Source organism: Vibrio sp. 99-8-1, assembly GCF_013114595.1.
Taxonomy (GTDB): Bacteria; Pseudomonadota; Gammaproteobacteria; order Enterobacterales; family Vibrionaceae; genus Vibrio.
On sequence record NZ_VTXE01000034.1, the window covers coordinates 1 to 50,883 of the forward strand.

Below are 50,883 nucleotides of genomic sequence, written 5' to 3' on the forward strand. Positions count from 1 at the left end.
AAGAGCGTTGCTTCTTGGTTTCCGTTAAGGTCTTCCCTGAAGCGAGGCGGCCATTCTAGCGATTTAATGTGAAGTGTCAAACACTTTTTTACTTTTTTTATTCTTGCTTAAAAAGCGGAATAAAAAGTCACATTGCTAGGCTGCTGCCTGACTGATTTTGCCAGTTAACCCTTGTGGACTCTGCCGTGTCAGTGAGGGCGCATTATAGAGATCGAAATCACATTGGCAACCCTTTTTTGGCTCTTTTTTGAATTTATTTTCCATTCGAACAAAAATACACCGAAAAGCCCCAAAACAACCAATTTTGTTTACATTTTCTTAATAGATTCAGCAAATATAGAAACCTTTTTCCAATTTGTGTATTCAACTTCTTTCGTTGTGTCGGTTTCCCCTCCAGTCATTCTCATAATCAGTTGAATCATGAAACGATCAAAGAAACGATATTGTGGATATCGCAACGCTCCAGCAAAAACAGCAAGTAGATCGGGTTTCCAAGCAGACTTCTTCAAAAAGGTTTGCATATAGACACTTCCTTCAGGAGTATCTTTTCCTTGGTCCTCTTTTCTCGCCGTTAAGTTCACTAAGAAAAAGGCCACATTCGCGGCTTTCAATGCATCCAGATTTGTGTTTATAAATTGATAGAACTTCTTATTAAGGTGGCCATATCGTATAGATGCACCAATCACCACCTTGTCATAATGAGTAAAATCCACATTATTCAGCAGATGGAGATCAACGAGTTCACATTCAAACTCATTCATCTCTGCTTCTATATGTTTAAATATTTTGACGGTTTGACCATCTTTAGTGGAATATAAAAAAAGTGCTTTTTTCACAATATATCCTTAACTGCGCCAGAACGTTGGCGTAAAGAGAATGAGGAGAGTAAAGACTTCTAATCGACCGAATAACATAGACAATACCAACACCCATTTAGCATCATCATTGATGTCCCCATAGTGAAGGGCGACATCACCCAAGCCGGGGCCCAAATTATTTAAGGTAGACGCGACAGCAGAGAATGCACTCAACTCATCGATACCTGTGGCAATTAACGCCAGCATACAAATAACAAATACCAATGCATAAGCAGAGAAAAAGCCCCATACCGCATCAACCACTCGTTGAGATAAAGCTGTATTGCCTAACTTGATGGTGAATACCGCTCTTGGGTGAATCAACCTTTTTATCTCACGGGAGCCTTGTAGGGTAAGTAATAAAATCCTTATCACTTTCATTCCCCCGCCCGTTGAACCAGCACAGCCACCTATAAAAGAAGAGAATAACAGTAACACAGGCAAAAACAGCGGCCACTCAGCGAAACCTGTGGTAGTAAATCCGGCAGTTGTTGAGATAGATACGGTTTGAAATAGTGCTTGATCGAACGCGTCAAAAACGGAGATATAGGAGTGATGCTTTAATAGCAACAGAAAGCAGACAACAAATAGTATTCCTTGAATAAAGAAGAAGGCTCTAAATTCAGGATCTTTAATATAGTATTTAGGGTGAACACCACCTGAAGCAAATGCGGCAAAGTGCAATGAGTAGTTACAACCAGAAATCAGCAAAAAGACCACGGTAATCATATTGATCGCAGAGCTATCAAAATACCCCATGCTGGCATCATGAGTAGAAAAACCACCAATAGCAATGGTTGAAAAGCTATGACATATTGCATCGAACAAGCTCATACCCGCCAACCAGAAAGCACCGGCACAGGCTAATGTTAAGCTTAAATAGATATACCAAAGTGCTTTTGCTGTCTCTGCAATTCTGGGGGTCATTTTGCTGTCTTTCACAGGCCCCGGAATCTCAGCTCGATACAGCTGCATACCACCGATACCAAGCACAGGAAGAATCGCTACCGCCAACACAATGATTCCCATACCACCAAACCATTGCAAAAACTGACGATAAAACAGAATAGCTTTAGGCAGATCATCCAAACCCACAATAACGGTCGCACCAGTTGTGGTTAATGCCGAGAATGATTCAAAGAAGGCGTCAGTAATTGAGACTGCAGGGTTTTCAGATATGAGGAAAGGCAGTGCTCCGGCACTACCAATTACCGTCCAAAACAGCACTACAATCAAAAAACCATCTCGGGACTTCAAATCTTTTTTATGATGTCGATTGGGAAACCAGCATATCCCGCCGCACAACAGCAGAACAAAAAAGGTACTGACAAAAGGGACACCCGCTCCATCTCTGTATATCAAAGCAACAAAGGCTGGCGCAAGCATAGATACACTGAACAGAGCTAAAAGCAGCCCTACGATGCGAATTATTGAACGAAATTGCATGGATAATAAATGAAGCTAAGCTTCCAGTTTCCTAGTTTTCTTTTATTTCAGAAACGAATACCTTCGCTCCACTCTTATTGATAATAGATTGAATGAAATCGTCACAATTGCGCTTTTCAATTTCTACAACCATTTCTATTTGCACTGAAAAGTCCGATGAAAGCTCAACCGCTTGGAAAGCATTTATCAGCGATTGAACCAGCGAAATAGATGGATAGTCTAACCTTAGTTGTACACAAGTGGTGATTTTTTTCTCAATAGTTTGAAGCAAACGAAGAGCGCTTTGTACTCCACCGCCATACGCTTTAACTAGCCCGCCGGTACCCAACTTAATTCCACCAGAATAACGAGTGACGACTGCGGAGAGTTCTCCGACACCAGAGCCACTTAACTGAGCCAAAATAGGTTTCCCAGCAGTGCCGGACGGCTCACCGTCATCACTAAAACCCCATTTCATAGAATCTTCTGGTCGTCCTGCAACAAAACCCCAGCAATTATGCCTTGCCGCTGCATGTTCTTTCTTGCAGCTTTCTATAAATACCTTTGCCGCATCAACACTCGGCGTATGAGCTAAATGAGTAATAAAAACACTTTTTTTAATCTCTTCTTCAAATAACACCGACTCAGAAGGTATAAGGTAAGGTTCAATATTCATAAAGTTAGACATAGAAAGAGTAGGCGGCCAGTGTAACACCGCAATAATCTAATTCAATTCGTTTGACCGATCTCAAAATGTTAAACAGTTGTTTGAATTTTGTTGAAATAAAGTTTGAATTGCTTCAATATCATACAACTGGTCGTACCAAAGCTCGCTTAGTTCAAACATGCTTAAGCGTAGCAAAGTAACGACATGTAACCGATAGGTGGTCATCACAATAGCAACAAGTACCACCAACATTACTGCAATATCGAGCCACAACATATGATCGAATAATGACAGTAAATAACTTCAAAATGGACTCTAGTTAGCAACATTTGGTTGCTCTTTACGGAGAAAGATAATGATCTACCAAGCCAACACCCTACAAGTGAAGGAATTAGAAAGTGGCATAGCTGAACTCAGTTTTTGCGCACCAGCCTCGGTGAATAAACTGGATCTTGCCACCCTTGATGCTCTCGATAACGCGCTGAATCAACTAAAAGAACAGCAACACTTAACAGGTTTAATTTTAACCTCAGATAAAGAATCTTTTATCGTTGGCGCAGATATCACAGAGTTTTTAGGTTTATTTGCTAAACCAGCAGATGAACTGAACAACTGGCTGCTGTACGCCAACAATATTTTCAATAAGCTTGAAGATCTCCCCTTCCCGACTCTATCACTATTAAAAGGGCATACCTTAGGTGGTGGTTGTGAGTGCGTTCTCGCAACCGATTTTCGAATTGGTGATGCAACCACAAGTATTGGCCTGCCAGAAACTAAGCTAGGCATAATGCCAGGGTTTGGAGGCTCAGTTCGTATGCCTCGCCTTATTGGTGCAGACAGCGCAATGGAACTGATCACAGCAGGAAAAAGTTGCAGAGCCGACGAAGCGTTAAAACTAGGGCTAATGGATGCCATTGTGGATAGTGAACAGCTACTTCAGTCCGCCATCAATACTATTCAACAAGCCAATAATGGAAAACTAGATTGGCAAGCAAGACGCAAACAAAAAACATCGCCATTAACCCTTAGTAAGCTAGAGTCCATGATGAGCTTCACTATGGCAAAAGGCTTAGTTATGCAAAAGGCAGGGCCTCATTACCCTGCTCCAATTACCTCAGTTAAAGCGATAGAAGCAGCAGCAACCCTTTCTAGAACTGCCGCTCTCGATGTGGAACGAAAACACTTTATTAAACTCGCTCAATCTGAAGAAGCCAATGCCTTAGTAGGTCTGTTCTTAAATGATCAATACATAAAAGGTTTAGCCAAAAAAGCGACGAAGACCGCAACAAAACCAACAGAAAGAGCCACCGTGCTAGGTGCGGGTATTATGGGGGGCGGAATAGCGTATCAATCGGCACTTAAAGGTGTTCCTGTATTGATGAAAGACATCGCACAGCCCTCACTGGATCTCGGCATGAGTGAAGCATCTAAACTGCTGAATAAACGTTTAGAAAGAGGCCGTATTAATGGTTTTAAAATGGCGGGAATACTGTCATCCATTACTCCTAGCTTACATTACGCCGGCGTGGAGCAGACAGATATTATTGTTGAAGCCGTAGTAGAGAACCCTAAAGTGAAAGCGGCAGTGTTAAGCGAAGTCGAGCAGCAAGTAACAGAAGAGACCGTCGTCACATCAAACACATCTACCATTCCAATCAATTTATTGGCTAAATCATTACAACGTCCAGAAAACTTCTGTGGCATGCACTTTTTTAACCCTGTGCATCGTATGCCTTTAGTTGAAATCATTCGCGGAGAAAAAACGTCCGACGAAACCATCAATCGAATCGTGGCGTATGCCGCTCAAATGGGTAAATCACCTATTGTTGTAAATGACTGTCCTGGCTTCTTTGTGAACCGAGTACTATTCCCCTATTTTGGTGGTTTTAGTTCTCTACTAAAGGATGGTGCGAACTTCTTATCTGTTGATAAGGTGATGGAGAAAAAATTTGGTTGGCCAATGGGACCAGCATACCTGCTTGACGTGGTTGGAATTGATACTGCTCACCATGCTCAAGCGGTAATGGCTCAAGGTTTTCCTGCTCGAATGGCCAAAGAGGGCAAAGACGCCATTGATGCTTTATATGAAGCAGAAAAATATGGTCAGAAGAATGGTTCCGGTTTTTATAGCTATAGCAAAGACAAAAAAGGCCGACCAAAGAAAGTCTTCTCAGAAGAAATACTCGCTGTTTTACAACCGGCATGCTCTGCTCAACAAGAGTTTAGTGACGATACCATTATCCAGCGAATGATGATTCCAATGATCAATGAAGTTGTGCTCTGTTTAGAGGAAGGCATTATCGCGTCGCCTCAAGAAGCGGATATGGCATTGGTATACGGCCTTGGATTCCCTCCATTTAGAGGTGGCATATTCCGCTATTTAGATAGCCTAGGCATAAATAATTATGTGGAAATGGCCAAGCAATACAGCGAACTAGGGCCACTTTATCAAGTACCACAAATGCTAATAGATATGGCAAAGAACGGCGGTTCTTTCTACCAATCTCAACAAGCAAGCTCACTTTAGTCACTTTTGGAGAAGGAATACCACAATGAATAACGTCGTAATTGTCGATTGTCTACGTACACCGATGGGTCGCTCTAAAGGTGGCGCCTTTCGTCATACTCGCGCAGAAGACCTTTCTGCTCATCTGATGAAAGGCATCTTGGCACGAAACCCACAAGTCGATCCTACGCAAATAGAAGATATCTATTGGGGCTGTGTGCAACAAACATTAGAACAAGGTTTCAATATCGCCAGAAATGCAGCGCTATTGGCCGATCTGCCTAAAAATATTGGTGCAGTGACTGTTAACCGATTGTGCGGCTCTTCAATGCAAGCTCTACATGATGCTTCACGAGCAATAATGGTGGGTGACGCTGAGATTTGTCTAATTGGTGGAGTAGAACATATGGGCCACGTACCCATGAACCATGGTGTCGATTTCCACCCAGGGTTATCAAAAAACGTAGCCAAAGCAGCAGGAATGATGGGGCTTACCGCCGAAATGCTTGGCAAGCTGCATGGTATTTCACGTCAGCAACAAGATGAATTTGCCGCTCGCTCTCATGCACGTGCCCACGCAGCTACTCTAGAGGGACGTTTTAAAAATGAAATTCTTGCGACGGAAGGCCACAGTGCTGATGGATCGTTAATTCAACTTGATTATGATGAAGTTATTAGGCCTGAGACCACCGTGGAAGGTTTATCGCAACTTCGTCCCGTCTTTGATCCTGCAAATGGTACCGTTACCGCGGGAACCTCATCCGCACTCTCTGACGGTGCATCAGCAATGCTGGTTATGAGTGAAGATAAGGCCAAACAACTGGGGCTTACCATTCGTGCTCGGGTTCGTTCAATGGCGGTATCTGGTTGTGATCCATCAATTATGGGGTACGGTCCTGTTCCTGCAACACAAAAGGCGTTGCAACGTGCAGGCATTACCGTCGATCAACTTGATGTTATCGAACTTAATGAAGCGTTTGCAGCGCAGTCGTTACCTTGTGTAAAAGATCTCGGCTTATTGGATGTCGTTGAGGATAAAATCAACCTAAATGGGGGTGCTATTGCTTTAGGTCACCCGCTAGGCTGTTCTGGTTCTCGAATCTCCACCACCCTGATAAACCTAATGGAAGCGAAAGACGCTCAATTTGGTTTAGCCACCATGTGTATAGGCTTAGGTCAGGGCATAGCCACCGTGTTTGAGAGAGTGGAATAGATCCTCGATAAACAAACATAACGCCGTAAAGAGCAGCATAAATTATCCCGACTATTACAGGAGCGACGAAAGTCGCTCCTTTTATATGCGTAATATGCATATATATAATGCTAAAGTTTCATTTTAGTCATACCCAATTAGCAACTACACTTAGTCGGTCAAATAAACAAATTACTATTAACTCTAGTGGAGAAAGCCATGTTTAACGCTCTGGTTCTAAATCAACAAGAAAAACGCACACTGGCAGCAATTGAGCAATTGGATGAATCTCAATTACCAGAAGGTGATGTTCTTGTTGAAGTAGAATACTCATCTCTAAACTACAAAGATGGTTTAGCTATTACAGGTAAAGGAAAAATTATCCGCAACTTCCCAATGGTTCCGGGAATAGATATGGCGGGTAAAGTCATCAGTTCCGACGACAACCGTTACAAACAAGGCGATGAAGTGGTACTTACCGGTTGGGGTGTAGGCGAAAACCACTGGGGTGGCATGGCTGAAAAAGCCAAACTAAAAGCAGACTGGCTAGTACCGCTACCAAGCGCTCTTTCCAGCAAACAAGCCATGATGGTCGGTACAGCGGGCTTTACGGCAATGCTATGTGTGCAAGCACTTCTAGACGCAGGGATAAAACCTGAAGATGGTGAAGTGGTTGTGACTGGCGCAAGTGGTGGTGTAGGTTCAGTCTCCGTTGCACTTTTAGCACAATTAGGTTATCAAGTGGCCGCAGTTACTGGTCGTGTTGAGCAAAATGGTCCTTTATTAGAAAAGTTAGGGGCCAACAAAATCATCGACCGTACAGTTTTTGAAGAACCTGCACGCCCTCTTGAGAAGCAAGTATGGGCAGGCGCTATCGATACTGTTGGTAGCAAAGTACTGGCTAAAGTTCTTGCTCAAATGGATTACAACAGTGCTGTTGCCGCTTGCGGATTAGCTGGTGGCTTCGACTTACCAACAACGGTAATGCCATTTATCTTGCGTAATGTTCGCCTGCAAGGTGTTGATTCAGTATCTTGCCCGACAGAAAAACGTATCGCTGCATGGGAATCGCTATCTAAACTCTTACCAGAAAGCTTCTTTGAGCAAGCATGTAATGAGATATCACTGGCTGAGGCAGCAAAATACGCAGAAGATATCACTAATGGTCAAGTAACAGGCCGTGTCGTCATTAAGCTATAAGCACGACTCTATCAATAGAAAACGGACAAATGGCCAAGCCAGCCTTGTCCGTTTTTTTATTTAACCTCATTACTGCTGGCCGGCAATAAGCCCAGATCTTCCACTCTCTTAGCAATGAGTCGACCACACTCCTCTTTAAGCACATTACGCAGCCACTCTTGTGAAGGTGAATGTTCACACCTAGGGTGCCAAATCATCGAGTAATCAAACGGTGTAAAGGCAAATGGTAAAGGCTTAATAAGCAAGTCATATCGATCAGCAACCAGATACGCTAAATCAGCAGGAACGGTGATAATAAGTGGCACGGTATCCACAACCGCTAGCGCAGCTTCTAAGTGATAAGCCCTTATCATGGTTCGCCTTGCTGGCTGTCCTTCTAAAGCATGATCGATCAACGCTTTAACACCATCACTAATCGCTATCATGGCATGTGGATACTCTAAGTAATCATCCAACGTCATCTGTTTAAATGCCAACGGATGCTTTTTCGATAACAGACAAGAGACACCAACCTTACCTAAAATGTCGCTTAATAGCGGCTCAACCGATGTCGTCGGTCGACATATCGCCAGATCAGCACCTTGGGTGGTCAATTGATACATTAGTTGCTCATGGTGCAATGGAAGAAACTCCAACGAGACATTAGGCGCTTCCTGATAAATCCGCGGTAAAGCAAAAGGTAAAATGGTCTGCATTGCGTAATCGGTGGTCGCAATGGTAAAAGATTGATTACAGCTTTTTGCACTGAACTCTTTAGAAGAGAGTAACTGTCGAACGGCATCCAGCGGCTCACCCAATAACTGTCCAATTTCTAAGGCTTTTTCAGTCGGGATCAACTGCTGGCCTTGCCGAGTAAACAGAGGATCATCCAGCAGTTCTCTTAAACGCCCTAAAACACGGCTCATCGCCGATTGGCTTAGATTTAATCGAGTAGCTGCTTTACTAACCGTGCCCTCTTCAATCAACACTTTTAATGCCACCAGCAAATTTAAATCTTTACGGTAAATATCTTCCAGTTCCACAGCCAACTCTTATCGGATAACGTTCCTTGAGATGAGTAAGTATACTCTTCTATCGAAGAGCATCCTATACTCAAATGTCTCTACATAGTTTCTCTTTGAATGCATTGAGAAATAGAAGGTGCCAGACAATAATACATCTTCAATAACAGCAATCATCTTATCGTCAGTTGGGGTTAATATGGCAAAGAAAAAAGTACTGGTTTTATATGCTCACCCTTCACAACACCGATCTGAAGTGAATCAAACACTCTTCAAAGCAGCTGCAAATATAGAGCATGTTACCGCTATCGATTTATATGGTGAGTACCCAACCTTTAATATCAACATAGATCGCGAGCAACAGAGGTTGCTTGATCACGACATTATTGTTTTCCAGTTTCCCCTTTACTGGTACTCCTCACCTGCACTATTAAAAGAGTGGCAAGACCTTGTCTTAGAATACGGTTTTGCCTATGGACAAGATGGCAATGCTTTACAAGGCAAAGTCTTCTTTTGCGCCACCACTGCAGGCGGTAAAGCAGAAGCTTATCAAACAGATGGTTACAATCACTTTACTATTCGTGAGCTATTTCACCCATTTGAGCAAACCGCATCATTAACAGGGATGCATTACCTTGCTCCTTTTGCCCTATTTGGTTCCAGAACGGCATTAGAAGAAGGTCGAATAGAGAGCCATGTTCAACGTTGGGAAAGGCTACTCACCGCTTTAACAAGAGATCAATTAGATTTAGAGCAGGCCAGTAAAGTTGAAAAACTGACCCACGTTTTGGATCAACTCATCGCGTCAGAGCAAAAAACTGAAGGAGATAGATGATGACAGGTATTTTCTTACAAGCATTTATCTATTTGGTCGCGGCGGTCATTGCTGTTCCCATTGCTAAGCGATTAGGACTAGGCTCCGTACTGGGCTACTTAATCGCAGGCGTTGTCATTGGGCCAATCATTGGCTTAGTCGGAGAAGAAACCACCACCATCCAACACTTTGCAGAGTTTGGTGTGGTCATGATGCTGTTTTTAGTCGGTTTAGAGCTAGAACCCAAGATGTTATGGGCAATGCGCAACCGCTTAATGGGATTGGGTGGCTTACAAGTTGGTGGAACGGTCGCATTGGTCATGGCGATCGCGTTATCTCTAGGTCAAGTATGGAGCATCGCATTAACTATTGGCCTCATATTCGCACTCTCTTCCACGGCCATTGTATTGCAAACTTTTAGTGAAAAAGGGTTAAGCAAAACAGAGGGCGGGAAAAATGCCTTTTCCGTTTTGCTATTTCAAGACATCGCTGTTATTCCAATGTTGGCCTTTATTCCTTTACTCGCATTGCCGGAGTTAATTGAACAGGCTCAGTTAGCCGCAAACACCGCCGCAGAACATCATGAAGAGTTAAGTCTTGTTGCTGGACTTCCTGGCTGGGCTTATGGATTAGTGATCACCGCCTCTATTGCTTTAGTGGTGGTTGGTGGCCATTTTCTCAGTCGCCCACTTTTTCGCTTTGTGGCCAGTTCTGGGCTTAGAGAAATATTTACCGCTACCGCACTAATGCTCGTAATTGGTATTGCAGCATTAATGAGCTTAGTCGGACTATCACCAGCATTAGGCACTTTCTTAGCAGGGGTGGTTTTAGCCAATAGTGAGTTTCGACATGAGCTGGAATCCAATATCGATCCCTTTAAAGGTTTACTTCTAGGGCTCTTTTTTATTACCGTCGGAGCCGGTATTAACTTCTCTATTCTGTTCAGCCAATTTTTCGTTATTATCGGCTTAACGTTAGCAGTAATGTTATTAAAAGGGGCAGTTCTGTTCTTACTTGCTCTGATTTTTAGAATCAAAGGCAGTGATCGTTGGTTATTTGCTTTGAGCTTGGCGCAGGCCGGTGAATTTGGCTTTGTATTACTCAGTTTCTCAATGCAAAACCACGCCCTACCCGCAGAGATAGCGCAAACATTGTCTTTAGTTGTTGCACTTTCAATGTTCTTCACGCCAGGACTGTTTATTTTGTTTGATAAAATGATACTGCCGCGTTATCAGCAAGAATCCAATGACAGAGAGAGTGATGTCATAGAGGAGCAAGGCTCTGTCATCATTGTAGGTATTGGACGTTTTGGCCAAATAGTTAATCGCTTACTGGTATCAAACGGAGTAAAAACCGTGGTACTGGATCACCAAGCCAACCAAGTCGATGTGGTGAGGAAAATAGGAACTCAAGCCTACTATGGCGATGCCACTCGACCCGACTTACTTCATACTGCCGGTATTGAGAATGCTAGAGCGATTGTTATCGCTATCGACCAACCAGAAAGCAGTGTTGAACTGGTCAAGTACGTCAAACATACTTATCCAAAAGTCACCGTTATCGTACGAGCTTTCGACCGTGGTCATGGGTATCGACTCCGTCAAGCCGGTGCAGACATTATCGAATCAGAAACTTATCATTCATCGTTAGAAATTGGCGGACACGCAATGAAAGTTATGGGATTGCACCCATTCTTCATTGAACAACAGAAAACCACATACAAACGAGTTGAAAACAAAAAGTCAGATATGCTCTATACCGCATGGCAAGATGACGCTGAAGGTGAACGCTTCGATAATAACTATCGTCAGCTTTTTATACACCTAGAAGAGAGTGTTTCTGAAGAGATGAAGCACGATCGCAGCGACAAGCACACTCGCTCAGAGCGTGGCTGGACACCACCTCCAAAAGGGTACGCTGACAATTTTGTAGAAAAGTAATTTATAACAGAGCCTGCTGATTGCAGGCTTTGTTAACTTGTTGCATTACCAATGTCACTAACCTAATGGCTTTCAGTAAGCTAGCTAGACGCTAGAAAACAGCTACTCCCATGAAAACAATCACTTTTCTTCAGACAAAAAAAATCCCGCCTTTCAGCGGGGAAGCCCAAGAAAATTGGAATAGTGCTGTAACACGACTTAACATGTTGCGCATTTGTTAATTAAATGTAGCGATCTTTTTTACATTTGCCAAGCTTTTATTGAATTTTTTTTTTCTACCAGTAATATCAACCGTGAAATTTTCAGAGAGAACACCTAATGACAATAGCCCCTGAGCTGGCAAATAAGACGCTTGAAGCGGAAGGATTACGCTGTCCAGAGCCAGTAATGATGGTCAGGAAGACAATAAGAAACATGCAAGATGGTGAAGTTTTGCTTATTAACGCTGACGACCCATCAACCACCAGAGATATTCCCAGTTTTTGTCGATTTATGGATCACCAACTAATCGACTCTCAAACTGATGTACTGCCTTATCAGTATTTGATTAAAAAAGGGCTTGAGTGATTTTTCATCTGTAGCCTTTAATTTACAAAAAATGCCTTAAGCTATTCAGTATTGAATGGAACGTATCCAGCCCAGACTCACGACTTAAATTGCCGGGCTGGTAGGCATTACATATCCAGTGACCACTCAAGTTCTCTTCACTCTTTTTCAACCCCAAAAGACACTACTCAGCAACCTTGCAGATAAAAAATCGCCATAAATAGGTCTTATTACCATCAAAAATGAGCATTTAACCCTTAAATCATCAGATTTCTTTAATTTGAAAAAAAAATAAGCAATAAAAGCTCTACTCCCCACTTCAATATATCGCTATACTTTGTAGTTATTTTTCATTCATTCAAACAGAAGATTCGCGCAAACCTACTATGCAAAAATACGATATCAAAACCTTTCAAGGTATGATCCTCGCGCTGCAGGATTATTGGGCACAACAGGGTTGTACTATTGTTCAGCCTCTCGATATGGAAGTGGGTGCGGGGACTTCTCACCCAATGACATGCTTACGTGCCATCGGCCCAGAGCCAATGGCGACCGCTTATGTGCAACCGTCACGCCGACCAACAGATGGCCGTTATGGTGAAAACCCTAACCGTCTGCAACATTACTATCAATTCCAAGTAATGATTAAGCCTTCTCCTGACAATATTCAAGAGTTGTATCTTGGTTCTTTAGAAGTACTTGGTGTTGATCCTTTAGTACACGATATCCGTTTCGTAGAAGATAACTGGGAAAACCCGACACTAGGTGCTTGGGGTCTTGGTTGGGAAGTCTGGCTAAACGGTATGGAAGTGACTCAGTTTACTTACTTCCAACAGGTTGGTGGTCTAGAGTGTAAACCTGTTACTGGTGAGATCACTTACGGTATCGAACGTTTAGCAATGTACATTCAAGGCGTTGATTCGGTTTATGACTTAGTTTGGGCTGATGGTCCTCTGGGTAAAACAACCTATGGTGATATCTTCCATCAGAATGAAGTTGAACAATCAACATACAACTTTGAACACGCCGATGTGGATTTCCTATTCACCTTCTTTGACCAGTGTGAAAAAGAGTGTAAAGAGTTGCTAGAGTTAGAGTCACCTCTACCTCTTCCCGCTTACGAGCGCATTCTTAAAGCAGGCCATGCATTTAACCTGCTAGATGCACGTAAAGCGATCTCCGTAACAGAGCGTCAACGTTACATCCTACGCATTCGTGATTTAACAAAATCCGTTGCACAAGCATATTATGCATCACGTGAAGCACTAGGTTTCCCGATGTGTAACAAACAGGATGAGGAGAAGTAATCATGGCGAAGAATTTTTTAATTGAGCTAGGTACCGAAGAGCTTCCACCAACACAACTTCGTACTCTTGCTGAAGCATTTGCGAACAACTTTGAAACAGAGCTTAAAGGTGCCGACCTTGCTCATCAAGGTGTTAAATGGTATGCCGCCCCTCGTCGTTTAGCACTTAAAGTTGCTGAGCTTGCAGAAGGTCAAGCAGATAAAGTTGTTGAAAAACGTGGTCCAGCTATCTCCGTTGCATTCGATGACGAAGGCAATGCGACGAAAGCGGCTCAAGGTTGGGCTCGTGGTAATGGCATTACCGTTGAGCAAGCCGACCGTCTAAAAACAGACAAAGGCGAATGGCTACTCTTTAAACAAGAAGTAAAAGGTAAACCGGTACAAGAACTGGTTGTTGAGCTTGCTGCTAAAGCACTGGCTAACCTGCCAATTGCTAAGCCAATGCGTTGGGGCGACACCGATACACAATTTATTCGTCCAGTGAAAACCCTCACTATGCTACTCGGTTCTGACCTAATTGAAGGTGAGATTCTTGGTGTAGCATCCGATCGTACTATCCGCGGTCACCGTTTTATGGGTGAGCAAGAATTCACTATCGACAGTGCCGACCAATATCCCGCTATTTTAGAAGAGCGCGGTAAAGTAATGGCGGATTACGATGCTCGTAAAGCGATTATTCTGGCTGACTCAAAAAAAGCCGCTGAAGCCGTAGGTGGGATAGCCGATCTTGAAGACGATCTCGTTGAAGAAGTAACGTCGCTGGTTGAATGGCCAGTAGTACTAACCGCTAAGTTTGAAGAAGAGTTCTTAAAAGTTCCTTCTGAAGCCTTGGTGTACACAATGAAAGGCGATCAGAAGTATTTCCCTGTTTACTCACATGAGATGGGTGATAAAAACCGCAAACTCCTGCCTAACTTTATCTTTGTTTCCAACATTGAATCAAAAGATCCACGTCAGGTTATTGAAGGTAACGAGAAAGTTGTTCGTCCTCGCTTAGCCGATGCAGAATTTTTCTTTAATACTGACCGCAAGCGACCTCTAATTGATCGTCTACCTGAATTGGATAGCGCTATCTTCCAAAAACAATTAGGCACAATTAAAGACAAAACAGACCGTATCACTCAATTATCTGGTTTTATTGCCAAAAATATTGGTGCTGATGTAGAGAAATCAGAACGTGCGGCTCTTCTTGCTAAATGTGACTTAATGACATCGATGGTGTTCGAGTTTACCGATACACAAGGCGTTATGGGCATGCACTATGCCACTCACGATGGTGAAGATGAGCAAGTTGCTTTGGCACTTTACGAGCAGTATATGCCACGCTTTGCTGGTGATGATCTACCAAGCAATGGCATTTCATCGGCTGTGGCCATGGCAGATAAGCTAGATACTATCGTTGGTATTTTTGGTATTGGCCAAGCGCCAAAAGGATCAGATCCGTTCGCACTGCGTCGCGCATCATTGGGTGTTCTGAGAATCATCGTTGAAAATGGTTATAAACTTGATCTGGTCGAACTGATCGAACAAGCTAAATCACAATTTGCTGGCAAGCTAACCAATGAGAACGTGGTTAATGATGTAATCGACTTTATGTTAGGTCGTTTCCGCGCTTGGTATCAAGATGAGGGTTTCAGCGTTGATATTATTCAAGCGGTGCTTGCTCGTCGTCCAACAAAACCAGCAGACTTTGACCAACGTGTTAAAGCGGTTTCCCACTTCCGTGGACTAGAAGAAGCTGAGTCTTTAGCCGCTGCCAATAAACGTGTAGGCAATATTTTGGCTAAGTTTGACGGTGAATTGGCGAGCGACATTGATCTTGCTCTTTTACAAGAAGACGCAGAAAAAGCGTTAGCTGAAAACGTAGAAGTCATGACAGAAGCACTGGAACCTGCATTTGCTACCGGTAACTACCAAGAAGCCCTAAGCAAACTCGCTGCACTACGTGAACCTGTCGATGCTTTCTTTGATAATGTAATGGTAATGGCTGACGACGAAGCTTTGAAAAAGAACCGTCTGACACTATTGAACAACCTTCGTAATCTATTCCTACAGATTGCCGATATATCATTACTGCAGAAATAACGCGTTATATACAAAATATTGTACGATAACAGTCACTAAGGGAAGCTATTGCTTCCCTTTTTTTGTCTAATGCTAAAATGATTGCGTTTACTGTAGGGCTTTTCATCTGGCAGGCAAACAACACTAGAGTTAGGGACATCACTAGTTTTAGTTACCCATCTCGCCACGTTTTAGCTTTAACAGCACGCCTTAATCAGTAACCGCTCGTTGGTATTTCAACTGCTTTTTTTTCTTGTACAAGCAAATTCATACTTTTCCTAATCTAGACAATGCGGTATGTTCAAATATTATTCGCCTCGCCAGTCAAAAACTGACGTAGTAACACTGACAGTAACCCCGATAAAAGCAGGTATGGAAGCAGATGCAATTTTCTAAATTTGGTGAAAAGTTCAATCGACACTCAGGTATAACCCAATTAATGGCAGACTTAAATGAAGGGCTACGAACGCCCGGAGCCATTATGTTGGGAGGTGGCAACCCAGCCGCTATTCCTGCCATGCTCGACTATTTTCACCAAGCCAGCAGCGACATGCTGGTGAATGGGAGACTGGTTGATGCCATGGCTAACTATGATGGTCCCCAAGGAAAAGATACCTTTGTAAAAGCACTCGCGAACCTGCTCAAGGAGAGCTATGGCTGGGACATTAGCGAAAAAAACATTAGCTTAACCAATGGCAGTCAAAGTGCCTTTTTCTATCTATTTAATCTTTTTGCGGGAACGCAACCTGACGGTTCACATAAGAAAATCTTACTTCCTCTTGCACCTGAATATATAGGCTATGGCGATTCAGGTATTGATGACGATATTTTTGTTTCTTACCGACCAGAGATCGAAGAGTTAGATAATCGCATGTTTAAATACCATGTAGATTTTGAACAGCTTCACATCGATGACTCTGTAGCAGCAATCTGTGCATCAAGACCCACCAATCCAACAGGGAATGTCCTCACCGACGCTGAAGTAGAAAAACTGGATATACTTGCCCGCAAAAACAATATCCCACTAATTATTGATAATGCTTATGGGACACCCTTCCCAAACATTATTTTTGAAGAAGTAAAACCATTCTGGAATGAAAACACCATTCTCTGTATGAGCTTATCTAAATTAGGTTTACCGGGCGTTCGCTGCGGCATTGTCATTGCCAATGAGGAAGTCACTCAGGCTATGACCAATGTAAACGGTATTATTAGCCTTGCGCCAAGTGGTATTGGACCCGCTATAGGCACTCATATGATTGAGTCTGGCGACCTGCTGCAGCTAAGCCAGATGATCATTAAGCCGTTTTATCAACAAAAAGCGATTCATGCTGTCGAGTTGCTACAAGAAGCGATTCCTGATCCCCGCTTTAAAATTCATAAGCCAGAAGGCGCTATTTTTCTTTGGTTGTGGTTTGATGAACTGCCCATCACATCCATGGAGCTTTACAACCGGTTAAAAGCGCGAGGTGTTTTGATTATTCCGGGAGAATACTTCTTTATTGGGCAAGATTGCGAGACTCAAAACAACGAGAATAGCTGGCCTCATACCCGTCAATGTATACGAATGAATTATGTGCAAGATGAACAAAGTATGCGCGATGGTATAACCATAATCGCTGAAGAAGTACAAAAGGCCTATCAGCACTAGCACCACATTGTCAGTTGCTATTGTTACGGTAAAAAAGAAAGTGGTACTCAGTTACCACTTTTTTTGTATCTATGTACCAGATAACCTTGAAAGAGGACGCCATTGCTTCGGTTATCCTTCTTGAACTGAACCTGTTGATGCAGATCTGAATCCTGCATCTTGAGATCACTTGAGTTTATGTCACGTTTAGCCATAAAAGAATCCTTGATCACAAAATAGACAATAATAGAGCTAACTGTGATCTATATAGTAGATTAACTCAAATGTTACCGATAACATAATCAATGTTCCCGGTAACACAGGGATATAAAATACTAATTAAAGGACTGACCTTATGAAGTACACAATGAAAACACTGAGTACTGCTGTTGTTGCTACCCTACTCTCTACATCAGCATTTTCTGCTGACTTTACATTTAAATTCCAATCCAGTGACCCATCGGGTGACAAAAACTTCCAAGTTCAAAAAGAGTGGACTGAACGAGTGGAGAAAATGTCGGCTGGTCGAATCAATATCGATCTATTACCCGTTGGTGCAGTGGTAAAACATACCGAAACTTTAGGCGCGATTAAAATGGGCGTGCTTGATGGTCATATTACAGCTACTGGCTATTTCTCCGGTAAAGATCCTGCTTTTGGTCTTATCGGTAATATGGTTGGAGCTTGGTCTGACACTCGCCAACTGCTTCAATATATTAACTATGGTGGCGGTTATGAGTTAATGACCGAACTCTATGCTCCATACGGAGTAAAATATATTGGTGGTTCAACAACAGGCGTCGAGTCTTTTGTTTCTAAAGTACCACTAAATGGCGTTGCTGATCTTAAAGGTCTAAAACTTCGTGCCCCTGAAGGCTTGGTTCAACAAGTCTTTGCAGCTGCAGGCGCTGCGCCAGTAAACCTACCAGGTTCAGAAGTGTTTACCGGGTTAAGCAAAGGCGTTATTGATGCCGCAGACTACACGGTATTCTCTACCAACCAAAAAGCGGGAATGAATGATATTGCCACTCATCCAGTTCAACCTGGTTTCCACTCATTACCTCTTATTGATATCTCAATGAGTCAGAAAAAGTGGGACAAACTACCTGCTGATCTACAAGAGATAATGACCGTGTCGGTTCGAGACTTTGCTACCGATATCACCACTCAATTGCGCATTGCCGATCAAGAAGCGGTAAAAGAAGCACAAGCAAACCCAGACATCACCATTCATGATTGGCCAGCGGAAGAACGTAAAAAATTCCGTACTATCGCCATGGGTGAATGGAAAAAGTTTGCAGAACGCTCTCCTAACGCTCAAAAAGTCTATGACTCCATTACTAGCTACCTGAAAAACTCAGGACTATTGTAAATCATTGACAAAAAGGGGGATTTATTCCCCCTACTTCCTCGGACAGAGAATAATGAAAGAGCTTCCCGCAATACAAGAGAACGAGCAAATGCCCAAAAATAGGCTCGATAAAATCATAGATAAAACCAGTCAACTACTTAGCTTACTGTTTGTTTTTACCGTTATGATTTCGTTTTATGAAGTAGTGAGTCGCTACCTATTTAATGCCCCAACCATTTGGGTACATGAAACAGCTTCCTTTCTTGGCGGATCGTTATTCGTTATTGGTGGTAGTTATGCTTTAGCCACAGATAAACATGTGCGAGTAGTACTTATTTACGACTCGGTATCTCAGACAACACGTCACTATCTTAATATTTTTCATCATTTAGCAGGGTTACTGCTATCTGGACTACTTATTTATGCCGCTTATCAAATGGTCATTAATTCTTGGCTAACTCCGTGGGGAGACATTCATCTCGAAACATCTGGAACCGCTTGGAACCCTCCATTTCCAGCACTACTGAAAGGACTTATTTTCCTTACCGTTATCACAATGTTTATTCAGTTTACCCTGCACCTCATTAATGAAATCCAAGATCTAAGGAAGCATAAAGATGTTTGATTTATCTTCTATTGGCATAGCTTACGGTAGCCTATTAATGCTAGGCATGATGATTGCCTTACTGTTGACAGGCATGCAGTTGGCCTTTGTTACTGCATTAGTTGCCTTGCTATTCACTTTAGGTTGGTTTGGTGTGGATGCACTTCCCCTAGTAACCAGTAGAATATTCAGTTTTGTTAACGGCTATGTTTTCTTAGCTGTCCCCATGTTTGTTTTAATGGCTGCATTACTCGATCGATCCGGTATTGCTCGGGATCTGTTTGATGCGATGAAGAGTGTTGGACGCCGAGTTCGTGGTGGCGTAGCCGTTCAAACCCTTATTGTTGCTGTCGTACTCGCTTCCATGTCGGGAGTAATTGGCGGCGAAACCGTACTACTGGGTATTTTGGCATTACCACAAATGCTTCGCCTAGGTTACGACCGCAAACTGGCGATTGGCACAACTTGTGCTGGTGGCGCGCTAGGCACCATGCTTCCACCAAGTATTGTATTAATTATTTACGGCTTATCGGCTTCGGTTTCTATTGGTGATCTATTTAAAGCGGCCTTTATCCCAGCCTTTATTCTCGCCATGGCCTACGTCACTTATGTTCTCATTCGATGCAAAATCAATCCGGCCCTCGCTCCTCTTCCTTCAGAGGAAGAGTTGGCAGAAGATGCCAAAAACCAACCTAGCTATTTTAAAGCGCTGTTTTTTCCTCTTCTCTCAGTAGCGACAGTCTTGGGAAGTATCTACACCGGTATCGCCTCGGTAACAGAAGCTTCCGCTCTTGGTGTTGTTGGTATTGCCATAAGTGCCCCTATTCGTGGTGAGCTGAGTGTAACCATGGTCAAAGAGTCCGCTATTGCCACCATGCGCACCTGCGGAATGATTATGTGGATAGGCATAGGTGCATCAGCTCTTGTTGGTGTTTATAACCTGATGGGTGGCATCGACTTTGTTGAGCAGACCATTTTAGCCCTTAGTGGTGGTCATGCGATGGCAACATTAATGATTATGATGGCCATTCTATTTGTTCTTGGGATGTTCTTAGATTGGGTGGGTGTAGCATTACTTACTATGCCTATTTTTGTTCCCATCATTACCGGTTTGGGTATGGATCCTGTCTGGTTTGGCGTGGTTTTCTGTCTCAATATGCAAGTGGCATTCTTATCACCACCATTTGGCCCAGCGGCATTCTACCTTAAGTCTGTGGCACCAAAAGAGATCACTCTTGGAGAAATATTTACCTCATTATTGCCGTTTATTGCTCTGCAAATAATGGTCCTAAGTTTAGTTATCGCCTTCCCTCAGCTCGCACTGTGGTGGCAGTAAATTTACCCCTTACGTTGAGAATTAAATAATGAACAAATACATAGTCATGGGGGTTTCTGGGTGTGGCAAATCGTCGGTTGGTGCAGATTTAGCACATGCTCTGAATATTCCTTTTTATGATGGTGACGATTACCACAGCCCGGAAAATGTTACAAAGATGCAAAATGGTACCCCATTAACAGATGCTGATCGTCAATCTTGGTTAGAAACTCTTAATGGTATTGTTCGTCAGCAAAAACAGTTGGTACTCGCTTGTTCAGCACTTAAACCAGAATATCGAGCGACCTTAACAAAAGAGTGCAGCGATGTTCATTTTATCTACCTAAAAGGCGACTTCGATACCATATGGCAACGACATCAACAACGACAAGGCCACTACTTTAATGGCTCTGGTATGTTACTTAGCCAATTTGACACGTTAGTCGAACCAACCAGTGATGAAGCTTATATTATCGATATTGACCAGAGCCAGAGCGACGTGTTGTCGTCTATTTTATCCATGATCACTTAATAGTAAGTGATCACTCTGCATCTCCTTGTTAATGAATCAGAACCCGTCAATTTTTCCGAACAGTTGGTAAAGCGTGATGAATATACACCCACTAGTCGCCGACGTTGCAAGTACTATTATTCAACGCAGCCTCTCTAGCCGAAAAAAATACCTCGCAACCGTCAAGCAGCAGGCCGATAAAGGAAAACAACGAGCAAACCTATCCTGCGGGAATTTAGCCCATATGGTGGCAGCATCGTCACCAGATGATAAAAAGAACATTTTGGATTTTACCAAGGTCAACTTAGCTCTCGTGACGTCTTATAATGATATGGTAAGTGCTCACCAACCTTATAAAGCATACCCTGATATTATTAATAACGCGTTAGCTCAGTTGGGCCACACTGCACAAGTCGCGGGTGGCGTGCCGGCAATGTGTGACGGTATTACTCAAGGCAATGAAGGCATGGAACTGTCTCTCTTCTCTCGAGATCTCATCGCACAGTCTACTGCCCTATCACTAAGCCATAACACATTTGATGGCACACTTTTGCTTGGTGTCTGTGACAAAATCGCGCCGGGACAGTTGATGGGAGCCTTAGCTTTTGGTCACTTAGTAACGGCTTTTGTACCATCTGGCCCTATGGCGACAGGAATAAGTAACAAAGAAAAAGTCCGCACAAGGCAACAATATTTATCTGGAAAGGTGAATAAGCAAGCTCTTCAGCACATGGAGTGCCAAGCATACCACTCCGCAGGCACCTGTACTTTTTTCGGCACAGCCAACACCAACCAATTGGTGCTAGAAGCAATGGGGCTGATGTTACCCGGTTCAGCTTTTGTCCAATCCGAATCCCCATTAAGACAAGCGCTAACCGAAAAAATAGCCTTACATATTGCCGCCACCAGCTCAACAACCAACCACGATAAGTCGTTAGCAAATGTGGTTGATGAGAAGTCTGTCGTGAATGGACTTATTGCTTTGTTAGCCTCTGGGGGCAGCACAAACCACACCATCCACTTAATCGCTATCGCCAAAGCAGCAGGCTGGATCGTTACCTGGGATGATCTAGATAAATTATCAACCGTCGTACCACTACTAGTGAAAATGTACCCCAACGGCCCCGCCGATATTAATGCTTTTCAATCTGCGGGAGGTGTCCCTGCTCTACTCATGGCGTTAAAAGAGCGCAAGCTACTGTTTATGGATGCTAACCCTGTTTATGGAACAATGGATGACTACTTAACAAGCCCTTATCTAACCTGCGATAACCAACTGAAATTTAATACTCAATCTAAAAACCGTGATCCAGAGGTCATCTCTATATCTGGAGAGAGCTTTAGTCCACAAGGTGGGCTAAAAGTACTATCTGGTAATTTAGGTAGAGGAATTATGAAGGTGAGCGCCGTTTCCGTTCAACATCAGCATGTTCGGGCACCAGCCAAGGTATTTGATTGCCAACATGATGTAGAAAAAGCCTATAAAGCCGGAAAACTGGATCAAGACGCGGTTATTGTCGTGCGTTTTAATGGCCCTGCGTCCAATGGTATGCCTGAGCTTCATAAATTGATGCCGATACTCGCTAACCTCATGGACAGCGGATTTAACGTTGCGCTACTCACAGACGGGCGACTGTCAGGAGCGTCGGGAAAGGTTCCTGCCGTCATTCATATCACACCAGAAGCGGCAAGAGGTGGTCTTCTGGCGAAACTTCAAGATGGCGATGACATTGAACTAAACGGTATGACTGGCACAGTGAATGTTATTAACTCATTAGAGGGTCGCCTTACACCACAACCGACACATAATAACCCAGCATATGGTAGTGGGCGTGAGTTGTTCTCTATCTATAGAGATAATATCTCTAGTGCCGAGCAAGGCGCCTCGATTTTGTACTCCAACGATTAACTTTACATAATGGTAGAAAGCCGGTTAACCCGCTGTTTTCTCAATACAGTAACAAGGAAAAAATCATGACTTGGTCAACTCATCCTGAAACCATTTTTTCACTCTCAGCTATCATTCCCGTTATGGTGATTGAAAATGTTGAAGATGCGGTGCCTCTTGCTATGGCATTAAAAGAAGGTGGCATTAATGTCTTTGAAATAACCTTACGTACAGAAGCCGCATTAGCCGCCATCCAAGCGATCGCGACTGCCATGCCGGATGCCATGGTAGGAGCAGGAACCGTACTTACCCCGCAACAGTATGATGATGCCGTTGCTGCAGGAGCAAAGTTTGTCATATCTCCCGGAGCGCCGATAAGATTACTGCAACATGCCATGAAACAACCTGTCCCTTTGATTCCGGGGGTCAGTACAGCAACAGAAATCATGACCGCAATGGATCTAGGTTATTTTCAGTTGAAGTTTTTCCCTGCAGAAGCCAATGGAGGAGCCAAAGCCCTCAGTGCTATCTCTGCTCCGTTACCGCAAATTAGCTTTTGTCCTACTGGTGGTATAAACCTCTCAAACGTGAACAACTATCTTGCCCTCTCTTGCGTGAAAACAGTCGGCGGAACTTGGATGATACCTAACGATGCCATTATCAATAAGCAATGGCAGCGTATTACTCAGCTAACAAAAGAGGCTGTTGAGATCGCATCTTGTTAATAAATCAAGATAATGTACTCTTTTAGCATTAACTTAAATTAAAGATTGGAATACCATGTAGTCGAGTTAGCGATAACAACAAGATTACCAGCAGTGATATGACAACAAAAAAACAACGCCCAACGTTACAAAACATTGCCGATCAAGTTGGTGTTACCAAGATGACGGTAAGCCGTTACTTACGTGACCCAAACAAAGTATCGCAATCTGTTGGTATTAAAATAGCCAAGGCTGTAGAAGAGCTTGGTTATGTGCCCAATCGAGCTCCAGATATTCTCTCTAAAGCCAAGAGCTACTCTATCGGAGTTCTGGTTCCTTCTTTGACGAACCAAGTATTCAGTGAAACATTACGCGGCATAGAATCCGTTATAGAGCCTCAAGGCTATCAAGCCATGTTGGCTCACTACGGCTACAGTAAAAACGTCGAAGAAAAACGTATAGAAACATTACTCTCTTATAATGTCGATGGCATGATTCTATCGGAAAGCTACCATACCGAGCGCTCTAAACGAATGCTTAAAGCCACCGGAATCCCAATGGTGGAAATTATGGATTCTGCTTCCCCTCCGCTACAACAAGCGGTTGGGTTTGACAACACCAAAGCCAGTGCATCCATCACTCAGTTGCTCATTGAAAAAGGCCGTAAGCGGATAGTTTATCTTGCCGCTAGAATGGATGAGCGAACCAAACAGAAAATAACAGGCTATCAGCAAGCGATGCAGCAAGCGGGACTTGAACCTTTAGTCGTCAGCACCAAAGATGCCTCATCTTATACTGTCGGGTCCGATCTGACTCAAATAGCCAAACAGAAATATCCCGATTTAGATGGTATCTACTGCACCAACGATGACTTAGCGATCGGAGCTCTGTTTGAGTGTTTACGTCAGGGTATCGAAGTACCAAAAGATATCTCTGTTGTCGGCTTTCATGGCCACAATATTACTTCGGTGGTCAGCCCAACGCTGGCGACAGTCATCACTCCCAGAGAGAAGATTGGTGTTATTGCCGCACAATGTTTGCTAGAGCGAATCACTCATCCAGAAAAAGCCATTACTCAACCTGTAATAGAGTTAGAAACCGAGATTTTTGCCGGAGAGAGTCTGTAATGTAGTTAACTTCCACTCGACAATAGTCTCAACTAACTACAATGTTGAACGGCTTACAATGAAAAAGAGCGCCTACTTAATCAGTAAAGCGCTCTTTTCTGTTTATCACTTGTGAAAAGTGATGCTGTTTATACCAAAGCTATTTGCCTTCGATTAAACTATTTCCATTAATGGCTATTTTGCGTGGTTTCATCGCTTCAGGGATCTCTCTTTCTAAATCAACATGAAGCAAGCCATTTTCCATGGTGGCACCAACCACTTTTACATAGTCAGCCAGTTGGTATTTTCTTTCGAAATCTCTCTCTGCAATACCTTGATAAACATAATTTTTGTTCTCTTCTGGTTTACGCTCTCCATGAACAATCAACATATTCTCTTTCTGAGTGATATCAATTTGCTGTTCGGTAAATCCTGCTACCGCCATTGTAATACGGTAGTTATTTTCGTCTTTCTGCTCGATATTGTATGGAGGGTAACCATTAGAGGTGTTTTTTGCTGCACCCGCTTCCATCATGTCAAATAGACGATCAAAGCCGATAGCGTTGCGGTATAGTGGTGTGAAATCTACAGTTCTCATAATTCTATCCTATTTATTAGCAATAGCCTTAACAGCACTTCATTAGATAGAAGTGTTTAAGGAAGTTAGATCAATTCATTCCTGTTTGGACATGATTGTCTAATTGCGGTATCAAATTGTGTGCTCCCCAATATGGGCGAGCGGTTTAGAGACCCTATTGGCATCTCTTCATAACTAGATATATGGATGATGCTAATCAGTTTCAAGCGATAAACTCAATTTATTTCCAAATCCGCAAATCCCAGACACAAAAAACACCACCCGAAGGCAGTGTTTATAAATATTATTTTAGGTTATCTAGATGAAGCTAGTTTGGCTTAGTTCAAAGAAGAAGCGCGCAGTTTACAAACGTAAATGAGCACTTCTGATGCCGAAATAAGTCAAAATAGCAAAGTATAGATAAACTAAACGTCTAGGTTAGCTACTTTCAAGGCATTCTCTTCGATGAAATGCCTACGAGGCTCAACCTGATCACCCATCAATGTAGTAAACAGCTGATCTGCGCCTACTGCATCTTCAATGGTAACTTGCATCATACGACGTGTTTCTGGGTCCATTGTGGTTTCCCATAACTGATCTGGGTTCATCTCACCTAGACCTTTGTATCGCTGCAAGCTTAATCCACGGCGCGACTCTTTAATTAACCAATTAAGAGCATCAACAAAGTTGTCAACTGGCTGAGTACGCTCACCACGTTTGATATAAGCACCCTCTTCTATTAGTCCACTCAGTGCTTCAGCAAGGTCTGCTAATTTACTGTACTCTTTAGAAGCTAGAAGATCTAAAGTAATAACAAACTCATGTGTTACACCATGGGTACGAACAACCACTTTAGCCAAGTTTACATTCAGCTCTTGATGGTTTTCTACTTCCAGACTGTACTGGCTTGCACCCACTTCTTTTGCATTAAGCTGATTAATCAGCTGAGTTCCCCACGCTTCCACAGCAGATGAGTCTTGACACATTTCAGCCGTCAATCGTGGCATATAAGCAAACTCATGAACAAGAGCACGTGGATAACGACGGGTCATACGATCCACCAGCTTCATACCACTATTATATTGCATCACGAGCTGTTCTAGCGCTTCACCAGCAATGGCTGGTGCATCAGCATTAACATGAAGTTCTGCATTATCAAGAGCAAGAGAGACTTGGTATAGATCCATCGCTTCTTCATCTTTGATGTACTGCTCTTGTTTACCCTTTTTAATTTTATAAAGAGGTGGTTGAGCAATATAGATGTAACCACGTTCAATAAGCTCTGGCATTTGACGATAGAAGAAAGTCAAAAGAAGAGTACGGATGTGAGAACCATCCACATCGGCATCGGTCATGATGATGATGTTGTGATAACGCAATTTATCTGGGTTGTATTCGTCACGACCAATACCACAACCTAATGCTGTAATAAGTGTTGCAACTTCTTGTGAAGAGAGCATTTTATCAAAACGTGCTTTCTCAACATTTAGAATTTTACCTTTTAGTGGCAAAATCGCTTGGTTTTTACGGTTACGCCCCTGCTTGGCCGATCCGCCAGCAGAGTCCCCTTCCACAATATAGAGTTCAGATAGTGCAGGATCTTTTTCCTGACAGTCAGCCAATTTACCCGGTAAACCCGCTAGATCTAATGCGCCTTTACGTCGTGTCATTTCTCTCGCTTTACGAGCAGCATCACGAGCACGAGCAGCATCAATAATCTTAGTACAAACAATTTTGGCTTCACCTGGGTTTTCAATTAAGAATTCCGACAGTTTTTCACCCATCGCAGACTCAACCGCTGATTTCACTTCAGATGAAACCAATTTGTCTTTCGTCTGACTTGAGAACTTAGGATCCGGCACTTTTACCGAAACAATCGCAGTTAAGCCTTCACGAGCATCATCACCTGATGTTGCTGTTTTGGCTTTTTTGGAGAAACCTTCTTTATCCATAAAGCTGTTTAAAGTACGAGTTAGTGCCGCACGGAATCCAGCTAGGTGAGTACCACCATCCCTTTGTGGGATGTTATTGGTAAAGCAGTAAATGTTCTCTTGATAACCATCATTCCACTGCATGGCCACTTCAACAGAAATGCCATCTTCACGTTCAAAATCAAAGTGGAATACTTTCTGGATAATAGGTGTTTTATTGGTATTGAGATAATCAACAAACGCTTGAGTACCACCTTCGTAAACGAAGTGGTCCATCTTATCTTCTTCACGTTCATCAATCAGTTTGATAGAAACGCCAGAGTTAAGGAAAGAGAGTTCACGTAGACGCTTCGCTAAAATGTCGTAGTGAAATTCAATGTTAGTAAAGGTCTCTTCACTAGGCCAAAAACGAATAACGGTACCCGTTTTGTCCGTTTTACCAGTAGCAGATAGAGGGGCTTGTGGTTCACCATGAGCATAACTTTGTTCATGGATTTCGCCCGCACGATTAATGGTAAGGTCTACTCTTTTAGACAGAGCATTAACAACAGATACGCCAACGCCGTGAAGTCCGCCTGATACTTTATAAGAGTTATCATCAAACTTACCACCTGCGTGTAACACCGTCATAATAACTTCTGCAGCAGAAACGCCCTCTTCAGGGTGCATCTCAGTAGGAATACCACGACCATCATCACTTACAGATACAGAGTTATCCTCGTGAATGGTTACGATGATGTCATTACAATGTCCTGCTAACGCTTCATCAATTGAGTTATCCACTACTTCGAAAACCATATGATGAAGACCTGTGCCATCATCAGTGTCGCCGATATACATCCCTGGACGCTTACGTACCGCATCCAAACCTTTCAGTACTTTAATACTCGATGAATCGTAATTTTCTGCCATGAGTTACTCTCTCATTAATTATCATTACTTTGATATTGCTCTATCTTGCCATGTTCCACATGAAACATCCTGCCATTTTCATCTTGCATATCAGCAATTTGATTAGCAGTAATAGAGCTTACAAAAACCTGAGCCCCCGTCTCTTTTAAGCATTCTGCTAAACGCTTTCGACGTTGACTGTCTAACTCTGAAGCAAAGTCATCAATTAAATAGATGCATTGCTTTCCAGTCACTTCTGTTAAATGTTGTCCCTGTGCAACTCGAAGCGCACACATCATTAACTTCAACTGACCTCGTGATAACACGTCTTCTACTGGCGTATTATTCACTTTTATCCGCAAATCAGCTTTATTTGGCCCGCTAAAGGTATAACCCAGCAGCTGATCTCGTTCGAAATTTCTTTGAAGAATATCGGAGTATGGCGTCTCTTTTTCCCATCCACGATAATACTTTAATTGAATATCAAATTCTGGCAAAAAACTGCGACAAATTACTTCTGCCACACTTTTTAACTGCTCTACATAGCTAAATCGCCAATTATCAATTTTTTCCGCTAATTGAGCTAACTCTTGATCCCAATAACTGAGTTCTTGATAATTTTTTGCGCTTTTTAACAGTGCATTTCTCTGTTTAGACAAACGCTTTAAACGTCCCCATGCATCATAAAAACCAGACTGAGTATGAAACACTCCCCAATCAATAAATGCTCTACGATGCTTAGGTCCGTCGGTAATTAACTCAAATCCTTCAGGATGAATCAGTTGCAAAGGTAATACTTGCGCTAACTGAGCCAATTTTTGTCCAGATTGACCGCCTATTTTAACCTCTGTTGACCCATCACGCTGCTTATTTATACCTATTGGTAGTTCAAAACCATCAGAGTTTAGATATCGGCCATGAACAAACAGCTCATTCACCTCATTCTGTATCACTCTTCCTGTCAAAGCACTTTTAAATGAACGACCATGTCCCAACAGATAAATTGCCTCTAACAGGCTTGTCTTTCCACTGCCGTTAACCCCAATAAGAAAATTAAAGCCTGCAGACAACTCAATATCACAGGCTTCTATATTTCTAAATTGTTTTACTACTAAGCGCTTTAAAGGCATTTGTTATCATTATAAACGAATTGGCATGACCACATACATAGCGGAATCATCATCAGCATTTTCGATCAATGCACTGGCATTAGCATCAGACATTGAAATACGCACTTTATCGCATCGTAAGGTATTTAGAACATCCAATACGTAGCTCACATTAAAGCCAATTTCTAGATCATCCCCTTGAAAAGAGACATCTAACACTTCCTCTGCTTCTTCTTGCTCTGGGTTGTTAGCGGTAATACGCATTTCAGTATCGGCTAAGTTAACTCTAACCCCTCTAAACTTTTCATTAGAAAGAATCGCAGCACGAGAAAAACACTGTCTTAATTCATCACAACCCGCTTCTAACGTCTTATTACTGCTTTGTGGCATCACACGGCGATAATCCGGGAAACGACCATCAACTAGCTTAGAGGTGAAAGTGAAGTTGTTTACTTCCGCTCGAACATTTGACTGACCAATCTGCAAGGTTACGCTATTCTCTGGCGCATCCAGTAACTTAACCAGCTCTTGAACACCTTTTCGAGGTACGATGATCTGTTGCTGAGTAAAATCAGCACCTAACGTCGTTTGCGCGACAGCCATTCTATGCCCATCCGTTGCAACGGATCGTAATGTTGTTCCTTCAACTTCAAACAACATACCATTCAAATAGTACCTAACATCTTGATTGGCCATAGAAAACTGAGTTTTATCGACCAAGGCTCGAAGCTCAGCTTGGGAGAGAGTAATCTCTACTTCACTTTGCCAATCTTCGATATTTGGAAAATCTGCAGCAGGTAAGGTGGCCAGTGAGAAACGACTACGGCCAGAACGAAGTTGAACACGCTCACCATCTGATGAAAAGGAGATAACAGCGTCGTCAGGTAAACCTCGGCATATATCTAAAAATTTACGTGATGGAACGGTAATACTGCCAGCTTCAAAATCGCCTTCTAAAGCTATATGAGCAACTAACTCAACTTCTAGATCGGTTGCGGTCATATAAAGGGTATTGTTTTCGACTTTTAACAGTAGGTTACCCAAAATCGGTAACGTTGGACGTCCGCCTAGTGCACCAGACACTTGTTGTAACGGTTTAATCAGATGATTACGTTCAATGGTAAATTTCATATCTATCTCTTATATCTCAAGCAACAGCCGCATTTATGATGAAAGTGTTCTAATTAAATTCGAATAATCTTCTTTGATATCATGACTCTCTTCACGAAGTTGCTCTATTTTTCTGCATGCATGTAACACTGTTGTATGGTCTCTTCCGCCAAAGGCATCACCAATTTCTGGCAAACTATGGTTGGTCAGCTCTTTTGCTAATGCCATCGCCAATTGACGAGGACGAGCAACCGAACGAGAACGTCGCTTAGATAAAAGGTCAGCGACTTTTATTTTATAATACTCAGCTACTGTTTTCTGAATATTATCAATAGTAACCAATTTTTCTTGCAGGGCGAGCAAGTCTCTTAATGCTTCTCGAACAAAATCGATAGTGATAGGTCGGCCAGTGAAGTTAGCATTGGCGATAACCCTATTCAGCGCCCCTTCCAATTCACGGACATTAGAGCGCAATCGCTTAGCAATAAAGAAAGCAACCTCATCCGCCAAATGAATTTGATGGTCTTCCGCTTTTTTCATCAAAATAGCCACGCGAGTCTCTAACTCAGGTGGTTCAATTGCTACCGTTAATCCCCAACCAAAGCGAGATTTAAGACGATCTTCTACACCGTTTATCTCTTTTGGATAACGGTCAGAAGTTAAAATAATCTGTTGATTGCCTTCAAGTAAGGCATTAAAGGTGTGGAAAAACTCTTCTTGCGAACGCTCTTTATTGGCGAAAAACTGAATGTCATCGATAAGCAGTGCATCGACGCTTCGATAATAACGCTTAAACTCTTCAATAGCATTGTTCTGTAAGGCTTTAACCATATCTTGAACAAATCGTTCTGAGTGCATATAAACCACTTTTGCGTCTGGTTTATTATCCACAATGGCGTTGCCTACCGCATGAAGCAAGTGAGTTTTACCTAAACCGGTACCACCATATAAAAACAGTGGGTTATAAGCAGTACCTGGATTGTCTGATACTTGTTTCGCTGCCGCTAAACCAAGCTGGTTCGATTTACCTTCAACAAAGTTATTAAACTTATGTTTATAGTTCACGTTAGAGCGATGATTGATTTCAACCATTTCAGATTCATCATCCCATGTTTTGTGAACGGGTTTTCGAGCCTGAAGTTGAGCCGGAGCAGAAGATTCTGCCGCAACATCTGCAGCAGTTTTTTTCACCACGGGTGCGGCGGAAACAGGTTTGCTTCCAATCTCAAATCTTAAGTGAGGTATGTCTGTGCCACAAAACTCTTTTAGCATGCGATTAATATTGTTCAGGTAACGATCACGTACCCAATCAAGAACAAATCGATTCGGAGCAAAAAGAGTCAGTGTATTATCATTAAGTTCCGCTTGTAACGGCCTTACCCACATACTGAATTCTGTCGCTGATAGTTCTTCTTGAAGCTGTTGCATGCACTGCAACCATAGCGAAGATGACACGGTGACCCCACTGTTCTATTTTTGAGTTAGAAAAGAAGATCGATTTTACTCTTTGTCAGGCGAGATCACCAGTAAATGATCGAGGATCCAGTGAATAAGATCGAAGTTATTCACATTTATCCCGAATCTATACCCTAGATCAGCCATTTTTTCCCCAACAAATGGACAAAAATATCAACAAAAGTAAGATCTTTATAACTTATCCCCAGATCTACGGGCCTACTCATTCGGTTATGTCTAATAACAACTAGTTATTTTATTTAGGCTAAATATAAGTCGTATTATCCATTCATCCAATAAGTGACGGAATTTTACAAAATGAAAAACTGGTTAAAGATATTATTAGCGACAGTTGCACTATCAAGTGCATCAATTCAGGCAACATATGCTGCTACAGATGTAAAAGTAGGAATGTCTGGTCGATACTACCCATTTACCTTTGTTGAAAAAGACAAGCTACAAGGTTTTGAAGTTGACCTTTGGGATGAAATTGGCCGCAGAAATGACTATAACGTGGAATATGTCACGGCAAACTTTTCAGGTCTATTTGGTTTATTGGAAACAGGACGCATTGATACTATTTCCAACCAAATAACAATTACCGATGTACGAAAAGCAAAATATCTATTTGCTGACCCATATGTCATCGACGGTGCTCAAATCGCCGTTCGCAAAGGGAACACATCCATCAAAGGTATTGAAGACCTAAATGGAAAAACCGTTGCAGTAAACCTAGGCTCTAACTTTGAACAGTTACTTCGTGACTACGACAAAGATAACAAAATCAATATCAAAACTTATGATACTGGTATTGAACATGATGTTGCTCTAGGTCGTTCTGATGCTTTTGTTATGGACAGACTATCGGTACTAGAACTGATTAAGAAAACTGGACTGCCATTACAATTAGCAGGTCAACCTTTCGACACTATTCAAAATGCATGGCCATTTGTGAACAATGACAAAGGTATTGCGCTACAAAAAGAAGTCAATAGTGCGCTAGCCGCAATGAGAGCGGACGGTACGCTAGCTAAAATATCAAACAAATGGTTTGATGCCGATATCACTAAGTAACCGTTAAGTTCTTTAATGCTTCTCCTTTCTACTCAGGCAAGGAGAAGCCATTGAGAGTTACCTATAAATGTCATTACTTATAACGGCCACTGTTTGTAACTGCGATTGTCTATAACACCCCATGTCTGTAACTGTTAATGTCGTGACCACTCATTGTTTGTGAGCACCATAAAAATCCCGGAATAGTGATGAATTTTGATTTTCAATATATGTTTGAGTTGCTGCCAATACTGTTTAAGTATCTCGGCACCACAATGGAAATGGCGATCTTTGGGCTATTTTTTGCTTTGATCATTTCGGTGGTTATTGCCAATATTCGTGTATTCAAAATTCCAGTACTAGATCAACTGAGTCAGTTATACATTAGCTTCTTCCGTGGAACACCTTTATTGGTTCAGTTATTCCTGCTCTATTACGGTTTACCTCAAGTGTTTCCGATATTAGTCGGGTTAGATGCTTTTTCCGCTGCCGTCATCGGCCTTACTCTGCACTTTGCCGCTTATATGGCAGAAAGTATTCGAGCTGCCATCATTGGTATTGATAGAAGCCAGATGGAAGCAAGTTTGTCGGTTGGAATGACCACTAGCCAAGCGATGCAGCGAATTATTTTGCCTCAGGCAACACGCGTGGCTCTGCCTTCATTGATGAACTACTTTATCGATATGATTAAGTCGACATCACTGGCATTTACTCTTGGTGTGGCAGAAATAATGGCGAAAGCACAGATGGAAGCCTCTTCTAGCTTTAAGTTTTTTGAAGCCTTCTTAGCCGTGGCACTTATCTACTGGGGAGTGGTAGTGATATTAACCCGTGTTCAGATTTGGGCTGAAGCGAAACTAAACAGGGCATACCAAAGATGATAAAACTCGACAATATTCATAAGAAATTTGGCAACACCGAAGTTCTCTCTGGTATCGATATAGAGATTAAACAAGGTGAAATCATCGTTGTTATTGGTTCTAGCGGAACAGGAAAATCCACACTATTACGCTGTGTAAATTTTCTGGAGCATGCAGACAAAGGCACGATTACCATTGATGATGTGTCTGTTGATAGCGAGCATCATACTAAAAATGATGTTTTGGCGTTAAGACGTAAAACGGGGTTTGTTTTTCAAAATTACGCCCTTTTTGCCCACCTTACCGCGAAACAGAACATTGCCGAAGGGCTCATTACTGTTCGAGGATGGAAAAAAGCGCAAGCTTACCAGAAGTCTCAACAGATATTAGATGACATCGGATTGGGAGATAAAGCAGAAAGTTATCCATCGGCACTTTCTGGTGGCCAGCAGCAACGTGTCGGTATCGGACGGGCAATGGCACTACAACCAGAACTATTGCTATTTGATGAGCCAACTTCAGCACTTGACCCTGAGTGGGTAGGTGAAGTTTTGAGTCTAATGAAGCAGTTAGCAACACGTCATCAAACAATGATGGTTGTGACTCATGAGATGCAATTTGCTAAAGAAGTGGCAGATCGAGTGATATTTATGGCGGAAGGAAAAATCGTCGAGCAAGGTTCTCCACAAGATATCTTTGATAATCCACAGGATGCTAAGCTTAAAAAATTCCTAAATCAGGTCGGGATCTAATAAAGATCCTTGCGATTTAGTTCACACTACGTATAATCCGTCGACCGGAATTATTCGCTTGGTTTGGACTAACAGTTATTGACTCTTGGTGAGCCAGTGATTACAATTCCGCCTCTTTGTTGAGAGGCGTCGGATGTTAAGTCCCACGCCGGGTTTAACAGAAACCTATAAACTACTGATCAGTAAAAGGTATTAACATGAAACGCACTTTTCAACCTTCAGTTCTAAAGCGCAAGCGTTCACACGGTTTCCGTGCACGCATGGCAACTAAGAACGGTCGTAAAGTAATTAATGCACGTCGTGCTAAAGGCCGTGCGCGCCTTTCAAAATAATTCGCGATTATTTTGAGTACGTACGCGTTCAATCGGGAGTTACGTTTGTTAACTCCCGAGCATTATCAAAAAGTATTTAAGAAAGCACACAGTGCTGGCTCTCCCCATTTCACTATCATTGCCCGTAATAATTCTCTTTCACACCCTAGACTAGGCTTAGCTGTTCCAAAAAAACAGATTAAAACTGCTGTAGGTCGCAATCGCTTTAAACGCTTAGCTCGCCAAAGCTTTAGAATGAAACAACACGATTTGCCACAAAAAGATTTTGTTGTTATTGCAAAAAAGAGCGCTCAAGACTTAAGCAATGAAGAAATATTAAAATTATTTGATAAATTATGGCATCGCCTTTCTCGCCCTTATCGTGGTTAGCTATAGGATTGATTTATATATATAAGTTGGTGATAAGCCCGCTTATAGGTCCTCGCTGCCGCTTTACTCCTACCTGCTCAACCTATGCTTTAGAAGCAATAAAAATGCACGGTTTTGTAAAAGGGTGTTGGTTATCTGGCAAACGTCTATTAAAATGCCATCCTTTGAATGAAGGGGGTTTTGACCCCGTTCCACCAATCCAAGACAAAGACAGAGATAAATAACGATGGACTCACAACGTAATATCCTGCTCCTTGCACTGGTTTTGGTTTCTTTTTTACTGTATCAACAGTGGAATATTGAAAAGAATCCAGCACCACAGCAAGTAGTACAGGCACAAAATGGCAGCACTCTACCTGCACCATCTACTGCTAATGAACTTGACCCAGCGCCTGCGCAGCAAGCTTCTGCCAAACTGATCAAAGTGACAACAGACGTATTAAATCTGTCTATTGATACCATTGGTGGTGATATAACATCAGCAGACCTTGTTCAGTACTCTGACGAGCTTGACTCTGCAGACCCATTCCAAATTCTAAAAAACCAACCTGGGCATGTTTATATTGCACAAAGTGGTTTAATTGGACCTCAAGGTATCGATTTAAGCAGCACAAGTCGTCCTAGTTATAGCGTTTCATCAGATGCATTCACATTAGCTGAAGGCCAAGATGAGTTACGTATCCCTATGACTTATTCTGCCAATGGCATTGAATACATCAAAACGTTTGTTTTTAAACGTGGTCAGTACGACATTGATGTGGAATATACCGTTAATAACCAATCTGGTAGCAACGCGACTGTAGGTATGTATTCTCACCTACGTCAAAATGTTATGGACGCTGGTGGTAGCTTAACTATGCCAACATACCGTGGTGGAGCATATTCAACTCAAGATGTACGTTATAAAAAGTACAGCTTTGAAGATATGCAAGATCGCAATCTCTCGTTGAATCTTACTGACGGACAAGGTTGGGTTGGCATGCTGCAACACTACTTTGCATCTGCATGGATTCCTCGTGAAGCACCAGGTTCAACTATTTATACTCGCGTGATTGGTAACCTAGCCGATATCGGTGTGCGTATGCCAAATAAAACCGTGGCTACCGGTGACCAAGCGGCGTTTAAAGCAACGCTTTGGGTTGGTCCAAAACTACAGAACGAAATGGCAGCTGTCGCTCCAAACCTTGATCTAGTAGTAGATTACGGTTGGTTATGGTTTATTGCTAAGCCATTGCACTGGTTACTCTCTATGATTCAGGGCGTAGTGGTGAACTGGGGTCTTTCTATTATTATCCTTACGTTTATTGTTCGTGGTGCTATGTACCCACTAACAAAAGCGCAATATACCTCTATGGCAAAAATGCGTATGTTGCAGCCTAAACTGGCAGCGATGCGTGAGCGAATCGGTGATGATCGCCAGCGTATGAGCCAAGAAATGATGGAGCTGTATAAGAAAGAGAAAGTAAACCCATTAGGTGGTTGTTTACCTATCTTCCTACAGATGCCTATTTTCATTGCCCTATATTGGTCATTAATGGAATCTGTTGAACTGCGTCACTCACCATTCTTTGGATGGATCACTGACCTTTCCGCTCAAGACCCATACTACATTCTGCCTCTATTAATGGGTGCAAGTATGTTTATGATTCAGAAAATGAGCCCAACAACAGTGTCAGATCCAATGCAGCAGAAGATCATGACGTTTATGCCGATCATGTTCACTGGTTTCTTCCTGTTCTTCCCATCCGGTCTAGTTCTTTACTGGTTGGTATCGAATATTGTTACTCTGATCCAGCAAACCCTAATTTATAGGAATCTGGAGAAGAAAGGCTTACATTCGAAGTAGCACAGAATTAAAGATAAAAGAAAGGCGGCCAAAAGGTCGCCTTTTTTGTTTTGGCTGATTACAATTCAGGTAATTTTCTACTCTATAGCCTAATAGGTAAAAACATGTCTACAGACACTATTGTTGCTCAAGCTACCGCTCCCGGACGAGGAGGCGTTGGCATTATAAGAGTATCTGGCCCAAAAGCAGCACAAGTGGCATTAGAAGTAACAGGGAAAACCCTTAAAGCACGCTATGCTGAGTATTTGCCCTTTAAATCAGAAGATGGCAGCGAGCTAGATCAAGGCATTGCACTCTATTTTCCAAATCCACACTCTTTTACCGGCGAAGATGTCGTAGAATTTCAGGGACATGGCGGCCCTGTTGTGATGGATATGCTAATAAAGCGGATTTTAACCATTAGTGGTGTCCGTTCTGCACGTCCCGGAGAGTTCTCAGAAAGAGCCTTTTTAAATGACAAAATGGATCTTACTCAAGCGGAAGCAATAGCCGATCTTATTGATGCCAGTTCTGAAGAAGCCGCAAAATCTGCCCTACACTCTCTACAAGGTCAATTTTCCAATAAAATTAACCAGCTAGTAGATTCGCTAATTCACTTACGAATATATGTTGAAGCCGCCATCGATTTTCCAGAAGAGGAAATCGATTTTCTTGCGGATGGAAAAGTAAGTACCGATCTACAGACAATAATTGATAACCTTGATGCGGTTCGACAGCAAGCGAGTCAAGGGGCCATTATGCGCGAAGGGATGAAAGTCGTTATCGCTGGCAGACCTAATGCGGGAAAATCAAGCTTGTTAAATGCGTTATCAGGCAAGGACTCAGCCATTGTCACAGATATAGCGGGTACAACTAGGGATGTACTACGAGAGCATATCCATATTGATGGTATGCCATTACATATCATTGATACAGCCGGGCTTAGAGAGGCGTTAGATGAAGTTGAGAAAATTGGTATAGATAGAGCATGGGAAGAGATCGCTCAAGCAGACCGTGTATTATTTATGGTTGATGGAACAACGACAGATGCCACGGATCCTAAAGACATTTGGCCCGACTTTATCGATAATTTGCCTGAAAATATCGGTATGACGGTGATCCGAAACAAGGTAGATAAAACCAAAGAAGATCTGGGCATTTGCCATGTTAACGATCCAACACTTATCAAGTTATCCGCTAAAACAGGTGATGGCGTTGATGCTCTGCGTGCCCATTTAAAAGAGTGCATGGGCTTTTCTGGCGAAAGCGAAGGCAGCTTTATGGCAAGACGACGACACCTTGACTCTCTAGAACGAGCCAGCGAGCACCTATTAATAGGCCAGCAACAACTTGAAGGTTATATGGCTGGAGAAATATTGGCAGAAGAGCTAAGAATTACACAGCAACACTTAAACGAGATAACGGGAGAATTTAGTTCTGACGATCTTTTAGGGCGTATATTCTCTTCTTTTTGTATAGGAAAATAGGGCTAACAATGACTCTTTTCCCTATTAGTTAATAGGACCTTTTATGATTCAAATTATAACTGGCAGTACCTTAGGAGGCGCAGAATATGTTGGCGACCACCTAAGTGAAATGCTAGAAAAACAAGGCTTAGCGTCGGTTATCCATAATAATCCTAACTTTGATGACATTGATAATAGCGGTATCTGGTTAGTGATTACTTCTACCCATGGAGCAGGCGAGTATCCTGAAAATATACGACCATGGATTCAACAGTTACAAGAGACACCACCAAAAATGGATCAAGTCAAATATGCGATCATAGCCATTGGAGACTCCAGTTATGATACTTTTTGTGCTGCGGGTAAACACGCATATGATCTATTAAAAGATATAGGTGCTACGCCACTCACTGACTGTTTTACCATTGATGTACTAGCAGAACCGATACCTGAAGACCCCGCAGAAAAATGGTTAACGGAAAACCTAAAAAGTTTCCAATAACATACTTAAAGGGTTACGTTTATCGTAACCCTTTATTTTATAAGCACTTTTTAACATCAATCTCATTTAATCTACAGTTATTCACGTTTTAATCAACCAAGTTATACCTAATGTGTATAAAATGATGTTATCCAGTGATCAACCTATAGTTATCCCAATAATAACTTTCCTTAGATCCAAGCCTTGTGGATAACTAGCCATTTTGATCCCAGCTAATCCTCTGTTAGATCATAGTAAGATCACAGTAATTGATCGTTTCAATGATATTGATCTTATTGATCATTTTCCCCTTATCCACATGATCGTGCCTCTCTAATAATAGATCTAATAAAAGATCTCTATATAAGATCTTATATATATTAAGCTTTTAGCTTTACGTTAAAAATTGGTGAAATCCATTTTCAGCAAAGGACAAAGAAGGTAGAATAGCGCTCCTTTTTTATTTTCCTCAAATAGCTTGTTTACCTAAGGTCGCTCCATGCTTTATCACGAAAAATTTGATGTCATTGTTATCGGTGGTGGTCACGCTGGTACAGAAGCAGCACTTGCGTCAGCAAGAACAGGTCAAAAGACCTTATTGCTCACTCATAACATTGATACATTAGGACAGATGTCTTGTAACCCCGCGATTGGCGGAATAGGTAAAGGGCATTTAGTCAAAGAAGTGGATGCATTGGGTGGTGCAATGGCCCAAGCCATTGACAAAGCAGGTATTCAATTTAGAACGTTGAATGCTTCCAAAGGACCAGCCGTTCGAGCAACACGAGCTCAAGCAGATCGATTATTATATAAATCGGCTATTCGTCAGCTATTGGAAAATACTGACAATTTAACGCTATTCCAACAATCTGCCGACGATCTTATTGTTGAACATGATCAAGTGGTGGGTGTTATTACCCAAATGGGCCTCAAATTCCACGCGAGAGCCGTTGTATTAACGGTAGGAACCTTCCTTGGTGGAAAGATCCATATAGGAATGGAAAGTTCGTCAGGAGGCCGCGCAGGCGATCCTCCTTCTATCGCGCTTGCGAATAGATTGCGTGAATTACCACTTAGAGTCGATCGTTTAAAAACAGGAACGCCACCAAGAATTGATGCAAATAGCGTCGATTTTTCGCAGCTAGAAGTTCAACATGGTGATGATCCTACTCCGGTATTCTCGTTTTTAGGTCAACGTAGTGATCACCCAAAACAGATCCCTTGTTATATTACTCATACCAATGAGAAAACTCATGATGTTATTCGGGCCAATTTAGATCGAAGCCCTATGTATGCAGGGGTAATTGAAGGTATAGGTCCTCGATATTGCCCATCGATTGAAGATAAAGTGATGCGTTTTGCGGATAAGAACAGCCATCAGATCTTTATTGAACCTGAAGGGTTAACCTCGACAGAACTTTATCCTAATGGCATATCAACAAGTTTGCCTTTTGATGTTCAGGTTAAAATTGTCCAGTCAATGAAAGGGCTAGAAAATGCTCACATTATGAGACCAGGATACGCCATAGAGTACGATTTCTTCGATCCACGAGATCTTAAAAAGAGCTATGAGAGTAAGTTTATTCAAGGTCTGTTTTTTGCTGGACAGATAAATGGCACCACAGGATATGAAGAAGCAGCTGCTCAAGGACTAATGGCTGGTCTTAATGCCAGTTTGTATAGCCAAGAAAAAGAGAGCTGGAGCCCTCGTCGAGATCAAGCTTATATGGGGGTTCTTATTGATGATTTATCAACAATGGGAACCAAAGAACCGTATCGTATGTTCACCTCCAGAGCAGAGTATCGTCTGCTACTTAGAGAAGATAATGCTGATTTGCGATTAACTGAAAAAGGCCGAGAGCTTGGCTTAGTGGATGATCTACGTTGGGCGCGTTTTAATGAAAAAGTAAACAATATTGAGCTTGAGCGTCAACGTCTAAAAGATACTTGGATGAATCCGAAGTCAGAAGGCATTGAAAAACTAAATGCTGTACTTAAAAGCCCTATGTCACGAGAAGCAAGTGGTGAAGATCTACTGCGAAGACCCGAGATGACTTATCAACAACTGACTACGTTAAATGCTTTCGCACCTGCTATTGAGGATCAACAAGCGGCAGAACAAGTTGAAATACAAGTTAAATATGAAGGGTATATTCAGCGTCAAAAAGATGAGATAGAAAAATCATTAAGACATGAAAACACCAAACTTCCAGTCACGTTAGATTATTCTCAGGTTCAAGGCTTATCTAACGAAGTTGTCGCCAAGTTAAGTGAAGCTAAACCTGAATCCATTGGTGTCGCATCTAGAATTTCCGGTATCACACCTGCTGCTATCTCTATTTTGCTGGTTTATTTGAAAAAACAGGGCATGTTGAAAAAGGGAGATGAATAAGTGGATTCACTCAATCAAAAACTGACTTCACTGATCCAACAGACGGAGCTCACCCCTAGCCAAAAACAGTGTGAGCAGTTGGTAGGTTATGTGCAAATGTTGGATAAGTGGAATAAAGCGTACAACCTGACATCGGTTCGTAATCCAATGGATATGCTTGTTAAACATATTATGGATAGTATTGTTGTAAGTCCTCACTTACGCGGAGAACGATTTATTGATGTCGGTACAGGGCCGGGGCTTCCTGGAATTCCCTTAGCGATAATGAATCCGGATAAACAGTTTTATTTGCTGGATAGTCTAGGTAAAAGAATTCGTTTTATTAAGCAAGTGATACACGAACTTGGAATAGAAAACGTGACAACGGTGCAAAGTCGAGTAGAAGAGTTTCAGCCAGATGAAAAATTTGATGTGGTGCTAAGTCGTGCATTTGCGTCGATGACAGATATGGTGGAATGGTGTCATCATTTACCAAAACGAGATGTAGGTTGTTTTTTTGCACTTAAAGGTCAACTCGCAGATGATGAATTAACACTGCTACCAAAGTGGTGTAATGTGATCGAAATCAAAGCTTTGAAAGTTCCTGAGCTAGAAGGTGAACGACATCTTGTAGTCTTAGCTAATCGAGAAAAATAGAGAGGTTACTGTGGGAAGAATTATAGCTATAGCCAACCAGAAGGGTGGCGTCGGAAAGACGACAACATGCATTAATTTAGCAGCGTCTATGGCCGCAACCAAACGCAAAGTATTGGTTATCGATCTTGACCCACAAGGTAACGCTACTATGGCTAGCGGGGTAGATAAGTACCAAGTTGATGCCACGGCTTATGACCTTCTTGTTGAAGATACCCCTTTTGAAGAAGTGGTGTGTACTACGACAAGTGGTGGATACGATTTAATCGCTGCCAATGGTGATGTGACGGCTGCAGAAATCAAATTAATGGAAGTGTTTGCCCGTGAAGTTAGGTTAAAAAATGCACTAGCTTTAATTCGCGATAACTATGATTTCATCTTTATAGATTGTCCACCTTCACTAAACCTACTTACAATCAACGCCATGGCAGCAGCTGACTCTGTGTTAGTTCCTATGCAGTGTGAGTATTTTGCACTAGAAGGTTTAACGGCATTGATGGATACCATCAGTAAGTTAGCCGCTGTTGTAAATGAAAACTTAAAAATAGAAGGTTTATTACGAACCATGTTTGATCCGAGAAACCGTTTGTCTAACGAAGTTTCTGATCAACTTAAGAAACATTTTGGTGGTAAAGTATACCGTACTGTTATTCCTCGTAATGTTCGATTAGCAGAAGCGCCTAGTCATGGTCGACCGGCCATGTATTACGATAAGCATTCAGCAGGTGCAAAAGCATATTTGGCGTTAGCTGGGGAAATTCTTCGACGCGAAGAAGTCCCTGCATAAGTTTTTAAGGAATAGAGGAATATACCTAAATGTCTAAACGTGGTTTAGGAAAAGGCTTAGATGCCCTATTGGCAACCAGCTCTCTTGCAAGAGAAAAACAGCAGGTTGCGGATGAGAGCCAGTCAATTTCGGCTGAGGGTAATTTAGCTGAGCTGGCGATCTCAAATTTACAACCTGGTGTCTATCAACCACGTAAAGAGATGTCGAAAGAGGCGCTAGAAGAGCTGGCTGCTTCAATTCAATCGCAAGGAATTATTCAACCTATTGTGGTTCGACAACTGCAAGATAATCGCTATGAGATTATTGCGGGTGAGAGACGCTGGCGAGCAGCAAAACAGGCGGGCTTAAAAAAGGTTCCGTGTGTTATAAAAAATGTAGAAGATAGAGCCGCCATTGCCATGGCGCTTATCGAAAACATTCAGCGAGAAGATCTAAATGTCATCGAAGAAGCTCAAGCGTTAGAGCGTCTTCAAGATGAGTTTGAACTGACGCATCAACAAGTCGCTGAAGTCATCGGTAAATCGAGAACAACAGTGACTAACTTGCTGAGACTCAATCAGCTTGATAGTGATGTTAAACAGCTGGTAGAACAAAAAAAATTAGAAATGGGGCACGCTCGTGCTCTGTTGGTTTTGGAAAGTGGTGATCAAACAGACGTTGCACAGGTTATTTCTGAAAAACAGATGACCGTACGTCAGGCTGAGCAGTATGTTAAGAAGTATTTAGCTCCTAAGCCGGTAGAAGCATCTGTCGATGAGGAAGCGATTGAGATTTCAGAGCGATTAACTCACTCTTTAGGCTCTAATGTTGCTTTGATTCGTTCTGCAAATGGAAAGTCAAAATTGACAATTACATTTGATGAACCTCACAAATTAGAGCAATTAATAAAATTGCTCGACAGTGAGTGATCATCTTCACCAAAATATGAATTGTTACAAGAATTCTTGTGAAAGTTGTAGGTTTGTAAACAAAAACGTTAATTAATGCTGCATTTGTATTGCATTAATAGTTACTGACCGTATAATTTTCGCCGTTTTTCCAAGCACAGTGATGTGGACGTATATAGTACGCCGTTGGAATTAATATAGAGGTATGAATACATGGTAGCTACGCTAGCGCGACCAGGGCGAGAGCTTGCAAAGCGATTGTTATTGATTCAATCTAGCGTGGTTACAGTTGTAGCAGCAGGAATGGCTTTGGCCATTAGTGTTGATTGGGGAGTTTCTGCGTTAATCGGTGGGGGTATTTTTGTTATCGCCAATGCCGTATTTGCGCTTTTCGCTTTTATGTACAGTGGGGCTAGAGCTGCGAAAGCAGTGACGGTTTCGTTTTATACTGGTGAAGCATTAAAAATCCTAATTACTGTCATTCTGTTTTCTGCTGTTTACATGTGTATGCAGGTGGACTTAGTTCCCCTGAAGCTAACCTATTTGCTGGCATTAGGGATTAACATCTTTTTGCCCGCGCTATTCATTAACAAAAAAAAATAGGATGAGTTATGGCTGCGCCAGGTGAAGCGCTAACAGCGTCCGGATATATTGAGCACCACCTTACTAACCTCTCTTTGTATAAATTGGGTTTAGTAGCGGAGGAGACCAGTTTCTGGAACGTGAATATCGATAGCCTGTTTTTTTCTGTGTTTACAGGGATGTTATTCCTTTGGGTATTTCGCTCTGTAGCAAAGAAAGCAACAGTAGGTGTACCGGGTAAGCTCCAATGTGCTGTAGAAATGTTGGTTGAATTTGTCGCTGATAACGTCAAAGAAACCTTTCATGGACGCAACCCATTGATTGCCCCGTTGGCACTGACTATCTTTTGTTGGGTATTACTAATGAATATCATGGATTTAATTCCAATTGATTTCTTACCGTATCCAGCACAACATTGGCTAGGTATCCCTTATTTAAAAGTGGTTCCTTCTGCTGATGTAAATATCACCATGGCAATGGCTCTGGGCGTTTTTGCCTTGATGATCTATTACAGCATCAAGATAAAAGGTCTGGGCGGATTTGCGAAAGAATTGGCTTTACATCCATTCAATCATCCTGTGATGATACCGTTTAACCTACTTTTAGAAGTTGTTTCGCTATTGGCTAAACCTCTTTCTCTTGGTATGCGTTTATTCGGTAACATGTTTGCAGGTGAGGTTGTATTCATTCTTATCGCGGCAATGCTACCGTGGTGGTTACAATGGGTAGGTGCTCTTCCATGGGCAATATTCCATATTCTGATTATTTGTATCCAAGCGTTTGTATTCATGATGCTGACTATCGTATATCTATCGATGGCACATGAAGACCCGGATCACTAATTAAATTTTACAGCTTTTATTAGGCACATTAAGCCAACAACTATAAATTGGAGATAGTAATGGAAACTTTACTGAGCTTTTCAGCAATCGCCGTGGGTCTTATCGTCGGTCTTGCTTCTCTTGGTACTGCGATTGGATTCGCAATTCTAGGTGGTAAATTCCTTGAAGGTGCTGCGCGCCAACCAGAGATGGCTCCTATGCTACAAGTTAAGATGTTTATCATCGCGGGTCTACTTGATGCGATTCCTATGATTGGTATCGTAATAGCACTTCTATTCACATTTGCTAACCCATTTGTTGGTCAACTAGGTTAATCAACAGAACAAAGTCATAAACTTTGTCGTTGATTAGCAATTTTTCGTTGGTGAACAAAATAGAGGAGTAGCTGTTGTGAATATGAACGCAACTCTGCTAGGTCAAGCAATAGCATTTACACTGTTTGTGTGGTTCTGCATGAAATATGTATGGCCGCCAATTATGGGTGCTATTGAAGAACGTCAGAAAAAAATTGCTGACGGTCTACATGCTGCGGAAAGAGCAGCAAAAGACTTGGATTTAGCACAAGCTAACGCTTCAGATCAAATGAAAGAAGCGAAGCGCACAGCAACTGAGGTCATTGATTCAGCGAACAAACGTAAAGCTCAAATTATTGATGAAGCTCGCGAGGAAGCTCAGGCAGAACGCCAGAAAATCCTAGCTCAAGCGGAAGCAGAAATTGAAGCAGAACGTAATCGCGCGAAAGATGAACTGCGCAAACAAGTTGCTACTCTGGCTTTAGCTGGTGCGGAGAAAATTTTGGAGCGCTCTATCGATAAAGATGCGCAAAAAGATATTCTCGACAACATTACTGCAAAACTTTAATGCAAGGGGTGCAATATGTCTGAACTGACAACAATAGCACGCCCCTATGCCAAAGCAGCGTTTGACTTTGCGGTAGAAAAAGAGGCATTGGATCAATGGAGCCAAATGCTTACTTTTGCTACTGAAGTAGTAAATAACGAAGATATGGCAGAGCTGTTAACCGGTTCTGTTTCTGCAGATAAACTTGCAGATATCTTTGTTGCCGTTTGTGGCGATCAGTTTGATGAACATGGTCAAAACCTTATTAAGGTGATGGCTGAGAATGGTCGATTAAAGGCTATTCCTGAAGTTTGTGAAGAGTTTTTAGTTCTGAAACATGAACTGGAAAAAGTGATTGATGTAGAAGTTATTTCTGCCTCTAAACTGACCAAAGAACAACTTACAAAAATCAGCAAAAAACTTGAAAAACGTCTAGAACGTAAAGTTAACCTGAATTGTAGTGTAGAAGAGACCCTACTTGGTGGGGTTATTATTCGAGCCGGAGACCTAGTCATCGATAACTCAACTCGCGGTCAAATTGATCGTTTGAGCGATGCATTGAAGTCTTGATGGGGATTGGAGCATGCAACTTAATTCCACGGAAATAAGCGACCTAATCAAACAACGTATCGAATCTTTCGATGTTGTAAGTGAAGCTCGTAATGAAGGTACTATCGTATCGGTAAGCGATGGTATTATTCGCATTCACGGCCTAGCGGACGTGATGCAAGGTGAAATGATTGAACTACCGGGTGGCCGTTACGCACTAGCACTTAACCTTGAGCGTGACTCGGTAGGTGCGGTAGTAATGGGTCCTTATGCCGACCTACAAGAAGGCATGAAAGTAACAGGTACTGGTCGTATCCTTGAGGTACCAGTCGGTCCTGAAATGCTTGGTCGTGTGGTAAACACACTGGGTGAGCCTATCGATGGTAAAGGTCCAATCGAAGCGAAACTGACTTCTCCTGTAGAAGTTATCGCTCCGGGTGTAATCGACCGTAAATCGGTAGACCAACCTGTACAAACTGGTTATAAGTCAGTTGACTCCATGATCCCTATCGGTCGTGGACAGCGTGAACTTATCATCGGTGACCGCCAAACAGGTAAAACAGCGATGGCAATTGATGCCATCATTAACCAGAGAGACTCTGGTATTTACTCTATCTACGTAGCGATCGGTCAGAAAGCATCGACTATTGCTAACGTGGTTCGCAAACTAGAAGAGCACGGCGCGTTAGCTAACACTATCGTTGTTGTTGCATCTGCTTCTGAATCTGCTGCGTTGCAATACCTTGCACCATATGCAGGTTGTGCGATGGGTGAGTATTTCCGAGATCGCGGTGAAGATGCACTGATTGTTTATGATGATCTATCTAAACAAGCGGTAGCTTACCGTCAAATTTCTCTACTACTTAAACGTCCACCAGGCCGTGAAGCCTTCCCAGGTGACGTATTCTACTTACACTCCCGTCTACTAGAGCGTGCTGCTCGTGTAAACGAAGAGTACGTAGAGCGTTTCACTAAAGGTGAAGTGAAAGGTAAGACAGGTTCTTTAACTGCATTGCCTATCATTGAAACACAAGCCGGTGACGTATCAGCATTCGTACCAACCAACGTAATCTCGATTACTGATGGTCAGATCTTCCTACAAACTGAACTGTTCAGTGCAGGTGTTCGTCCTGCTGTTGATCCAGGTATTTCAGTATCTCGTGTAGGTGGTTCAGCTCAGACGAAAATCATCAAGAAGCTATCTGGCGGTATCCGTACAGCACTAGCTCAATACCGTGAACTTGCAGCGTTTGCACAGTTCTCATCGGATCTTGATGAAGCGACTAAGAAGCAGCTAGACCATGGTCAAAAAGTAACAGAACTAATGAAGCAGAAACAATATGCTCCTATGTCTGTTTTTGACCAATCACTAGTTATCTTTGCGGCAGAACGTGGATATTTGGAAACTATCGAGCTAAATAAGCTTGCTGATTTCGAAGATGCACTACTTTCGTTTGCTCGTAGCCAGTTTGCCGATTTTGTAACAGAGATCGATACGACGGGTGCATACAATGATGAAATCGAAGCACAACTTAAAAAGATTGTTGACGATTTCGTAGCAACCCAGACCTGGTAATTGATAAGTGAGTCGGTGACCTTAGGGTCACCATTAACGAAGTTATCATAAAGAGAGAGTAATACGATGGCCGGCGCAAAAGAGATTCGTACTAAGATCGGGAGTGTTAAAAGCACTCAAAAGATCACGAAAGCGATGGAAATGGTAGCTGCTTCTAAAATGCGTCGTTCTCAAGACGCGATGGGAGCTTCTCGTCCATATGCTGAAACAATGCGTAAAGTGATCGGTCATTTGGCAAACGGAAACCTTGAGTACAAACATCCGTACTTAGAAGAACGTGAAGCCAAACGTGTTGGTTACATCATGATTTCTACTGACCGCGGCTTGTGTGGTGGCCTGAACATTAACTTGTTCAAAAAAGCCATGTTAGACATGCAAGAGTGGAAAGGGAAAGATGCTGAAATTGATTTAGCCGTTATCGGTTCAAAAGCAACAGCATTTTTCAATAACAGTGGCGCTAAAGTGGCTGCTCAAGTATCTGGCCTTGGAGATGATCCAAGCTTGGAAGACTTGATCGGTTCAGTTGGTGTAATGCTGAAGAAATATGATGAAGGCGAGTTAGATCGTCTATACGTAGTGTATAACAAGTTTGTTAACACTATGGTTCAAGAACCAACGATCGATCAATTACTACCTTTGCCTAAATCGGATAGCGAAGATATGAAACGCACTCATTCTTGGGATTATATCTATGAGCCTGAGCCGAAACCATTACTAGACGCACTATTGATTCGTTATGTTGAATCTCAAGTGTATCAAGGTGTGGTAGAGAATCTTGCTTGTGAGCAAGCAGCTCGAATGATTGCGATGAAAGCAGCTACAGACAATGCTAGTGACCTGATTGAAGATTTAGAACTTGTGTATAACAAAGCCCGTCAATCGGCTATTACACAAGAACTGTCTGAGATCGTATCGGGCGCAGCAGCGGTTTAAGCATAGGTAAAACTAATTAGTTAGAGGATTAACGATGGCTACAGGTAAGATCGTACAGATCATCGGTGCGGTAGTCGACGTAGAGTTCCCACAGGGCGAAGTACCTCGTGTATACGATGCTCTGAATGTTATTGAAGCGAAAGAACGTTTGGTTCTTGAAGTTCAACAACAGCTTGGCGGTGGCGTTATTCGCGCAATCGTAATGGGTAGCTCTGATGGTTTACGTCGTGGATTAGTAGTAGAGAATACTGGCGCTCCAATCACTGTACCAGTAGGTACTAAAACTCTTGGTCGTATCATGAATGTATTAGGTGATGCGATTGATGAGTGTGGTGATATTGGCGCGGAAGAGCACTATGCTATTCACCGTGAAGCACCAAGTTATGAAGAACAGTCCAATGTGTCTGAACTTCTAGAGACCGGTGTTAAAGTAATCGACTTGATTTGCCCATTTGCTAAAGGTGGTAAAATTGGTCTATTTGGTGGTGCAGGTGTAGGTAAGACCGTTAACATGATGGAACTTATCAACAACATCGCACTACAACACTCAGGTCTTTCAGTATTCGCGGGCGTTGGTGAACGTACTCGTGAAGGTAACGATTTCTACTATGAGATGCAGGAAGCGGGCGTTGTAAACGTTGAGAATCCTGAAGAGTCTAAAGTAGCAATGGTATATGGTCAGATGAACGAGCCACCGGGCAACCGTCTACGTGTTGCACTGACTGGTTTGACAATGGCAGAACGTTTCCGTGACGAAGGTCGTGACGTACTGTTGTTCATCGATAACATTTATCGTTATACCCTTGCGGGTACAGAGGTATCGGCTCTATTAGGTCGTATGCCATCTGCGGTAGGTTATCAGCCAACACTAGCTGAGGAGATGGGTGTTCTACAGGAACGTATCACATCAACAAAAGCGGGTTCTATCACGTCTGTACAGGCGGTATATGTACCAGCGGATGATTTGACGGATCCATCTCCAGCAACGACGTTTGCTCACTTAGATGCAACGGTTGTACTTAGCCGTAACATCGCAGCGATGGGTCTATACCCAGCGATTGATCCATTGGATTCGACTTCACGTCAGCTTGATCCATTGGTAGTAGGTCAGGAACACTACGACGTAGCTCGTGGCGTTCAGTCTACACTTCAGCGTTATAAAGAGCTGAAAGATATCATCGCAATCCTAGGTATGGATGAGCTGTCAGAAGAAGACAAACTCGTAGTATCACGTGCACGTAAGATTGAGCGTTTCCTTACTCAGCCTTATCACGTAGCGGAAGTATTTACAGGTGACCCTGGTATCTACGTATCTCTTAAAGAGACATTACGTGGCTTCAAAGGTCTACTAGCTGGTGAATACGATGACATTCCTGAGCAAGCGTTTATGTACTGTGGTGCAATCGACGATGCTATTGAGAATGCTAAGAAGCTATAAGGCTAAATAGGAGGCGATATGGCAGCAATAACCTTTCACTTGGACGTAGTAAGTGCAGAAAAGAACATCTTCTCTGGGCTAGTTGAAACGTTTCAGGTGACCGGGAGCGAAGGTGAACTTGGTATTTTCCATGGACACACTCCGCTGCTGACCGCTATTAAGCCTGGTATGGTGCGTATTGTTAAGCAACACGGCCACGAAGAAATCATTTATGTTTCTGGTGGTATTGTTGAAGTTCAGCCTGGTACAGCGACTGTACTGGCTGATACTGCGATTCGTGGTGACGAACTAGACGCAGCTAAGGCAGAAGAGGCCAAGCGCAAGGCTGAGGAGAATATCCAAAATCAGCATGGCGATATGGACTTTGCACAAGCGGCCAGTGAACTGGCTAAAGCCATTGCTCAGCTTCGAGTGATCGAACTGACAAAAAATAGACGCTAATTATTTTGGTGTTATGTGAGAAAGGCGGCCATTTGGTCGCCTTTTTGTTTTCAACCCTTAAACCACCTTCTAGGAAGGTGGTGATCGTCCATTAGGGCTTTGCCCGAAGGACGCTCATGTTCAATATATCCATGTTTGTAACCAG

At 42.4% G+C, this 50,883-nt stretch carries 48 protein-coding genes; 38 read left to right on the forward strand and 10 right to left on the reverse strand.

The window, feature by feature from the left end:
* Positions 1–308: 308 nt before the first annotated feature.
* From hemG to F0227_RS17235, 3 genes are read right to left on the reverse strand one after another with little or no spacing between them, the layout of a single operon-like run.
* Complete coding sequence (gene hemG / locus F0227_RS17225) at positions 309–836, reverse strand: menaquinone-dependent protoporphyrinogen IX dehydrogenase (protein WP_171754483.1); 528 nt, start codon at positions 834–836, stop codon at positions 309–311.
* Positions 837–845: 9 nt separating this feature from the next.
* On the reverse strand, positions 846–2,303 hold the full coding sequence (locus F0227_RS17230) for a TrkH family potassium uptake protein (protein ID WP_171754484.1): 1,458 nt from the start codon (positions 2,301–2,303) through the stop codon (positions 846–848).
* 31 nt (positions 2,304–2,334) lie between these two features.
* Positions 2,335–2,958 (reverse strand): YigZ family protein, encoded by a 624-nt coding sequence (locus tag F0227_RS17235; protein WP_171754485.1) that lies wholly within the window; start codon positions 2,956–2,958, stop codon positions 2,335–2,337.
* A 346-nt stretch (positions 2,959–3,304) separates the two neighbouring features.
* On the opposite strand from F0227_RS17235, the gene fadB reads away from it, so the two are divergent.
* The 3 genes from fadB (at position 3,305) to F0227_RS17250 (ending at position 7,847) form a co-directional block, all read left to right on the forward strand.
* Positions 3,305–5,476, forward strand: coding sequence for a fatty acid oxidation complex subunit alpha FadB (gene fadB / locus F0227_RS17240; protein WP_171754486.1), 2,172 nt, complete (start codon positions 3,305–3,307; stop codon positions 5,474–5,476).
* 25 nt (positions 5,477–5,501) lie between these two features.
* Complete coding sequence (gene fadA / locus F0227_RS17245) at positions 5,502–6,668, forward strand: acetyl-CoA C-acyltransferase FadA (protein ID WP_171754487.1); 1,167 nt, start codon at positions 5,502–5,504, stop codon at positions 6,666–6,668.
* A gap of 198 nt (positions 6,669–6,866) precedes the next feature.
* Positions 6,867–7,847, forward strand: a complete 981-nt coding sequence (locus F0227_RS17250; RefSeq protein WP_171754488.1) for an MDR family oxidoreductase — start codon at positions 6,867–6,869, stop codon at positions 7,845–7,847.
* A 56-nt stretch (positions 7,848–7,903) separates the two neighbouring features.
* Here the strand turns inward: F0227_RS17250 and F0227_RS17255 are convergent, their stop codons facing one another.
* A complete protein-coding gene (locus F0227_RS17255; RefSeq protein ID WP_171754489.1) occupies positions 7,904–8,869 on the reverse strand; it encodes a LysR family transcriptional regulator in 966 nt (321 codons plus the stop codon).
* 178 nt (positions 8,870–9,047) lie between these two features.
* Between F0227_RS17255 and F0227_RS17260 the strand changes: the two genes are divergently transcribed.
* The 6 genes from F0227_RS17260 (at position 9,048) to F0227_RS17285 (ending at position 17,169) form a co-directional block, all read left to right on the forward strand.
* A complete protein-coding gene (locus F0227_RS17260) occupies positions 9,048–9,683 on the forward strand; it encodes an NAD(P)H-dependent oxidoreductase (RefSeq protein WP_171754490.1) in 636 nt (211 codons plus the stop codon).
* Positions 9,683–11,602, forward strand: coding sequence for a monovalent cation:proton antiporter-2 (CPA2) family protein (locus F0227_RS17265; protein WP_171754528.1), 1,920 nt, complete (start codon positions 9,683–9,685; stop codon positions 11,600–11,602). Before F0227_RS17260 ends, F0227_RS17265 begins: the two co-directional genes overlap by 1 nt.
* 318 nt (positions 11,603–11,920) lie before the next feature.
* Entirely contained in the window at positions 11,921–12,169 is a 249-nt protein-coding gene (gene tusA / locus F0227_RS17270; RefSeq protein ID WP_171754491.1) for a sulfurtransferase TusA, read from the forward strand.
* 365 nt (positions 12,170–12,534) lie between these two features.
* Positions 12,535–13,455, forward strand: a complete 921-nt coding sequence (gene glyQ, locus F0227_RS17275; RefSeq protein ID WP_171754492.1) for a glycine--tRNA ligase subunit alpha — start codon at positions 12,535–12,537, stop codon at positions 13,453–13,455.
* Positions 13,456–13,457: 2 nt separating this feature from the next.
* Positions 13,458–15,539 carry a glycine--tRNA ligase subunit beta gene (gene glyS, locus F0227_RS17280; RefSeq protein ID WP_171754493.1) on the forward strand — a complete coding sequence of 694 codons (2,082 nt, stop codon included), beginning with the start codon at positions 13,458–13,460 and terminating at the stop codon, positions 15,537–15,539.
* A 361-nt stretch (positions 15,540–15,900) separates the two neighbouring features.
* The gene (locus F0227_RS17285; RefSeq protein WP_171754494.1) at positions 15,901–17,169 is read left to right on the forward strand and encodes a valine--pyruvate transaminase; all 1,269 of its coding nucleotides are present in this window, start codon (positions 15,901–15,903) and stop codon (positions 17,167–17,169) included.
* A 47-nt stretch (positions 17,170–17,216) separates the two neighbouring features.
* Here the strand turns inward: F0227_RS17285 and F0227_RS17290 are convergent, their stop codons facing one another.
* Positions 17,217–17,363, reverse strand: coding sequence for a hypothetical protein (locus F0227_RS17290; RefSeq protein ID WP_171754495.1), 147 nt, complete (start codon positions 17,361–17,363; stop codon positions 17,217–17,219).
* Between the two features lie 140 nt (positions 17,364–17,503).
* Here F0227_RS17290 and F0227_RS17295 point away from each other — a divergent pair, with 140 nt between their 5' ends.
* The 7 genes from F0227_RS17295 (at position 17,504) to F0227_RS17325 (ending at position 24,648) form a co-directional block, all read left to right on the forward strand.
* Positions 17,504–18,520 (forward strand): TRAP transporter substrate-binding protein, encoded by a 1,017-nt coding sequence (locus F0227_RS17295; protein WP_171754496.1) that lies wholly within the window; start codon positions 17,504–17,506, stop codon positions 18,518–18,520.
* A 49-nt stretch (positions 18,521–18,569) separates the two neighbouring features.
* The gene (locus F0227_RS17300; RefSeq protein WP_171754529.1) at positions 18,570–19,124 is read left to right on the forward strand and encodes a TRAP transporter small permease subunit; all 555 of its coding nucleotides are present in this window, start codon (positions 18,570–18,572) and stop codon (positions 19,122–19,124) included.
* On the forward strand, positions 19,117–20,439 hold the full coding sequence (locus tag F0227_RS17305; protein WP_171754497.1) for a TRAP transporter large permease subunit: 1,323 nt from the start codon (positions 19,117–19,119) through the stop codon (positions 20,437–20,439). The genes F0227_RS17300 and F0227_RS17305 overlap by 8 nt, the downstream gene beginning before the upstream one ends.
* 28 nt (positions 20,440–20,467) lie before the next feature.
* On the forward strand, positions 20,468–20,950 hold the full coding sequence (locus F0227_RS17310; protein ID WP_171754498.1) for a gluconokinase: 483 nt from the start codon (positions 20,468–20,470) through the stop codon (positions 20,948–20,950).
* 76 nt (positions 20,951–21,026) lie between these two features.
* Positions 21,027–22,838, forward strand: a complete 1,812-nt coding sequence (gene edd, locus F0227_RS17315) for a phosphogluconate dehydratase (RefSeq protein WP_171754499.1) — start codon at positions 21,027–21,029, stop codon at positions 22,836–22,838.
* 65 nt (positions 22,839–22,903) lie between these two features.
* Positions 22,904–23,542: a bifunctional 4-hydroxy-2-oxoglutarate aldolase/2-dehydro-3-deoxy-phosphogluconate aldolase gene (locus F0227_RS17320; RefSeq protein ID WP_171754500.1), complete on the forward strand. Its 639-nt coding sequence runs from the start codon at positions 22,904–22,906 to the stop codon at positions 23,540–23,542.
* Positions 23,543–23,640: 98 nt separating this feature from the next.
* Entirely contained in the window at positions 23,641–24,648 is a 1,008-nt protein-coding gene (locus F0227_RS17325; RefSeq protein ID WP_171754501.1) for a substrate-binding domain-containing protein, read from the forward strand.
* A 139-nt stretch (positions 24,649–24,787) separates the two neighbouring features.
* Here F0227_RS17325 and F0227_RS17330 read toward each other — a convergent pair whose 3' ends face one another.
* From F0227_RS17330 to dnaA, 5 genes are all read right to left on the reverse strand, one after another.
* Positions 24,788–25,225: an Hsp20 family protein gene (locus F0227_RS17330; protein ID WP_171754502.1), complete on the reverse strand. Its 438-nt coding sequence runs from the start codon at positions 25,223–25,225 to the stop codon at positions 24,788–24,790.
* A gap of 404 nt (positions 25,226–25,629) precedes the next feature.
* Complete coding sequence (gene gyrB, locus F0227_RS17335) at positions 25,630–28,047, reverse strand: DNA topoisomerase (ATP-hydrolyzing) subunit B (RefSeq protein ID WP_171754503.1); 2,418 nt, start codon at positions 28,045–28,047, stop codon at positions 25,630–25,632.
* Between the two features lie 14 nt (positions 28,048–28,061).
* The gene (recF, locus tag F0227_RS17340) at positions 28,062–29,156 is read right to left on the reverse strand and encodes a DNA replication/repair protein RecF (RefSeq protein WP_171754504.1); all 1,095 of its coding nucleotides are present in this window, start codon (positions 29,154–29,156) and stop codon (positions 28,062–28,064) included.
* 9 nt (positions 29,157–29,165) lie between these two features.
* The gene (gene dnaN, locus F0227_RS17345; RefSeq protein ID WP_171754505.1) at positions 29,166–30,266 is read right to left on the reverse strand and encodes a DNA polymerase III subunit beta; all 1,101 of its coding nucleotides are present in this window, start codon (positions 30,264–30,266) and stop codon (positions 29,166–29,168) included.
* Positions 30,267–30,299: 33 nt separating this feature from the next.
* Positions 30,300–31,700, reverse strand: coding sequence for a chromosomal replication initiator protein DnaA (dnaA, locus tag F0227_RS17350; RefSeq protein WP_171754506.1), 1,401 nt, complete (start codon positions 31,698–31,700; stop codon positions 30,300–30,302).
* 318 nt (positions 31,701–32,018) lie between these two features.
* Between dnaA and F0227_RS17355 the strand changes: the two genes are divergently transcribed.
* The 22 genes from F0227_RS17355 to F0227_RS17460 all read left to right on the forward strand — a co-directional run bounded on the left by F0227_RS17355 (position 32,019) and on the right by F0227_RS17460 (position 50,738).
* Positions 32,019–32,774 carry an amino acid ABC transporter substrate-binding protein gene (locus F0227_RS17355; protein WP_171754507.1) on the forward strand — a complete coding sequence of 252 codons (756 nt, stop codon included), beginning with the start codon at positions 32,019–32,021 and terminating at the stop codon, positions 32,772–32,774.
* Positions 32,775–32,962: 188 nt separating this feature from the next.
* Entirely contained in the window at positions 32,963–33,634 is a 672-nt protein-coding gene (locus tag F0227_RS17360) for an amino acid ABC transporter permease (RefSeq protein ID WP_171754508.1), read from the forward strand.
* Positions 33,631–34,365, forward strand: coding sequence for an amino acid ABC transporter ATP-binding protein (locus tag F0227_RS17365; protein WP_171754509.1), 735 nt, complete (start codon positions 33,631–33,633; stop codon positions 34,363–34,365). Before F0227_RS17360 ends, F0227_RS17365 begins: the two co-directional genes overlap by 4 nt.
* A gap of 197 nt (positions 34,366–34,562) precedes the next feature.
* Positions 34,563–34,697, forward strand: coding sequence for a 50S ribosomal protein L34 (gene rpmH, locus F0227_RS17370; protein ID WP_009600312.1), 135 nt, complete (start codon positions 34,563–34,565; stop codon positions 34,695–34,697).
* 12 nt (positions 34,698–34,709) lie between these two features.
* Positions 34,710–35,066: a ribonuclease P protein component gene (gene rnpA / locus F0227_RS17375; protein WP_171754510.1), complete on the forward strand. Its 357-nt coding sequence runs from the start codon at positions 34,710–34,712 to the stop codon at positions 35,064–35,066.
* Positions 35,033–35,290, forward strand: a complete 258-nt coding sequence (gene yidD / locus F0227_RS17380; protein ID WP_171754511.1) for a membrane protein insertion efficiency factor YidD — start codon at positions 35,033–35,035, stop codon at positions 35,288–35,290. Before rnpA ends, yidD begins: the two co-directional genes overlap by 34 nt.
* Before the next feature lie 2 nt (positions 35,291–35,292).
* A complete protein-coding gene (gene yidC / locus F0227_RS17385; protein WP_171754512.1) occupies positions 35,293–36,912 on the forward strand; it encodes a membrane protein insertase YidC in 1,620 nt (539 codons plus the stop codon).
* Between the two features lie 104 nt (positions 36,913–37,016).
* Complete coding sequence (mnmE, locus tag F0227_RS17390) at positions 37,017–38,378, forward strand: tRNA uridine-5-carboxymethylaminomethyl(34) synthesis GTPase MnmE (protein WP_171754513.1); 1,362 nt, start codon at positions 37,017–37,019, stop codon at positions 38,376–38,378.
* Positions 38,379–38,421: 43 nt separating this feature from the next.
* Positions 38,422–38,859, forward strand: coding sequence for an FMN-binding protein MioC (gene mioC, locus F0227_RS17395; RefSeq protein ID WP_171754514.1), 438 nt, complete (start codon positions 38,422–38,424; stop codon positions 38,857–38,859).
* 478 nt (positions 38,860–39,337) lie between these two features.
* Entirely contained in the window at positions 39,338–41,230 is a 1,893-nt protein-coding gene (gene mnmG / locus F0227_RS17400; RefSeq protein WP_171754515.1) for a tRNA uridine-5-carboxymethylaminomethyl(34) synthesis enzyme MnmG, read from the forward strand.
* Positions 41,231–41,866, forward strand: coding sequence for a 16S rRNA (guanine(527)-N(7))-methyltransferase RsmG (rsmG, locus tag F0227_RS17405; RefSeq protein WP_171754516.1), 636 nt, complete (start codon positions 41,231–41,233; stop codon positions 41,864–41,866).
* Positions 41,867–41,876: 10 nt separating this feature from the next.
* Positions 41,877–42,650, forward strand: a complete 774-nt coding sequence (locus F0227_RS17410; protein ID WP_171754517.1) for an AAA family ATPase — start codon at positions 41,877–41,879, stop codon at positions 42,648–42,650.
* Positions 42,651–42,679: 29 nt separating this feature from the next.
* Positions 42,680–43,558: a ParB/RepB/Spo0J family partition protein gene (locus F0227_RS17415; RefSeq protein ID WP_171754518.1), complete on the forward strand. Its 879-nt coding sequence runs from the start codon at positions 42,680–42,682 to the stop codon at positions 43,556–43,558.
* 192 nt (positions 43,559–43,750) lie between these two features.
* The gene (locus F0227_RS17420; protein ID WP_171754519.1) at positions 43,751–44,140 is read left to right on the forward strand and encodes a F0F1 ATP synthase subunit I; all 390 of its coding nucleotides are present in this window, start codon (positions 43,751–43,753) and stop codon (positions 44,138–44,140) included.
* Positions 44,141–44,148: 8 nt separating this feature from the next.
* A complete protein-coding gene (gene atpB, locus F0227_RS17425) occupies positions 44,149–44,961 on the forward strand; it encodes a F0F1 ATP synthase subunit A (RefSeq protein WP_171754520.1) in 813 nt (270 codons plus the stop codon).
* 59 nt (positions 44,962–45,020) lie between these two features.
* A complete protein-coding gene (gene atpE / locus F0227_RS17430; protein ID WP_171754521.1) occupies positions 45,021–45,275 on the forward strand; it encodes a F0F1 ATP synthase subunit C in 255 nt (84 codons plus the stop codon).
* Between the two features lie 76 nt (positions 45,276–45,351).
* On the forward strand, positions 45,352–45,822 hold the full coding sequence (gene atpF, locus F0227_RS17435) for a F0F1 ATP synthase subunit B (RefSeq protein ID WP_171754522.1): 471 nt from the start codon (positions 45,352–45,354) through the stop codon (positions 45,820–45,822).
* Between the two features lie 15 nt (positions 45,823–45,837).
* Positions 45,838–46,371, forward strand: a complete 534-nt coding sequence (gene atpH, locus F0227_RS17440) for a F0F1 ATP synthase subunit delta (protein WP_171754523.1) — start codon at positions 45,838–45,840, stop codon at positions 46,369–46,371.
* Between the two features lie 13 nt (positions 46,372–46,384).
* Positions 46,385–47,926 carry a F0F1 ATP synthase subunit alpha gene (atpA, locus tag F0227_RS17445; RefSeq protein WP_171754524.1) on the forward strand — a complete coding sequence of 514 codons (1,542 nt, stop codon included), beginning with the start codon at positions 46,385–46,387 and terminating at the stop codon, positions 47,924–47,926.
* A gap of 66 nt (positions 47,927–47,992) precedes the next feature.
* Complete coding sequence (gene atpG / locus F0227_RS17450) at positions 47,993–48,859, forward strand: F0F1 ATP synthase subunit gamma (RefSeq protein ID WP_171754525.1); 867 nt, start codon at positions 47,993–47,995, stop codon at positions 48,857–48,859.
* Between the two features lie 34 nt (positions 48,860–48,893).
* The gene (atpD, locus tag F0227_RS17455; protein ID WP_171754526.1) at positions 48,894–50,297 is read left to right on the forward strand and encodes a F0F1 ATP synthase subunit beta; all 1,404 of its coding nucleotides are present in this window, start codon (positions 48,894–48,896) and stop codon (positions 50,295–50,297) included.
* A gap of 18 nt (positions 50,298–50,315) precedes the next feature.
* Entirely contained in the window at positions 50,316–50,738 is a 423-nt protein-coding gene (locus F0227_RS17460) for a F0F1 ATP synthase subunit epsilon (RefSeq protein WP_171754527.1), read from the forward strand.
* Positions 50,739–50,883: the final 145 nt, after the last annotated feature.

Coding starts and splice junctions, on each gene's coding strand:
- fadA (WP_171754487.1), top strand. CDS start 5,502: ATGAATAACGTCGTAATTGTCGATTGTCTACGTACACCGATGGGTCGC.
- atpB (WP_171754520.1), top strand. CDS start 44,149: ATGGCTGCGCCAGGTGAAGCGCTAACAGCGTCCGGATATATTGAGCAC.
- atpE (WP_171754521.1), top strand. CDS start 45,021: ATGGAAACTTTACTGAGCTTTTCAGCAATCGCCGTGGGTCTTATCGTC.
- F0227_RS17260 (WP_171754490.1), top strand. CDS start 9,048: ATGGCAAAGAAAAAAGTACTGGTTTTATATGCTCACCCTTCACAACAC.
- F0227_RS17310 (WP_171754498.1), top strand. CDS start 20,468: ATGAACAAATACATAGTCATGGGGGTTTCTGGGTGTGGCAAATCGTCG.
- F0227_RS17250 (WP_171754488.1), top strand. CDS start 6,867: ATGTTTAACGCTCTGGTTCTAAATCAACAAGAAAAACGCACACTGGCA.
- yidC (WP_171754512.1), top strand. CDS start 35,293: ATGGACTCACAACGTAATATCCTGCTCCTTGCACTGGTTTTGGTTTCT.
- fadB (WP_171754486.1), top strand. CDS start 3,305: ATGATCTACCAAGCCAACACCCTACAAGTGAAGGAATTAGAAAGTGGC.
- F0227_RS17360 (WP_171754508.1), top strand. CDS start 32,963: ATGAATTTTGATTTTCAATATATGTTTGAGTTGCTGCCAATACTGTTT.
- F0227_RS17305 (WP_171754497.1), top strand. CDS start 19,117: ATGTTTGATTTATCTTCTATTGGCATAGCTTACGGTAGCCTATTAATG.
- F0227_RS17420 (WP_171754519.1), top strand. CDS start 43,751: ATGGTAGCTACGCTAGCGCGACCAGGGCGAGAGCTTGCAAAGCGATTG.
- mnmG (WP_171754515.1), top strand. CDS start 39,338: ATGCTTTATCACGAAAAATTTGATGTCATTGTTATCGGTGGTGGTCAC.
- F0227_RS17265 (WP_171754528.1), top strand. CDS start 9,683: ATGACAGGTATTTTCTTACAAGCATTTATCTATTTGGTCGCGGCGGTC.
- atpD (WP_171754526.1), top strand. CDS start 48,894: ATGGCTACAGGTAAGATCGTACAGATCATCGGTGCGGTAGTCGACGTA.
- recF (WP_171754504.1), bottom strand. CDS start 29,156: ATGCCTTTAAAGCGCTTAGTAGTAAAACAATTTAGAAATATAGAAGCC.
- F0227_RS17460 (WP_171754527.1), top strand. CDS start 50,316: ATGGCAGCAATAACCTTTCACTTGGACGTAGTAAGTGCAGAAAAGAAC.
- F0227_RS17230 (WP_171754484.1), bottom strand. CDS start 2,303: ATGCAATTTCGTTCAATAATTCGCATCGTAGGGCTGCTTTTAGCTCTG.
- edd (WP_171754499.1), top strand. CDS start 21,027: ATGAATATACACCCACTAGTCGCCGACGTTGCAAGTACTATTATTCAA.
- glyS (WP_171754493.1), top strand. CDS start 13,458: ATGGCGAAGAATTTTTTAATTGAGCTAGGTACCGAAGAGCTTCCACCA.
- F0227_RS17355 (WP_171754507.1), top strand. CDS start 32,019: ATGAAAAACTGGTTAAAGATATTATTAGCGACAGTTGCACTATCAAGT.
- gyrB (WP_171754503.1), bottom strand. CDS start 28,047: ATGGCAGAAAATTACGATTCATCGAGTATTAAAGTACTGAAAGGTTTG.
- F0227_RS17330 (WP_171754502.1), bottom strand. CDS start 25,225: ATGAGAACTGTAGATTTCACACCACTATACCGCAACGCTATCGGCTTT.
- atpH (WP_171754523.1), top strand. CDS start 45,838: ATGTCTGAACTGACAACAATAGCACGCCCCTATGCCAAAGCAGCGTTT.
- F0227_RS17320 (WP_171754500.1), top strand. CDS start 22,904: ATGACTTGGTCAACTCATCCTGAAACCATTTTTTCACTCTCAGCTATC.
- F0227_RS17295 (WP_171754496.1), top strand. CDS start 17,504: ATGAAGTACACAATGAAAACACTGAGTACTGCTGTTGTTGCTACCCTA.
- yidD (WP_171754511.1), top strand. CDS start 35,033: ATGGCATCGCCTTTCTCGCCCTTATCGTGGTTAGCTATAGGATTGATT.
- glyQ (WP_171754492.1), top strand. CDS start 12,535: ATGCAAAAATACGATATCAAAACCTTTCAAGGTATGATCCTCGCGCTG.
- F0227_RS17415 (WP_171754518.1), top strand. CDS start 42,680: ATGTCTAAACGTGGTTTAGGAAAAGGCTTAGATGCCCTATTGGCAACC.
- F0227_RS17235 (WP_171754485.1), bottom strand. CDS start 2,958: ATGAATATTGAACCTTACCTTATACCTTCTGAGTCGGTGTTATTTGAA.
- atpG (WP_171754525.1), top strand. CDS start 47,993: ATGGCCGGCGCAAAAGAGATTCGTACTAAGATCGGGAGTGTTAAAAGC.
- atpA (WP_171754524.1), top strand. CDS start 46,385: ATGCAACTTAATTCCACGGAAATAAGCGACCTAATCAAACAACGTATC.
- F0227_RS17325 (WP_171754501.1), top strand. CDS start 23,641: ATGACAACAAAAAAACAACGCCCAACGTTACAAAACATTGCCGATCAA.
- rpmH (WP_009600312.1), top strand. CDS start 34,563: ATGAAACGCACTTTTCAACCTTCAGTTCTAAAGCGCAAGCGTTCACAC.
- mioC (WP_171754514.1), top strand. CDS start 38,422: ATGATTCAAATTATAACTGGCAGTACCTTAGGAGGCGCAGAATATGTT.
- F0227_RS17285 (WP_171754494.1), top strand. CDS start 15,901: ATGCAATTTTCTAAATTTGGTGAAAAGTTCAATCGACACTCAGGTATA.
- F0227_RS17290 (WP_171754495.1), bottom strand. CDS start 17,363: ATGGCTAAACGTGACATAAACTCAAGTGATCTCAAGATGCAGGATTCA.
- F0227_RS17365 (WP_171754509.1), top strand. CDS start 33,631: ATGATAAAACTCGACAATATTCATAAGAAATTTGGCAACACCGAAGTT.
- mnmE (WP_171754513.1), top strand. CDS start 37,017: ATGTCTACAGACACTATTGTTGCTCAAGCTACCGCTCCCGGACGAGGA.
- dnaN (WP_171754505.1), bottom strand. CDS start 30,266: ATGAAATTTACCATTGAACGTAATCATCTGATTAAACCGTTACAACAA.
- tusA (WP_171754491.1), top strand. CDS start 11,921: ATGACAATAGCCCCTGAGCTGGCAAATAAGACGCTTGAAGCGGAAGGA.